Below are 48,637 nucleotides of genomic sequence, written 5' to 3' on the forward strand. Positions count from 1 at the left end.
ATGAATTGCTGAAGAAGCTCTCTCGCTGCTAGCAGAGGATAACTTCTATAGGCGATCCGATCATCCGGGACCCTACAGCTAGTCGAAACCAGAGCCCGCATCGCAGCCTGGCGAAGGAATTACAACGAGTACCACCTGCACGGCGCTATTGAAAATCTCACCCCTCAAAATTCGCTACGAGTTGGCAAGCCAGCCAACAGACGAAGCAGAAAGAATATCAATCAACCCCAAGGCCTACTAACTAGGCAGAGGTAATAAAACTGGGATAAGTCAGAAAAATTTCACAGCAAGATATGTCCGGTTTGACGACGCGCCACATCGCTCCCAGCACCCGATTCATCCCGTTTAATAATTCGGACTCCCTCACTAATCTCAAGCAGTAAATAAAACCAAACTTACAGGAGATCCAAGTGCGTGAGTGCTGACGCGGCTTAAGTCGTATAAACGAAAGTCGCGATTGAAAGTCTCTTTCTCCGACCGTAGCGTATTCCACATACCAAAACATAATTCCGTTAAACGGAATAACAGGGCCAGTATCTAGCATGAACAACCCGGTACAAAACGACGCGCTAATTGACGACTACGTTGCCCGTGATGGCACCGCGCTACGTTTCCGTCATTGGCCTTCCGCAACAGACGCCGATCACACCCCGGTTCTCTTTCTACACTCGCTTTTTTTCGATGGCTTAATGTTTGAAGCCGTAGTACCCCATCTAAATGCAGGCCGCGACTGTTACGCCCCCGATCATCGTGGCCAAGGAGCCAATCTAGCTGGCGGTTCAACGCCCACAATTGACCAATTGGCTGAGGATGTCGCGGTCTTTATCGAACAGCGAATAGGACGTCCAGTTCATCTGTTCGGCAGTTCGATGGGCGGTTATGTCGCTCTCGCCCTGGCCTTGCGGCACCCGATGCTGATTCGCTCCATGACACTGGCATGCTGTAGCGCTGAAGAGGAACCCGATAAGGCTCGCTTCCAGGCATTGGAAGCACAACTGCGCCAGACAGGCGGCATAGGGCAGCAGATGCGTCTGGCGTCACTGATGTTTGGTTCACGCTTTCTGGAACAGGGCGACAGCACCGTGCTGGCGCACTGGAAACAGCATTTTGGGGCACTGAGCCCTGACATCGCCGCGGCGGTGCGCGGAGTCTACACCCGCCCCAGGGTCGAAGCAGAGTTACCGCGGCTGAACATGCCACTGTTGCTCATCAGCGGCAGCCTCGACCGCGCCAAGTCCCCCGCCGACATGGAACTCATCGCTGAACGGGTGTCGGGTAGCCGCCATCTCGAGTTCGCCGAAGCTGGACACACACCGGCGATCGAATCTCCTCGTGCCTGCGGCAGGGCGCTACGCGATTTCATCGACGAGGTGGAAGCGATGGCTTCCCGACACCGCGTCGCCCCTTCACAATCAGGAGCTGAAGACGTGACAGAGAGCATCGATGACATCCACCAGACAGATGGCACGGGATGGTGCGACGACGCCCTGCCGTTCGACGATCTGGACCTTGAATCCCGCCAAGACTTCATGATCGACGATGGGCAAGTGCTGCTTTGCGGGAGTCGTTCGCCCTCGTCGGGCAATCTTGCTTTCCCGCAACGCACGGTGTGCCAGCAGACCGGCGCGCGGGACATGACACCGATTACTTTTGGCCCCCGGGGAACGCTTTACTCATTCGCCACAGTGCACGTCTCGTCGTCCCGCAAGGTGCCTTACACCATTGGCTATGTCGATTTCGATAATGGTCTGCGGGTTCTAGCTGAGGTGCGTGCGCCGGATCCCCAAGCGCTGGCCTGCGACATTCCGGTCGAGCTGGACGCAGACAAGGCTTGTTGGTACGTCGTTCCCACCAATATAGGAGCCGCCCGATGAGCTACGCCAACCTAGTGGGTGCTGCCATGATCCCTATGGGCAAGTATCCAAACGCTAGCTACTCCGGACTAGCCGTCCCCGCAGTGCTCAATGCGTTGCGATCGGCTGGAATCGACGCCAATGAGATCGAATCGGTAGTCTGCGGACACGCCTTCGGCGGCATGTTAACCGCCCAGCGCATCGCCAAGGAGGTGGGCATCGGGAGAGTGCCGATGATCAACGTCGACAACGCCTGCTCCGGGGGCGCTACTGCGCTACATCAGGCAGCCAAAGATATCTTGGCCGGGCGGCACGATATCGTGCTCGTGATCGGCGTCGACAAACTCACTCAGTTTGGTGGCGGTGTGCTACCGCTGGTGGCCGAGGACCCGGAGGTGCAGGCTGGAATGGTAATGCCGGCGCTTTATGCCATGCGGGCACGGCGCTATCTGCATGAACGTGGGGTCGACGCGTCCACGCTTGCCGGCGTCAGCGTCAAGTCTCGACGTCACGGCGCAAAGAACCCCTACGCCCAGTACCGCAAGGAGGTCAGCGTCGAGGAGGTGCTGACGTCGCGCCCCATTGCCGATCCGCTGACCCTATTCCAATGCTGTCCAACCGGTGACGGCGCCGCCGCTCTGGTGGTGGTTTCAGAGCGCGTCCGGCAGCGATTGAGAAGGCCCACGGTGCGTATTCGTGCGTCGGTACTCCACTCAGGCCAAGCGACATCCGGTTACCGCGACATGCTCGACCCAGAAATCACACGCCATTCGGCCAGCGACGCCTACGAAGCGGCCGGTATCGGTCCCGAGGATCTAGACCTCGTCGAACTACACGACGCTTTTTCCATCGCCGAGCTGGTCTACTACGAAGCCCTGGGACTGTGCGCTCCTGGTGAGTCGGCCGGCTATCTACGCGACGGTCGCAGTACCTACGGCGGTGACGTAGTGGTCAGCCCTAGCGGTGGACTTCTCTCCAAGGGCCATCCGGTTGGCGCCAGCGGCGTGGCACAGGCGGTAGAGCTCTACTGGCAACTGACCGGCCAGGCCGGGCAGCGACAGGTGGAGAGCGCTCGACTAGGGCTAAGCCATGTCACCGGCGGGGGGGTCGCCGGAATGGACCACGGGGCCTGCACCGTTCACATCTACGAGCGCATCGCGCCGTAACGACGTCATGCCGCTGCGTATAGGAGAGAACATGACAGAGACGTCCACCGGCACCGTCAGCCGAGCCCTCAAACTGCTTGCATTCATCGCCGATGCCGAGGGTGAAGTCACTGTTAAACACGTATCCGAGGCGATGGGACTGGCGCCCTCGACGGTGCACCGGCTGCTCAACCTGCTACGCGCCGACGATTTTGTTACCACCGGTACCAAGTCAGGAACCTATGCCATCGGCCCTCAGTTCTATCGAGTCGCTGCGCGGGTGGTCAATAGAGTATCGCCTAGCGCCCTAGCACAGCCGATGCTCGATTCGCTGGTGCAGCAGTATGACGAAACCGTGGTGTTCGGCCTCTACCTGCCTGCCGAGCGAGCCATGAGCTTCGTCGCCCGCTCTGACGGCCAACAGCGTCTGACCTACCGCATGGACATGAACCGGCCATTATCACTGGTTTGGGGTGCCTCCGGTAAGGCAATTCTCGCCTATCTGCCTGACGACATCGTCGCCGAGGTGCTCGGAGCCGAGTGCTCATCCCCCGCCAGCGGGGCGTCACCGCCGGAGCCGACGGCGCTGCATGAGCAGCTTGAGACGGTGCGTCGGCTTGGCTATGCGGTGAGCGAGGACGAGAAATTGCACGGTGCCCGCGGAATCGCGGCGCCGGTATTCGGCGCAACCGGCATCCTCGGTTCACTCTGCCTCACCTCGCCCAAGGGGCGCCTCGACGAGGCGGAAGTGCCGCGGATCGGTGAAACCATCGCGCATCACGCCTACACCCTTTCTAGCCTGTTGGGAGCCTACCCCGCATGAGCGATATATCCTCCAGACCGCTTGCCGGATACCGAATTCTGGATATGACCACCTTCCTCTCCGGTCCATTCTGCACCCAAGTATTGGCCGACATGGGCGCTGACGTAGTCAAAGTAGAGGCGCCCGGCGGCGATTCTAGTCGCGTCATCCCGCCTCATTTCGTGGGCGAAGATAGTGCCTATTATCTGGCCAACAATCGCAACAAGCGCTCGCTGGCGATCGACATGAAGTCGCCTGAAGGTCTCACCTTGGTACGGCGACTGATCGGCGAGGTCGACGTGGTGGTGGAGAACTTCCGTCCCGGTGTTCCGGCCCGTCTCGGCCTTGATGTCGAACAGATTCGGGCTGAGCAGCCCCGTCTGATTTGGGCCTCGATCAGCGGTTTCGGTCAGACCGGATCGATGCGAGACAAGCCCGCCTATGACATGATCGTGCAGGCGCTCTCTGGCGTCATGAGTCTCACCGGCGAGCCCAACCGCCCCTCAGTGCGTCTCGGTATCCCCGCCGGGGATACAGTAGCTGGGCTCTACACCGCCATTGCCATCAACGCCGCGTTGGCCGACCGCGAGCGTTGTGGCGAGGGACGGGTGGTCGATGTCTCTATGCTCGACTGTCAATTGGCGATGCTCTCCTACCAAAGTGCCTATGCCCTGATTGCTGGCGCCACCCCATCACATCAGGGGGCGCGGCATGACTCCATTCCCACCTATCGCTCCTTCATCGCCGGTGACGACCGCGAACTGGTAATCACCGCCAATACTGAACGCATGTGGCAGGGCTTGTGCCGCGGACTCGGCCACTCGGAGCTGATAGATGATCCGCGCTTCTCCGATGGCGGCCGGCGACTTGAGAACTGCAAAGCGCTGTGGGCGATCCTCGAACCCGCCTTTCGCCAACGCGCTGCCACCGAGTGGGTCGAGACGCTGAGCACCGAAGGAGTGCCGGTGGCGCTGATCAAGACGGTGCCGGAAGCGCTCGAGGATGCCCGCACCAGCGGCCGCGACATGATCCTGCCGCTTGAGGACGCCGATGGCCATCACATCGAGGTGGTCGGCAATCCGGTCAAGTTCGCCAATGCTGATGGTCACTTGGCTCGCTACCCGCCAGAGTTGGGCCGCAACGCCGCAGAAGTGCTCGGAGAATGGCTCGACATGCCGGTCGCGGAAGTCGAGGCGATGCATGCCAACGGCGTGCTGCGTGAGGGGCGTCCGGCATGATTCCAAGCTGTGTTCAAAGCGGCTCCGGTGAACTCGGAACCGTCGTGGCGCTGCACTCGCTAGGGCTCGACGCGGCGGCCTTCACTCCGCTGGGGCACTGCCTCGGCCAAGGGTGGCGTCTGATCACCTTTGATCAGCTCGGCCACGGCACCCGGGCGCTAACGCCGCCGACGAGCTTTGAGGCGTTGGTCGATGATGCTGTAGCAGTAGTCGAGACGCAGCAGGCTGGGCCTGTTCATCTGTTGGGGCATTCGATGGGGGGTGCGGTGGCGGCGCTGGCCACCGCACGTGCTGATGTTCGGATCGCCTCGCTGACATTGGTCGCGACGCCGCCGATGGGTCTGCCGGCTTTCGTTGAGCGGGGCGAGCAGGCTCTGAGAGGCGGTATGGAAAATGCGATCGAAACTACCCTTGCTCGCTGGTTCGGTGCCGGTGAAGAAGACGATGTCGCCCACCGCTACGCGACACGCAGCCTGAGGCGCATGACCCCCGCCGGCTACGCCGCCTGCTGGCGCGTTTTCGCCAGCTTCGGTGGCTATCGTGAGCTGGTAGCTAAGTTGCCTTCGACCTTACTGCTGGCGATGGCCAACGACATCTCGACGCCACCTTCTGCGCTGACGGAGATCGCCGATTCCTTTTATGCCGATAGCCGGGGTGCCGACATTGAAATGGTGACTTTGCCGAACTCTGGCCACATGGGGCCACTGACCCACCCAGCGGCGCTGGCCGAGGTCTTGACATCGTACTGGCGGCGCTGCAGTTGCCTCGCCGAAGCCGCCTCCGCATACCGTAATAAGGAGTGAGTTAATGACAAGCCAACCCTCCACAGCCGTGCGAGGCGCACGTCTGCAGGGCCGCGTTGCACTCGTCACTGGCGGCGCCTCCGGCGTCGGCCAAGCGGTAGCCGAGCTGCTAATCGAATACGGTTGCCACGTCGCCTCTCTCGATCTCACTCGCGACGGGGTGCCAGCCGGTGCCGAGGCACTGATCGCAGACCTGCGCGACCAGAGCGCTGTCAGCGACACGGTCGACGCTTTCGCCGCCTCCCACGGGCGTCTCGACGTGCTGGTTAACAACGCTGGCGTCAGTTTTGTTGGCGGGGTTGAGGAAGGAAGTGAAGCGGATTGGCTGCGCGTACTCGATATCAACGTGCTGGGACAGATGCGCGCGCTACGCGCTGCCCTCCCGTGGTTGCGCCGCTCGACGGCCGCCTCGGTGGTGACCATGTCGTCCTGCACTGCAGTCAACGGCATCCCTCAGCGAGCGCTTTACTCTGCCAGTAAGGGCGCAGTGCAGTCGATGTCGCTATCGATCGCCGCCGATTTGATCGCCGAAGGCATTCGCTGCAACTGCGTCAGCCCGGCGACGGTTGATACCCCCTTCATGACCGAACTAGCCAATCGCACGACGGACCCGGCGGCGAAACGGCGTGAATTCGAAGCGCGGCAGCCTACTGGCCACATGGTCTCGGCGCGCGAGGTGGCGGAAGCGGTGGCTTGGCTGGCCGATCCCGAGGCTCGCTCCACCACCGGCGCCACGTTCGTTCTGGATGGCGGCATGGGCACGCTGCGGCTTGCCTCACGCCTTGACTGATCTCGACACAGGAAAACAGCACAATGAATAACAGCCAGATGGACTTCACTCAGCGAGTCGTCATCATAACCGGCGGTGCCCAAGGCATTGGCCGGGCTTACGCTCTTGAGTTCGCCGCCGCCGGTGCCCGAGTGGTGGTAGCCGACCTCAATTCCGACAAGGCTGCAGCGGTCGCCGCCGAGATCACCGCTAGCGGCGGTCAAGCGCTCGGCCTGGCGGTCGACGTTTCTGACCGCGTTAGCGTCGATGCCATGGTCACCGCCTGCCTTGAGGCGTGGGGCCAGGTGGACGTGCTGATCAATAACGCGGCGGTCTTCTCGACCCTAAAGATGAAGCCGTTCGAGGAGATCGATGTCGACGAGTGGGATTTGGTGATGAACGTCAACGCCCGTGGCGTCTTCTTCTGCTGCCAGGCGGTTGCCGCCGCCATGCGCGAGCGAGGCAGCGGCAAGATCATCAATATCTCTTCCAGCGTGGTCCAGACCGGGCGCGCTCACTACGCCCACTACGTCGCCTCCAAAGGCGCGGTGGTCGCTCTGACCCGGGCGCTGGCCACTGAGTTGGGCGACTCCGGCATCAACGTCAACGCGATCAGCCCCCACGGTATCGTTACAGAAGTCCCGCGCGACACCATCAAGCCCGAGCAGTGGGACGCCATCCTTGCCGCCCAGGCGCTCAAGCGCAAGGGCGGTGTTACCGACATGATCGGAGCCACACTGTTTCTGGCCTCTGATCACAGCAACTACATCACCGGCCAGACGCTCAATGTCGACGCTGGCCTGCGTTTCAACTGACCTCGGAGGCAGTGCACATGACCCAACAATTTTCCTGCGATATCACTCGTGCCGGCGACCGCGAGCACCGCATCGCGGTGATCGACGGTCCCAACATGTCTAGTCTTGGCAACCGTTCAAAGAAGGTCTACGGGCGCATCGGATCGCTCGATGAGCTGAAAACCTACATTGCAGACTACGGTCGCCGACTCGGTGTCAGCGTTGAGAACTTCTCCTCCAACTATCAGGGGGCAATTCTCGAATTCATCCACGAATCGGCAGCCCGCGTCGACGGCTACATCATCAATCCAGCTGGGCTGACTACGGTGGGCGAAGGCGTGCGTCACGCCCTTGAAGACACTGGACGACCAGTGGTCGAGGTACATTTTTCCAATATCGCCGCCAGCGCCGGCGCAGCACGTGGGCTAGGTGGTGGGAGCATCCACTCCAGCTTCACCCATACCGCCACTGGCATGACCATGGGGCTGCGTCAATACAGCTACGTAGCGGCCCTGACCGGACTCGTCCACGCCCTCGATGACCAAGATTTTCTGGGCGCCAGCATCGACACAGACTAACTCTGCAGGGCAACTCACAATAACCGGGAGACACGCCAGATGAACAACTATCAAAAAGCTTTTTTCGCCGCTTGTGCCTCGCTGAGCTCGTTCGCCGCGATGCCGGCCGCCGCTGATATAGAGCCGGTTCAGCTCGAATTTGCTCATATCTACAATCCGGACGATCACTGGGGCATCGTCGCTGAAAACTTCAAGGAAGCGGTCGAGAAGCGCTCCGATGGCAAGATCACCATTCACATCTCTCCTAGTGGCACGACCGGCGACTGGCCTCAGTCCATCGAGGGGCTGCGCATGGGCACCAATCAAATCGTGCTGCAGAGCATCGGCACCCTCGATCGCTATGGTGAGTTGGCCGGTATCGAGTCCTACCCCTATCTGATCCGCGATCTCGACCACTTCAATAACGTCTATTACGGATCCGTCGGTCAGGACTTGTTCGCCGCTATCGAGAAGCAAACCGGATTTCATCTCATCGGAGCAGCCTACCGCGGTGCGCGCCAGCTCAGTGCCAACCGAGCTATTAAGACGCCTGAGGATCTCGCCGGACTCAAGATGCGTGTACCGCCGCTCAAAATGTATCGAGAAACCTGGAATCAACTCGGCGCCAGTCCAGTACCTATGGGCATGGCCGAGGTTTTCACCTCGCTCCAGCATGGGCTGATCGATGGTGAGGAGAATCCGCTCGAGGTGATACGTAACGCCAGCCTCTATGAGGTACAGGACTACGTGAACACGACTAACCACGTGATGGGTGCAATGACACTGATCTTCTCGGGCTCCTACTTCGAATCATTGCCCGAGGAGACCCGTACCATTCTCACCGAGGAAGGCAACCGAGTGATGCAGGCAGCCACGATGAAGATGATCGCAACAGAATCCCAACTGCGCGCTGATCTGCAGAGCAAGGGCGTGACCTTCGTGGACAGTGATCGCGCCGCCTTTGCCGAGAAACTTGCCAACAGTGACTTCGCGGACGACTTCCCGGCGCTTCAACCATGGGTGGAGCGCATCAAGGCGGTCAAGTAACCACTTTCTCCTGCTCGCTGTCGGGCCCTGGGCCCGACGTTACGCCTAATAGACGCCGGGAGTGGATTATGGAAGGAACGACGAAGCAAACATTCAGCGACAATCATGGTGCGGTGGCAACCACGGCACTATTCATCCGTTACCTGCTGGATATCGTCCTGGGATCGATGATGTTCGTTATGTGCGTGGTGATGGCCTGGCAGGTGTTCGCTCGCTACGTGCTAGGCGATGCCTCCTCATGGTCCGCCGAGGTCGCACGTTCGCTGATGGTATGGATGGCGATGGTCGGTTCCGCCGCGGTCATCCAACGCGGTGGACACGTCACGGTCACCGTATTGCTGGATCGCCTGCCCCTGACGATTAAAGGGGGGATTCTAGTCATTCGTGATTTGATCATGCTGATCATCCTTGGAGTGATGTTCTTTTACGGACTCTCATTCGCCGAAATGAATGCCATCCAGCTCTCGGCAGCCCTAGAAATCTCTATGGCCTGGATTTACGCCTCGCTTTGGGTTGGCTCGGCGCTGATGGCCGTGGTGCTGGTGCTGATTCGATTGGAAAGGCGCGCCCCCGACTGGACCCGTGACGCCGACGGCTTCGAATAGGAAAAAGCCATGTCCACTATTGCCATTCTTACCCTGGGCACCTTCGGCCTGATGCTGATCGGTTTGCCCATTGCCTTCGCTATCATCGGCGCCTCGGCACTGACGTTGATGTTCGTGGGCCATATCAGCCTGATGGTGATTCCCCAGAACCTTTTCATCGGTCTGGATAGTTTCTCCCTGCTGGCGATTCCATTCTTCGTATTGGCGGGCAGTCTGATGAGCGCTGGAGGGATCACTCAACGATTGCTTGATCTCGCCAATGCCCTGCTGGGCCGCTTTCGCGGCGGTCTGGCGATGAGCAGCGTGCTCTCCTCGGCACTGTTCGCGGGGATTTCAGGCTCGGCGGTGGCCGATACCAGCGCACTCGGCCGCATTTTAATTCCGGCCATGAAGGAGTCGGGCTATCCGGCGCGCTTTGCTTCCGGCATTGTAGCCTCGGCCAACGTGATGGCGCCTATTATCCCGCCCTCCATACCGTTCATCGTGGTCTCTACCTTGACTGGGCAATCGGTGATCACGCTATTTCTCGCCGGTATTCTGCCAGGGTTGTTCTATATGTGTGCGCTGTTCGGGCTAGCGGCTTGGATCAGTCACCGCCGCCAGTATCCGCTGCAGGGGCGCTCGAGCGGACACGAGATCTGGGTTGCCTTCTACCGCGCAGCGGCAGGGCTGGCACTACCAGTGCTGATCGTCGGCGGTATTCGCAGCGGCATCTTCAACATTACTGAAGCTGCCGTGGTCGCCGCTCTCTATGCCTTACTAGTCGGGACTCTCGTCTATCGTCGCATCACACTGCCGGTGCTAGGCCGAAGCTTGGCCTCGGCGGCGCGAACCACCGCGCTAATTATGATTATCGTGGCGGCAGCGCGCCTTCTGGGCTGGTTGATGGCCTATACGGGGATTCCCGCCATAATCTCAGATTTCGTGATCACCAACATCGACAACCCCTTAGTATTCTTGCTGTTTGTCAATGTGCTGCTGCTGGTTGTAGGTATGTTCATCGAAACCAACGCCGCACTGGTTATGCTGATCCCGGTGCTCTACCCGATAGCAATGAAACTAGGGGTCAATCCCACGCACTTCTCGGTAATCGTAGTGGTTAACCTCTGCATCGGGCTGATCACCCCGCCGGCTGGACTTTGCCTCAACATCTCTAGCGTGCTGGCCAAGATCGGTCTGGAAGAGGGCACGCGCGGCGTGCTGCCCTTCTTACTGACGGCGATCGCCACGCTTATAGCGCTGACCCTGTTTCCGCAGATCACACTACTACTGCCCGAACTGCTGGGAGGAAGTTAAACGATCAGAGCGTCCTAGCCGAAGGGCACCGCGGGGACTGGCTTGATAAGGTAGGAAACGCAGCGTGCCATACCGCGACGGCTTGGCACGCGCATTTTCCATCGTTTAAGAATCGTTCATGGGCTAGTCTCGGTGAGCAGGTATGCTGAAAGATCTTACCGTCCTATTCCAGTAGCACGAGCCGCACACGTGAAGGTCGCCTTGGTGTCATGTGTGAAGAAGGCCAAACAGCTGGTGCCGCAGTCTGCGCGCCTACGCTTGTCAGCAGGCCGATTGCTGGTATGTCCTATGAGCCGAACACGGCCTTCTGGAGCCGGATGCCGTTATCGCCCCCTCCGAGCGAACCCTGAATTGTATGCGCCCCTCCCCCCCCCACTGGCAGCCAGCGCTTGACTATCCCAGTGTGGCGGAGGCAAAGTCATCCCTCATTGAGTATGATCGGATACTACAGTAGTCTCCGGCCGCACAGGCATAACGATGGGCTGCCCCGAGTGGGGGGCTGCAAAGAAGTACTGGAATGCTCAAAGACAGTGGCCAAAAACAATTGACCACTACACCCCTCTGTCTGTTGATTCTCAAGCGACTATACGGGTGGCCTGGCGTTCAGGGCGCGACGCATGGATTCGACGTCGGGATGAACGTATTCCATCGTGGTGCGTATATCGGTGTGATTGAGTATATTTTGGGTAACGTGGATATTGCGCTCAGGGCTTTCCATCAAGCTCGTCGCGAGGAAGTGACGGAAGCGATGCGGAGACATCTTATACCCTGTGAGATCTGATAGCGCCTGAAAGAATCGCTCGACCTGCCAGGTATCCATCGTTGTGCGTTTATGGCGATGACTGAATCGATTCACATTAAACAGCTGGTCCTTTCTTTTAAAACCGGCATTATGCGCCGCCACGATTAACGTATGGATATACGGGTACAAACCGTCAGGTATGGGGAGAATGCTCTCCGAGTGTGTTTTTGAGCCCACTGCTGATGCTCGAAAAACGCGCTTTTTGAGATTGATGTCTCCCGCTTCCAAGTGAAGTAGCTGGTTCAGTCGAATCCCCGTGTAGAAGAAAGTCTCCATCAGTGACTGCCAAAACCAGGCCGGATGGATTTTCGATGCCTCCTCGTAGCAAATCTCATAACGGCGGCAAATGTCCAACACCTCACGCGCGTAGCGGATCTGCAGGGGCTGGAGCGACTTCTTGGACTGTTTGGGCTGTTTGACGGAAACCTCGTTGAAAGGATTCTGGGTGCATGCGATCAGTTGATATTTTATACCGAAGCTGTAGAGCGCCTTGAGATGGCGTGCGTAGTTATTCCAGCTGGATTCAGCTATGCCGTCCGGTTTATCCAGCGTCCGTATTATCGATATCCTCCACTCGATCACCATGTGTCGTGTGACCGTACTTGGATAGGCTTCATAACCCAAATAGCGTCTGAATAACCGTACGACCGCGGTGTAGGTGCTGACGCTCTTGGGCCGAAGGTGCTTATCTGCTGCATAGCGGCTCAACAGCTCCAGAAACGATACATCATTCATTTGACTCTTCCTTCTCTCCTTGTGTTGTTAACAGAGTCAATACCCAATTGTCAGGAGGTATCCGCTGACTCACCTCGCGTGGATCTTTGATCAGGTACCCCTTCAGCAGTCTGGTCTTGTTCGGTCCCTCGACAGAGACGTTGTGGATGTTTTGCCCTTGAGTTCTGACGTGCACGCCCAGCTTTTGGAAGCGTTTCTGAACCGCTTTCCATTGATCTTCATCGTTCAGTACCGCTGCACTGAAACGCCTGAAGATGCCTGGACTGACGAGAAAATAGGTGCCGCCCACCACATGGACGGGTGCCTTAGTGTCGTTGATGACGATAGAGTGATCCTCAAGTCCCATCTTCAACCAATGCCAGAACCGCTCACCGAGATCCGAATTATCATTCGCATTTTTGGTGTTCGACGTTAGTCGAGCCTCGCTCGTTTTATCAAATATATGTGAATCAGCGCTGTGTAAGTCTTGTAACACTGGCTCGGTGTAAACTTCAGAATCCGCAGGTCCTGGCGTCTTCCCGGAATCTATCTCAGGGAATAGAGCCATGATGTCATTGTCGAGGGTATCCTCGATCGGAGTAGACACTCTCTCTGATCGCGGCTTCGACGAGTTAGGTCTGGACTGCAAGGCGTTGCCCGTCTCCGCCTGACTGTCGGACTCGTTTTTCTCCCTCGTAGATGCCAGCGCCCCAACAGTCGATTTCTCCTCGTCCGGAGCTCCTTCCCCCTTGATCGTCAGCTTGCCACTGAATGGTTCCGGCTTACCCTCCACACCCCAGATCAGGGTTGGAGGCACCTTGATCATGTTGAATGACTGCTCCCACTCGCCATCCACGATGTCGCACTTCCAAACCGATTTCCCCTCGCTGACCTCCTCGATCAACCCATGAGCCTGTAGCTCGCCGTAGAGCCTGTTCAGATTCGCCGGGATGCTCTTGACACCTTGCGCGTACAAATGTGTCTTGAGTTCGTTGACCGCTTTCGGCGACACCAGCCACAAAGCCTCGTCCGTGAGCCATCCAGTCCCCCCCTTCTGGTTTAGCTGGAACTGTTCCCTGACCAAATACCGAAGTCCCTCGGCCAGCTTTCGCTGAATTGACTCCACGGGCGCTGAAAGTGCCTGTACCGGGTCACCGCCCAATGCCTTTGCAACGCTCGCTCGATCCGCCTGATGGATCAGCTCCGCGATGATCCCGCCACGCTCGGTGTGTCCCGTAATGGTGTACATGAACAATGAAAAGAGCTTGGGCTGGGTCATCATCCAATCGAGAACCCTTGCTCCGAGGACTTGTTTGCATAGCAATGGATTAACCGCAGTATGCAGGTGATATTCCCGTCCAGATCGATAGCGAACTCGATAGGGAGCCGGAATAGGGCCGTGCCATAGTCGCCATTCACTCCCACTCTCAAGATGGATCTCGACGTCGACCAGCGTCTTGGCGACATCGTGCATGAGAGCTCCATAGATGACGGCGGCACTCCATAACTCCCCAGAAGAGCTTTGATCTTCCGGTTTTGCGCCTGGTGGGAGTAAGTGACGTTGTCTCAGTCTTAACCCGTAACAAGCCATCTCGAGAGCGTGATCGAGCATGCCGCCCGAGTAGGCATGGTGATGAGACTCTGACGCTGGAAGGAGCTGTACCAGTTCGGCGTAATGACAAACTGGTGCGAGCAGGTACTCGTTGAAAACACCCTGGGTCAACGACGTCGTGTCCCAGAGCAGCTTGACCATCTGCTGACGACGCGGGGTCTTGAGCAGTTCCTGCCCCGATTTGGGGGTGTGAAAGCCTTCCCGGTCTCGAGTTACTGGGCTGGATCGCGCGAATAGACCTAAGCGTCGCATCATCTTTATTCCCTAGAACTGTCATCTCAAAAGACATATGTGACAGGGATCTATGCTTGGGCGAAGCTGAAATGTTAAACCGATTCGGTGAGGTTTCTTGCACTGATGCGGCACAGTGCCACAACCCCCGGAGGACCTATAGTTGAAGTCTGCGACACGAGCCGGTCGACAGGGTATCGAGCAGCGTGCAGGACACTCCCTACGACAATGACGTGACTTTTTGGTAGGTTGGTCTGCAGCAATTGGTGATCTCCCGCGAAGACTTCTTCGAGGCTTAGTCCGCCTCAGGCTCAGACTCGTAATCAACGTTCGGCAGGTAGTAGACGTGAATCAAAGGAAAAGCGCTGAAGCTAGAACAAAGACGAATTCACGAGTTGTAGGCTCGCTGCAAGCGGCTGAAGCAGAAGACAAGCATACTAAAAAACTACCGCCCTTTTTATGTTGGCTGAGATGTCGACTTACTCCAATGCCTAAACCCCCGCCCCCACGAGGAGACCTTCTCGAAGGCCTCGGGGCTGATGCCGCCACGATGTCTGTCTCCGACTAAGGTTCTGCAAGAACTATGACTTGCAGTTCACGAAGAAGGCCAAGGCAGGAGTCCACAGGCCACATACCTGCGATATGGTCTGTTACGTCACAACTTCGAGCACCGCCTGACGAAGCCCTTCCATCCCTGGAGCAACGGACAGGTCGAACGAATGAGGTGCACAATCATGAAGGCAACGACCCGGGCGTTGTCATCACTTCACGGTATCAGCCCAGTCCCACTTGAAAGATTATCTTTGGGCCTATAACAGATTGGGAGCGAGACTCACATATGCTCCTCTTGAGCAATGGCGACATTCACAAGCATCTGGAGTTTCGAGCGAGGATTGACCAGTCGCCCTTGCACTACGTCCTCTTCCTTGAACCGGGCCATGTAGATCTTCCGCTCCGTCATCCGCTGCCAATCATAAATTACAAAGATGGAGCCGTCCTCGCCTTCTGTTGCATCGGGATAGGAGACGTCGTCTCTGGCATCCAGTAGTAGCGTGTAGGGCCAGGTAGCTCCATCGTCTTCGCTGATCATTGCTGTGAGATTTGTTCTACCTTTCCAAGTCTTGACATCTCCCTGGGAAGCGACCTCTTCTTTGCTCAGTCGGCAGTCGAATCCGTTGTGGTTGATCATTAGAAGCCTCCCAGACTTCAGGCGCCTGATATGGAATCTAGAGCATGGTCCGTCAACATGGCTCTTCCGGCCATCTGACCAAGTCCGGCCTCCGTCCTGAGAGAATGCCTCTCCGATGCCGTCGTAGCAGCGGACTAGCATCCACAACGTGCCATCCTGCCTTTCGACGATCATGTGTTCATCGAACTGTCTATTGGGTACATCAGCGCTGCCCCGGTACGCAAAGGTTTCCCCCTGGTCAGATGTCGCGTAAACGTTTGAAAAGCGCTCGTTGGCAAGCCCAGGATGCTTTTCCGTGGGTTCGTGGTCGGACCAGATAGCACATGGAAACAGCCAATCGCCCGCCGTCGTCGCAATAGGCTTATTCATCATGATGCCGTTGGCGATCCTTCGTGGTGCCGACCAGGAGGGGATATCATCATCGGGATTATTGGAGGTCGAGACCCAGACACCGACCCTTCCGTCAAAAAACTCTCTGCTCTGGTTCCAGGTCAGCCACATCCTTCCCTGCGGATCGGACCAGAGGCAGGGGTCATAGCACCGGACCTCCGGGTCGTCGTGCTCAACCACGAGCTCAACGCTTTGCCAGTTTTCACCTTCATCATCGCTGATGCTGACCACGACGAAGTTTCCACCACGTTCAGTTTCCATTCCTGTATACCAGTTGGCGTAGAGACGCCCCGTCGGTGTTCTTTCGATCGAGGGGATACCTTGCCATTTACGAAAGTTATCCTGAAACCTCATTTCCTCGGGTCGAATCAGAATATTGGCGGGAGTCATGGCTCCGATATTTGTCATGTGCTTATTTTCCTTGGCTAGCTGAAGGCTTCAGATGAGGGGCGAGAACGTCGGGGTTGTTCCGGAACCACTCGATATACTCAGAAATCTGTTCGCTCAAAGGCCGAGGTATCCAATTAAGATCTTGACGCGCAGAACTAATCTGATAAGCCCCGTTCTTTCCTGAAATCGAGTCGGGGTCAAGGTCTACATCAGCTTTATCGGCAAGAGCTAAAATGGCCTCCGCGTCGAACATGGCTATGAGGTCTTTCACTGGCGTGAGGATGCCCGAGGCAAGATGATAGGTAGTAGACCTCACCTGTTCAGCGCTTGATAGCGTGACTAGGGCCTCCGCTACATCGACCGCGCTAATCCAATCCCCGCTGGCATGCATACTTCGTTCACTTAGTGTCACAGGAGAGCCCGAGACTACCGCTGACGCGAGATGGAAAGGTAAGGACATTGAGGCACGCCCAGGACTGGGACGTTCCATGGGACCAAAGACTTTCGTGAATCTGGCTGTTGGTGTCTCAAGGTTATAGAGTTCGCCATACCGGTTAACGATCATTTCAGCAGCAGTCTTGCTGATTCCGTACATCTCGTCTGGCATGGTCGGAGCCCGTTCGGGAATGGGGTTCTCTACTCCTTTCCCCCCTCCGTACACGGCCGCACTGGAAGCATGGACGATTCGGCGCACGCAAGAACTCTTACGAACGGCTTCCATTAGTCGGACTGTGCCCATAACGTTGACATCAATGTACCGTGAGGGGTCTACCTCTTCCCATTCAGGAACATGGGTCACGGTGGCACCATGGATGACGACTTCAGGTTGCGCAACTGTGAGGACAGCCTCAATAGCATCTTGATCTCGTATATCCATCTGATGGAAGTCCACTCGGTGCACATCAGGGCCCAAGTAACAGATCAGAAGATCGTCTGGCTTTGATACATCGATAGCCGTAATACTAGCCTGAGGAAACTTGTCGAGAATCCGTTTAATAAACACACTCATAACGAATCCACGAGCACCAGTAATAAAATAGCGCATTACGCTTTTCCTCTCGGATGAGAAGTACGGTCAGCGGAGAGCGAGTCTATTGCTTCTTGAACTGTAAGCACCCCGTGGTACCCAAGCCGGTTAGCTAACACTGCTGCTTGCGGAGGGCGCACATTGGTTCCTTCGAGAACCTCGGGGCGACTGAATACGTCGTGTGGAGTGCCGTCCGCTAGAACCTGACCACTTTTCATCGCGATGACTCGAGAGGCATAGCTAGCAACGAGCGCCATATCATGGGAGATAATGACCACCGTCTTCCCATTGCGGTTGAAATTGGCGAGAAAATCCAGAATTACTCTGCCCTCGTCCAAATCTTGTCCAGTCGTCGGCTCGTCAATCACAGCTATCTGAGGGGCCATTACCAGAGTGGAGGCAATGGCCAAACGTTGACGCTCACCCCGGCTAAGGTGGACTGGATTGGCCTCCTCCCGACCTGCAAGGCCTACAAGCCGCAGAGTCTCCTCGACTCGCGCTACCCAGGTGTCTCCAGGAACGTCAATATTTCTCAGGCCGAATTCCAACTCCTCTCGGCACGTGTCATGAAAAATCTGCCGGTCCGGGTTCTGGAAGACATAGCCGACTGTTGAGGCAAGTTTATGAAGGGGAACGCCCTGAGTGGAGAAGCACTCGTCGTCAACCCCACGCAGAAAGACCTGACCGTTCTTGTTAGTGGGTTTGAGAAGCCCATTGAAGTGTTTGGCTAGAGTCGTCTTTCCAGAACCATTCTTGCCAATAATGGCGACGAACTCTCCTCGAGTGATGGACAGGTTGATTCCAGTGAGTGCATGCACATTACCACTGTAATTATGCTCTATGTTCTGAATGTCAATAACACTCATTTTCCTCACCGTGCCACCTCCTGACTCTCTGGGGAATCTTGGGATGTAACCGAACCCCAAATCTCAACCGCTTCATCTAGGCTCAGGGGAAGCGTTTCAGATGGCCAAGATGAGAGAGCCTTAAGGCCGAGAGCTATTTCTAGTACCTGTGGCCGGTAAGGCGCTTGATCTCCTGTGAACACTTCGCGCGGAGTACCGATATCTGCCACTTTTCCTTTGTCCAGCACCATCAGCCGGTCAGCGTAAAGCGCCAACTCCTCCACCTTGTGTTCCACCAGAACCACAGTCACTCCTTCTGCGGCTAATAAGCGGATGGCTTCCATAACACTCTCGGTGCCTGCGGGATCCAATTCAGAAGTGGGTTCGTCCAGAAGGATCAATGCAGGATTGAGGCAGAAGATCGAAGCCACTACGACGCGCTGCTTCTGCCCGCCTGAAAGAGCATGCGTGAAACGATCGAGAAGTTCTTCGATATCGAAGAGCTTGGCCGCCCTATCGAGGCGATGTTGCATCTCTCTGACCGGGACTCCTTTATTCTCCATTCCCCATGTCAGTTCCTCGCGCACCATGGTATTAACAAGTTGAACCTCAGGGTCTTGGAGGACTAACCCCACGTTCGATGCAATATCCGAGAGCCCTCCGTATTCATCGAGACTCTTACCCAGCATCTCAATACGGCCACGATATGCAGCCTCCTGCTCGTGGTGTGGAATTACCCCGGCGAGTACTTTTAGTAATGTCGACTTTCCAGCACCGGTTGAGCCCAGAATCCCGAACACCTCACCCTTTCCGACCTCGAACGACACGGAGTCCAAAGCGCGTTGTTCAGCTCCTGAGTAGCGGAGTGTTAGTCCATCGACTACGATCACTGGTTCTCGTTTTATCATTCTCCTAAGCTCCTATGATCGGCTCGTTGAAGTACACCTGGAGTGCAATGATTGCCGCTGCGATGAGTACTACGCCCAGAATAAAAATACAGTCACTTACACGGAGCTTGAGCGCCCGATAGTAGGTTCTAGTCCCTCGAAGTTCATACCCCCTCAATGCCATCGAAAGAGAAATCTCACCGCTTCGTTTCATGGATCCTACGAGCATAGGAAATAACATACGGACAATAGCCTTCCCACGCCTGACGGGGTTCGCAGAAGCCCCATCCGAAGACCCGCGAACTGCCATTGCTGTAAGAAGTGTTCTCGCCTCGTCCTGCATCAACGGCAGGAATCTAAAAGCAAAGCTAGTCAGATATGCAAACTTATACGGTACTCCCATTTTATGCAGAGCTAGCGAAATATCGGAAGGGCTCGTCGTTACTGAGAATCCGTAGAAGCAGATGCCCATCGCCAGAAGCCGAATACCTATTCCAAGACCAAGCATGATTCCACTTTCAGAGAAGTCGACCGAACCAATCTTAAAAAGCGGGTCGCCAGGCTGAAGCAGTGATTGAAGTAAAGTCAGAAGAATAATCAGAGGCACGACAAGGGCGATCGCTCTCCAATACTTTTTCGGAGTAAGGCTAGCGAAGATACAGAGCCCTACGATAACGCTTACGGTAAGAGTGACCAAAGCATCAATGCGAGTTGTCGTCAAGGCTAAGGCCAAGACCACCACCACCATCAGAATTTTCACTCTAGGGTCGGCGCGATGAAATATCGTATTTCCTCGTTTATACAGCATTTTCCACCTTTATCCTTTTGAAATTCAGGTCAAATATCCGACGACCTGGCAGACTCCTGCCCTTTAGAAACAAGCCCAGTTTTCAAAAGGCGTTTCATGATTCCATAGGTGATAAAGCTGCCAAGCAGATAGCAGGGCTGAACGATGAGGATCTGGATGACTATGAAGTCCCAAGGGAGATGCAAAATGACTCGGTTTCCGACACCGAACATCATAGCGTCAAAGATACCGCCAACCTGGCCGATCAGGATAACCTCCCATAATTTAAGTCCTCGATGCTTCGACTTCATGAGCCACACGAGAATCGCGATAGGCACAGTATGCGAAATATTCGTCAGGAATAAAAAAGGTGCCATCGGCTGAGAAGCCGTAAGGTTAGAAATAATTGGGTTAATCCATGCGGTGATCAGCGCTCCTGTCAACCCGAAGAAAGTCGCCGATGGTACCCAAATAGCACACACAACGATAGCAGACACAATAGGGACGGCGCCGCCAGTCAACGCCAGATCTAGCCGCTCTGTTATCTGGAGGACCACAGCCATGCATAGCCCCAGGAAGACGCAAGTAATGATTGTCTTCGTGTCACGGGGAAAGAGCATGAACTTCCAATTCGGAAGAACGCTCCACTTTGTTTTTGTTGATACCTTTTCGTTGCGCATTTTTCTTCCCTCTTTAAATGACTTAACGTTATTTCTTCACATCAGAAGTAACGCTTTTTGTGTGTCGTGGAGAATGATGGGTATGCCAGTGTTTTGCAATATCAACCCTGCGAGTGAGCCATACGCCATCCTTTTCGGCGACATAGTCAAGGAACTTCAAAAGGTCAGATGCTCGTCCAGGCCGGCCACTCAAGCGGTTGTGAAGGCCTATACTCATCATCTTGGGCGATTCCCGGCCTTCCTCATAGAGAAGATCGAACGCCCCTTTTAGGTATGCGGAAAAGCTGCTCATTTGGAACCCATAACCATTCACATACCTGCCATCGTTATTGTCCAGCGTGTATGGAATGACTAGTTTAGAACTCCCATCGACATCCACCCAGTAAGGTAGATCATCCGCGAAGGAATCCGAGTCGTAGAGGAACTCCCCCGCTTCGTGAATAAGCCGTCGCGTATTGGGTGACATTCGCCCGGTATACCAACCTCGGGGACGTGCGCCAGTCACCTGTTCATGCAACTCAATTGCGCGAGTAATGTGGTCCCGCTCCTGTTGCTCCCCCATTTCAGAATAGTCGATCCACCGCAACCCGTGAGAGGCGATCTCCCAATGTGCTTCCTTCATTGCGGCTACTGCTTCGGGGTTCTTTGCCATGGCTTCTGCAATGCCGAATACAGTGACGGGAATGTTACGCTCAGTGAAGGCTCGGTGTAGACGCCAGAAGCCTACACGTGAGCCGTACTCGTATTGCGACTCCACGTTGAGGTTGCGGAGATGCGGAATTCCCTTCGTCGGTTCCTCAGTGAGGAACGCCTCGGAATGTGAATCACCATGGAGCACAGAATGTTCTCCACCTTCTTCATAGTTGATGACGAACTGGACTGCGACGCGCGCACCGCTCGGCCAGCGGGGGTCCGGAACGTTACGCTCGTACCCAATAAGATCACGAAGATACATGCCTTCTCCTCTACTAGCTCTCTCCAGGGCAAAAACCATCCTGACGATGGCTTGTCATTTATGACTACATAGGCGTCAATCTAGTCAGGCGACTGTCATCTGTCAACACCCTTTCTTCTTACACATCCAGAAGCTCCCTTCTCGAGCCACATAAATATCATGAAGCTATGCTGGCTCTGGGGCTTATGGTTCCTCTAGGAGTGGAAAGTTTGATCGTAATTGACTAACCTCTGCCATCTTGGTGAACTAAAAAAGTATCGAAAGCGAGGGAGTTTGATGGCATACGACCGTGAAGGGACGCTCCATGCCCTGATGGCTGTGTTGGCTAGCAGTTCAGCGCCAATTGGCACCAGATCAGCGCAGCAAGCTTTGGAAGAAATGGGTCTCAATATGAGCGAATCCTCCATATCGCGACGTCTACGAGAGCTTAATGAACGCGGCTGGGCGATTTCTTTGGGAACGAAGGGAAGGGTTATTTCGCCTGCAGGTCGAGAGCAACTTGCAGAGTTCGAATATTCATCCCCCTCAAAATCACCTATAAGTCGTGTCGTCGATGTACGGAGCGTCCAAGACGTGCTCGACCTGCTCTATGCCAGGAAAGCTGTCGAAAGTGCAGCCGCTGCGAGCGCAGCCACTCATGCCACTACCGAGGACATAAAGGCACTACAGGCTCTTCTAAAAAAGCATCGGGAGGCCCTTGGCACCGAACAAATGGCCACTCAGCCTGGGCTCGACTTACATAGAAAGATTGCTGCCATTGCCCCGAACCGAATGCTCAAAATCTTGACAGGTCTTGTACTTGCACCACACCTCGACCGCGTAGAAGCAGTTCTTGACATAGTTTTGTGTGGTCATTTGCATCAGTCTTGTGTGGTCGATGAGCACCAGAAAATTGTCGATGCCATCGTTGCTCGGGACGCCAAGGCGGCGGAACAAGCTGTTGACGAACACTTTGATAGCATGATCAAGGCTGGGGAAAAGTCCATCGTGGGGGACAACGCTTCCATTATAACTCGTTTGCTTTCCTGGATGGATGCGGTCAGTGGTCCTACCGGATCATCAGGGTCATTGTAAAACAAGCTATGATTAGTGAAGCCAACGTGTGTGCGGAGAAGGAGTTTCCGAGCGCCTGATGAAGAACGCTCGGTGATTGAAAAATGGACCCATCCTCGATCACTCGCGTGGCATGGCGCAGCGCCACGAAGCGGCGGTGGCGGTGGCGGTGGCGGTGGCGGCGGACACATTGCTCTTACAGCATCCAGAAATTAAAAGCTCGGCCATGCTATTCCGTTGACAATGACAGGCGATAAATTCCTAGCGCGAGCCATAACTCCTCATCGTATACCATGACTCATAATAACCAAGCCGTTGTCAGTACGCAGTGGAAACGGGACTTACCCTCGTGCCAATGAGCAATTGGGATGAACCTGCATCTGCTTAAAAGTACCATGGCAACACTAACCTTGCCGCAATGGAACAGATGACAGTCCAGCAGCCGAGCACGGCAATCCAGGACCAGCACCAGCGTAAGCCAGCCCTCACGCCCGCCCCAAATCCGGCGGAGGCCAATCAATCAGTCTATAGCAACCGATGGCAGTGACTGAATGTATGGCTGCCGCGCCAACGATGCATTACCCCACCAGCAGAGACGGGCTCATAGCAGCGGCGAGGCTAGTGCCAGCTTACGCGTTGCGATTCAGCCTTAATGAATTATGCCGAGCCAGAAACAATTTCGGGATGCTGTTTTTCAAGCCTGTAACTATACAGAATAATTATCTGAACCACCGTCAGCGCTATAGGAATAATGAATAGAAGTGTTGTTATTGCATCCTTTACCTGGGGAGTGATCATCTCGGGGTCATAACCCGCAAGACCCAGAAAGTAGCCCACAAAAGCTGCCCCGATGGCGCTTCCAAATTTGAGAGCGAAGCTGTAACCCGAGTAAAGCGTGCCCTGAGACTCTTTCTTATGTTTCCACTCATGATAATCAATCACATCTCCCAACATCGTCAAGTTGGCTGGATCGCCAAAGCCAATCATGAAACTAGCCATAAAAAAGGCAAAACCAAAAGCATAGACATGTTGCCCACCGCCGGAAAAATAAGCGAGGGCCAGAAAAACAATGGCCAGCATATACATCAGTATACTGGAGTTCCGACTGCTGTAACGCTTCAGCAAGGTCAGTGCCAGCACCCCCCCGGCCAGATTGGCCACATTCAAAATGGTGATATAGATATAAACCGATTGGGGCTCTCCCAGCACGTATTTAACGTAGTAAATCAGGACTCCATTCATGACACCCTGCCGTGCAAACCAGACGACGGAGTTTAAGGCTATGATCAACCAGTACCTGTTGGTGACCATTTTTTTGATATCGCTGACGATACTACCCTTGTGGGTGGCGGCTGCAGGTACCGAAGTGCGCTCATGACAGTTTTTGAACACCAACCAGAAAAGCACTATACCAATGATGGAGTAGACCCCCATGACAACCGGAAAACCGGTACTCAGGTCACCGTCACCAAGATAGCGAGCCAGCGGCAGGGTCAGGGCACCGACGATGATGGTACCAATCGATCTACCGATAGCGCGATAACTGTTGAGCTGTCCCTTTTCGCCCGAATCCCTAGTTGTAGGGTCCCGGATAATCAAATCGCTTACAGGAGTTATCCTCTGCTGACAGCCAGGGAGCTTCTTCAGCATCACGGATAGCGAGCTGGCCCGTCAGTATGGCGTTGCCACCGCGACCATCCGGCGCTGGCGGTACCGGGACGATGTCCATGACCGACCGCACACGCGTCACAACCTGTTGGCCACTCTGACTTCCGAACAGGAAGAGGTGCTGATCGCAGCCCGCGAATTCCTCCGCCTCGGCTTGGATGATCTGCTCGTCGTGGCGCGTGAGTTCCTGAATCCCCGGTTGTCTCGTTCCGGCCTGCATCGCATGCTCAAGCGGCGCGAGGTGCCGACACTGATGGAACTGGCGAGACAGGACGCCGGCGGGGACGAGAAGCCTCGACATAAGCCCTTCAAGATCTACGAGCCCGGCTACGTACACATCGACATCAAGCACCTGCCCCAGATGCCCGACGAGCAGCAGAAGCGCTACCTGTACGTCGCCATCGACCGTGCCACGCGCTGGGTCTATCTGGAGATCCGAAGCAGTCAGTCCGCGAAGGATGCGCGGGCCTTCATGAAGCGGATGAAGGAGAAGGCCCCCTTCACGATCCAGACGGTGCTGACCGACAACGGCAAGTCGTTCACCGATCGCTTCACACGGGCGGATGAGCGCAAGCCCAGCGGACGCCACCCCTTTGACCAGGAGTGCCAGGCCCATGGTATCGAACACCGCCTGATCAAGCCGGGGCGCCCGCAGACGAACGGAATGGTGGAGCGCTTCAATGGCCGTATCAGCGATGTGCTGGCGACTCGGCACTATGCATCAGGCGAGGATCTGGAACAGACGCTCACGCGCTACTCTTGGCTGTACAATCACCATATTCCGCAGAAGGCGCTGCACCATCTATCACCGATCGCAGCAATGAAGGAATGGCAGGCCAAACGGCCAGAGTTATTTACCAAGCGGATTATCAATCACACGGGACCCGACAGAAGGCGAGTTCACGGTCAAGAAATGGATCGAGCGGGGGCAATGGCAGCTGCTCTGCTCCGGCGGTAACCGCTACCCGCCGATTCCCCTGAACGGCGTCGAATCCCAGATCTGGGGCGTCGTGCGCTCGAATCACATCGAGTTCCCCGTATGATCGCCATCGTCGACTGCAACTCGTTCTACGTCAGCTGCGAACGCCTGTTCAAACCGCACCTGAACGGCCAGCCCGTCGGCGTCATGAGCAACAACGACGGCTGCGTCATCGCGCTGAGCAACGAGCTGAAAGCGCTCGGCGTCAAGATGGGCATCCCGGCCCACTATCTGAAGGAACAGGTCGCCCGCGGCGAGATCACCCTGTTCTCCAGCAACTACGAGCTCTACGGCGATATCAGCAGCCGCGTGCAAGCGGTGCTGGAAGAATTCAGCGCCGGCATCGACCCGTACTCCATCGACGAATGCTGGGTGAACTTCGACGGTTTCGCCCCCGGCCAGCTCGAAGACCACGCCCGGGAACTGCGCCGCCAAGTGAAGCAATACACCGGCATTCCTGTCTCGATCGGCGTCGCGCCGACGCGCACGCTGGCCAAGGTGGCCAACCGTGCCGCGAAGAAGATCCGGCGAACGGGTCGAGCAGCCCCAGGACCAGACACTCCCGCCCCCGCAGGTACCGCTCCATCCCGTGGTCATTGGACTCACGTGTCGGAAAAGCAACGATCTCAGCCATGGGGCAGCTCCTTGTATTGATCACGATCGACAGCGCCATGCAGGCGGGCATTGCGGCCGGCGGCATAGCCCCTGGCCATCGCCCGCTGATCGTCGCGGCGCTGGCCTCGATCGATGGCGTCCATCGCCTCGAGCTGGGGATAAAAGCGCTGCTGGAAGTGCTCGATCGCTGCGATGACCTCCTCGGTCTTCTGCACCGGCACGATGTGTTCGAAAGCGCCCGCAACCCATGCCAGGGCATAGGCATCGGCCCGGCGGATCTTGGTGATGCGCTTGGCACGCTTGTTCATGCCGTTCAGGAACGCCTTGCGATCGGCGATCAGCTGACGCTGCAGCACCTCGAAGGCATAGGCCGCGATGCGCACCTGGCTCGCCTCGCCCAAGAACGCGAAGTAGCCTTGCCAGCCCTCGAATGTCGGGCGCGGCTCGTAGACAGTGGCGGTACCGAAGGCGGCATTGCTTAGGGTGGCCAGATGGTCGAGCCAGCGCGGAGGCTTGCGTCCGGTCGGCGACTTGACGGCCACTCGGTCAATGGTCGACGCCGCGACATCGATCTCGCTGACGCCGTACTCGTCCATCAAATGCTGGGCCTGACGTAGCGCCGTGCCGGCCTCGTGCTCATTGGCCGAGCGTGACAGCGCCAGGCAACGCTCGATCTTGCGAAGGATGCGATCGGGAATCATGCTTCGCTCTCCTCTTGTCGCTGCACCCGGCGCAGCCGTGCCAGTGCGTTCTTCTCGGCACGCGCGTCGCTGGGTGAAAATCCGGTGAACACGGGCGGACAGCCCGGCTTGATGAAACGGACATGGCCACCACGGGTGCGCTCTACAAACCAACCGTGTTCGACGGCGTAACGCACGACGCGCTTCAGCGCGCGCGTCGAGCAGCGAATCGGCAGCGTGTCAGGCATGAGCCACCTCCTGGTGGGGAAGGTTGAGTTCCATCTGACCGGCCCACTCCGCCGCACGCGGATTAAGCCACAGGCACTCGGTGCGCTGCCCTGAACCCCGCTGAGCCGACGCCTGCACATGCCGGCGAGCCATGCGCCAATCCCTGAGCGACTCGCGATAGAGGTCGGCGTCGTAGCCAGAGAGGATCACGTAGCCCTGAACGAGCCGAAGGTGATCGAGCAGTTCGATATGACGCTGATCGCTCAGCTCATGGCGATAAACACGCCGGTGTTCCTTCTGTCGGGTCTCCTCGAGATAAGGGGGATCGACGTAGTGAAGCGTGCGCGGGGAGTCATGCTGGGCAATGACGGTCAAGGCATCGCGGTTCTCGATCAGCACACCCGACAGACGTTCGGCTACGACACCGATCACGCTGGGCAAACGCTGCCAGTGGTGTTGTGTCGTGCCATGGGCACGTCGGGTATCGGTGCGGAAGCCAGAGTTGCCCCGGGTCGCGCCGGCGGAGCCGAAGCCCATATGGGCACGGATCAGCAGACGTCGAGCGCGCTCGACCGGATCCGGGGCACGGTCCCAGGCATGCTCGAATTCGCCACGCGCATAGGGGGTAAGCGCGATCTGCTCAATGAGGCACTGGCACTGCTCGAAACTGCGGAGCACCTTGAACAGATTGACGACATCGCCATCCAGGTCGTTGTAGACCTCGGCGTAGCTGCGCGGCTTCTGCAGGAGGACACCCGCAGCCCCGCCAAAGGACTCGACATAGACATCGAAGGCGGAGGTCGGAGGAAAGTGCGCCATGATCCAGGGCGCCAGACGGAACTTGCCCCCGTGATAACGCATCAGGGGGGCGTGAAGGTTCATTGCCCTACCTCCCGCTGATTCTGCTCGGCCTCGATCTTCCAGAACGCCTGGAAAATTCGATCCCCGTCCGGTATTGCGGCATGTATCTCTTCGGGAGCCGTCACTGAGGCGGCAATGAGATTGAGAGCGTCCTGGACGAGATCGAGATCCAGGGCACGCAGTCGGTTCAGCTCGAACGGCCAGTCGTAGGCGTTGAAAATGCCGAGAAGCAGCCGGCGAACATGATGCGATTGCCCGCTACTGCCAGACGCCACTTCGATGAGGCGCTCTAAGGAGTGCTGGATACGATCGGAGGAAAAGCTCATGACCGTCCCTCCTGCACCTGCTTCCACGCCAGAGACTCGAAGCGGGTGCTCGTACCCACGAACGTGAGATGCACTGTGCCGGTGGGACCGTTGCACTGTTTGCCGATGATCAACTCCGCAAGGCCCTTGTTATCTGGGTTATCGGTGTTGTAGACCTCATCGCGGTAGACGAAGCCGATGACGTCGGCATCCTGCTCGATTGCGCCGGAGTCGCACAGGTCGGCCATGCAGGGACGTTTGTTGGGACGATTTTCCAGCGTGCGGTTGAGCTGCGAGAGCGCCACCACTGGGCAGTTGAGACCCTTGGCCGTGGCTTTGAGGATCAGGATCAGGGCAGGCTTTCCGTGTCGGCGCATCAGCCGGCGGGCGCGCGACTTGAGCGAGGTCGCGGAGAGGACGCTGGAGTCATCGACGAACAGACGTTCCTCGAACCCGAGTATGCGATTGGTGGCCGAGGTCAGCTTTTCCCAGCCACCGTCGTCGAGCTGTCCCGAGCGCAGTTTGCTCATGTCCAGCCGTCCCATGCTCGCCATGAGACGCAGCATCAGCTGCTCCTCGGGCATCTCGAGCGAGAAGACAAAGATCGGGGCGGTGGCCAGCTCGGTGCGACCGGCCGTAGCGACCAGCGCATTCTCGACGAGGTTCATCCCCAGTGTTGTCTTACCCATCGAGGGGCGACCAGCGATGACGATCAGGTCGGAGTCCTGCCAGCCGCAGGTAAGATCGTCGAGATCCTTGTAGCCGGTCGGCGTGCCGGTGATGCCGTCCTTGGCGTTGAAGGCCCGATCGATGGTATCGATCGCTGCCGTCAACGCGGAACGTATGCCCGTTTCCTTGCCTTGCCGGTTTTCAGCCAGCTCGAACAGCTGGCGTTCAGTGGCCTCGATCAACGCCTGGCTGAGCTGCTGCCCATCCAGCGCCCGCTGGCTGAGGTCGCGGCCCATGTTGGCCAGCTGCCGCCGACGCTGGTGCTCACGAACAATCCCAGCGTAAGCGACCACATTGGTCGCCGACGGCGTATTGCGAGCCAGCTCGGCCAGATAGGACAGGCCCCCACAGGTCCCGATATGACCATCGCGCTCGAGCAGCTCAGAGAGTGTCACGACATCGAGTGGCTTCTCGTCGTGCGATAGCTCCTCCATCGCCTTGAAGATCAGCCGATGCGGATAGTGATAGAAAGCTGAGACGTCGACGATCTCGCAGATGTCCTCCCACTTCGTGTTGTCGAGCATCAAAGCGCCCAGCGTGGACTGCTCAGCGTCGATGCTATGCGGCGGAAGAAGCCCCATGGCCTCCGCCTCGACCGGCGTCGGAGGTTGGGTCTCAATGGACATGGCCCACCCCCGATTTCCCGGTGCCCGGTTTACCGTTGGGAGTGACAGCGCCTACCGCGTGGATGGCGTCGGCCCACTCGGGATAAAGATCGGCCGCCACGGCCTTGAGCTGGTCGGCGCAGGCCGGCGCCTTGCGACTGTAGGGTTTTCGAGGCTCGACCCGATGGACGGGCAGCCCCTGGAGCGCGGCCGAACGGTAGGCAGAGAGATTGACCAGCGGCGTCTCGAGCACGCTGATGCCGTGGTCTTCGACCTCGGCATACATGGTGCGAATGCTATCGGCGATGTCGCGGGCGTCGCGGAGCTGGTCGGTCATCTTGTTGAGCAGGATGGAGACCGGCGGCACTTCGAAGCGGGTATAGCGTGCCAGCTCCCGCAGCTCGTTGAGCATGCCCTGAGTGCCACGCACGAATTCGCGGGCGGTGAGCAGTTCGGGAACGATGGGAGAGATCAGCCGATCGGCGGCCATCACGGCCATCTCGAGGATGACGGAGCGCGCGCCCTGGGTGTCTATCAGGATGGCATCATAGCGATCGGCGAAACGATCGAGGAGATCGATCAGCCGGAAGCGACCGTTCGGGGCGTTGAGCAACAACTGCTGCAACTGATTCCGATAGTCGTTGGAGACGATGATGTCTAGATTGGCGATAGCGGTGTGAGAGATGATCTGATCGAGATCGACCAGCTCTGTCGCGAGCAGCTCGTACACCCCGCCTGGGGCCGGCTGGGACAGCTCATAGTAGGAAGAGAGGGTTGGCTGGGAATCCAGGTCTATGAGGAGAACCCGGAGACCGGCATCGGCCAAGAGACCGCCAAGGTTGACCGTCGTGGTGGTTTTTCCGACGCCGCCCTTGGAACACACTGTCGCGGAAACACGCATAACTACACCTCGTCCAATCATGAATGGAACGAGTGCAGAGAGAAAATGACGCTACAATTTGTGTTGACTGCCAAACAGGATGGGGGCTGAGAAGTGGTGGAGCGTTCACATCATGCGAGGTGATACGCTCTAACCAATGCTTCGATCTCTAAGCTCTGGTGCCGACACCAGGAGTCGAACCCGGGACCTACTGATTACAAGTCAGTTGCTCTACCAACTGAGCTATGTCGGCGAGCATAGAGACGTTAGCGATGGCTGGGGTAGCAGGATTCGAACCTGCGCATGCCGATACCAAAAACCGGTGCCTTACCACTTGGCGATACCCCAGCATTGATGGTGGCCAGAGACGGAATCGAACCGCCGACACGGGGATTTTCAATCCCCTGCTCTACCAACTGAGCTATCTGGCCCTCGCCAACGGGGACGCATTTAACCAGCAAGCCGTTTTGGGGTCAACCCTTTTATTTCAAAAAGATGAGTTCTTTTTTCACCGCCCGGAATTCACTGGCTGGGCGGCACGTATCCTTCGGCGTGATCGGTTTCCTGATTGTCGAAAAACCGGTTCATCTGCGTCATCAGATACTCCCGAGCTTGCGGCTCCAGCATGTTGAGATGCTTCTCGTTGATCAGCCGAGTCTGCAGCGCCTGCCATTCCTCCCAGGCGCGTTTGGAGACGGTCTGCTGGATCTCCTGGCCCTTGGCGCCGGGCAGCGGCGGGAAAGCCAGAGCTTCGAGTTCCTGCTGGTACTTGCGGCAGAATACGGTCTGCGCCATGAAAACCTCCTGTCATGCGTTGAGTGCGTGCGTCTGGGCCAGTATCGCCAGCAGCGCCTTGACCGGTGCCGCCAGGCCGACGTTGGCGGGCTCGGCGGGATCGACCCACTGTCGATTCGATTCGGCCACCGCCGTGGCGGCGTTCCGGTCCGGAAGCCTCGCCGGTCGCGGCGTGATCTCCAGTCGGAAGTGGGTAAAAGTGTGGGTGAACGGCTGCCAGGCGCTTTCGAGATGAACGCCTCGACAGTACCGCTCCAGCCACTCGTGCAGTTCGCTGTCGCCATCGAACTGAGGGAAGCCCCACAGGCCGCCCCACAGGCCGCTGGGCGGACGCTGCTCCAGCAGCACCCGACCAGCCTCGTCCTGCAACAGTAACATCTGTGTCTGCCGCGTCGGCAATTCGCGCCTGGGCTTGGAGCCGGGATAGAGGCGCTCCTCGCCCCGGGCATGCGCCACGCAGACATCCTCGAACGGGCACAGCAGGCAGCTCGGCTTGCCACGCGTGCAGATCATGGCCCCCAGATCCATCATCGCCTGAGTGTAGTCCGGCAGCCGCTCCGAGGGCGTGTAGCGCTCCGCCAGTTCCCATAGCCGGGCGAGAACGTCGTTCTTGCCGGGCCAGCCTTCCACCGCATGCAGCCGGGCCAGCACGCGCTTGACGTTGCCGTCCAGAATCGCGGCACGCCGGCCGGTGCTGATGCTGACGATCGCGCCAGCGGTCGAGCGGCCAATCCCCGGCAAGGCGGTCATCGCCTCGAGATCGTGGGTCGGGAATTCGCCGTCGTACTCGTCGACGACGACCTTGGCGGCCTTGTGCAGATTGCGGGCGCGGGCGTAGTAGCCCAGCCCGGTCCACAGGTGCAGCACCTCATCCTGGGGCGCTCGCGCCAGTGCGTGGACATCCGGGAAGCGCGCCATGAAGCGCTCGAAGTAGGGAATGACGGTGGCGACCTGGGTCTGCTGGAGCATGATCTCCGAGACCCAGACCCGGTAGGGCGTCTTGTCGTACTGCCACGGCAACGACTTGCGGCCGTGCGCGTCGAACCAGTCGAACACGCGCTCGCGGAAGGCTTCGGCCGACAGGGCTATTTCTGCCAAACGGCACCTCTTCGGAATGATGGAAACGATCCGGCCCGCCATGCGACGGGACCGGGTCGAGGTGATGAACAGGATGGGAAGACGGAAGCGAAGCGACAATCCGCCAGCAGAATGACAAGGCGCCGACATGACGTCGGCGCCCAGGCTGAGTGCTGACCAGGCTTACTGGAAGATATCCCGAATCTTGTTGCCCAGCTTCTCGGCCGCGCCGTCTCCGAGCTTTTCGCCGATCTTCTGGCGAGTCTCGTCGTCGAGCTGCTTGTCCAGTTCTTCGTCGATCCGTTCGCCGGCCTTTCGCTTGGCCTCGTCCCTGGCCAGTTCGGCAAGGGAGCTCTGGAACGCCTCGCGATCGAATCCGCACCACTGCCCCGGCGCCTCGTCGAGGCTGCCCTGGCAGCGGATCGGGAAGTCGATCCGGGCCAGTCTCGGATTGACGCCACAGGCAGCCTCGTCGGCAGTATCGGTAAAGCGCGCCGCGGCGCGATAGTCGAGACGGTTGGTCACCAGATTGACGTCACCCTTGCCGGTCACCTCGATGCCCGGGATGGCGATGACGAGATCGTCGTTGTGCGCCACGCCGTTGTCGACCGTCACGCTGGCCTGCAGGCGATCGAAGGCGGTGTCCTCGCTCCATTCGCGGGTCGATTCACGCCCTTCCAGCGTCGCGACCGCCGTGCACAGCTGACGCGAGACATTGACGTCGAGCATGGCGCCGTCGTCGACACGCAGCGCAGCCTGGCCGTCGAGATTCTGCTTGAGCCCTTCGACCGTGTTGGTCCGCGAATCGAAATCGCCCTGCAGGTTGAGCTTGCCGCGTAGCGGTGACGTCTTGCCGCTGAAACCCTGATACAGCGGCGCGATATCGACGCCGTTCATACGCTCGGTGAAGGAGAGCCGGATCGGCGACTGACTCAGGTCCAGCGCGCTGGAGGCCTGCAACGCGCCGTCGTAGAGGTTGGCGCTGAGGGAATCGAGGCGCTGACGCCCGCCGCTGCCACTGGTGGCCAGTTCGACGTCGCTCAGATCGATACCCTTGACCTTGAGGGAATCCAGCGTCAGATGCCCTTCCTGCTCGAGCCCGGCGAGCCAGTCGACGGGAAGCAGCTCGGCGCCTTCGGCCGCGGCCAGCGCCGGCGCGACACCGAGCGCCGAGAGCCAGGCGGTGTCCTTGGCGTCGTCGCCCGTCGCGTCGCCGCCTGCGTCCTGCGATCGCGGTGCCAGATAGCGGTCCAGATCGAGCCGATCGCCGGCAAGATCGAAATTCAGCGCCTGACCGTCGAACGCGGCACCCAGCGAGCCACGCAGTTGGGTGTCATCCAGCGTCATCTGCAGATCGTCGAAATCGATCTGTTGCGTATCGCCTGAGAACGGTCCACTCAGCGACAGCGCCGTGAGCGCCTCGTCGTCGGCGCTGTTCACCTCGATACCGAAGCGCGTCAGCCAGTCCCGCACCGACAGCGGCGCCAGTTCCATCCGGCCCTGATAGCGTGGCGCGTCGCTCAGTTGCGTGACGTTCACGCTGCCTTTCAGGTCCAGGCCATCGTCGCCGGTCAAAACGAGGTCACCGAGCGTGGCGGTCTGGGCCTCGAGATCGGCCGCCGCATCGCCCTGAAGGTCCAGCGACAGCGGTGTTTCCTGCATGGCGGAATGGTAGAGCGAGGCCGCGAGCTGAATGTCGTCGGCCCGGTACTGTTTCGCCCGGGTATCGGCGACCAGCGTGGCAACCTTCAGATTGAGCGTCTGGGCCTGCTCGGCCAGTGTCGGCAGTTGCGCCTTGCCGTTGAGCGTCACGCCCTCGAAGGTGTAGCGCCCGGCACCGAGATCCATCCGCATCTGGCTCTTCAACTGCAGATTGCCGTTCACATCCGGCTGGCGACCTTCGACATCGAAGGAGAGCTGGATCGGGAACGAGGATTGCGGGCTGACGTTGCTGCTTTGCAGACTGAGGTTGGCCAGCGTGATGTCCAGCGGTTTCTGCCGATCGACGTAATTCACCTGGCTGTTAGAGACCTTGATGCTGGCGATGTCGAACGCCACCGCCTGATCGGCGCCCGGCTTCAGGCCGGGGCCCTTTTTCTCCGATTTCTCCGGCTGAGCCGGCTTCGACGGCTCGGCCCCCTTCTGGCCATCGTTCTCGGCTAGGCGATCCAGCAGCACCTGCCAGTTGCCTTGCCCTTGCGCATCGCGGGCGAGATTGAGGCGCATGCCATCGAGGATCAGGCCGTCGACCGAGACATCGCCGGTCAGCAGCGGCGTAAAGGCCACGCTGACCTCGGCGTTGTCGAAGCCGACGAAGGGCGCATCGTCCCGGGACTGCTCGGGGAGCCAGGCTTCGGCGTCCTTGACGCTGACGCCGATGCGCGGATAGAAGGACCACGACAGCGGGCCATCGAGACGCAGCTCCAGGCCGCTCTGGTCGCGAACCGCCTCGATCAGGCGCGGTTTGAGATCGTTCGGATCGAAGAACGTGGTGATATAGACAACCGCCACCACGACCAGAATCCCCAGGACACCGACTGCCGCCAGCAGCGTTCTGAACAGCCCCTTCATTCCCATCCTCCCTGTGCGTGATCGACAGACGCCAGCGGTCGATGAACGGTACATCGCCGCCACGCCGTGCGACCGGGAATCGCCCTACCGGGAACGACTGAATGATGCGACTCGACGTGCTGTGTGGCTTCCGGCATGCCCCCTGTATCTCCTTGTCGGCAGAACGGCCTGACTGATCGGTGGGCGGCGCGAAGATCGCCGCCTGATAAACACCGCCATTGTAGCGGATGCAGGGCTCGATTCACTATAATGGCCGATTCTCGCCAACCGTACCGGGAGATTCCCCACGCATGTCCGAGCGCATCGCCACGGTGTCGCGCGACACCAACGAGACGCAGATCACGGTCACGGTCAACCTGGACGGCAGCGGCCGCCTGGATTGCCGGACCGGGGTTCCTTTCCTCGACCACATGCTGGATCAGGTGGCTCGCCACGGCATGATCGACCTGACGATCGATGCCAAGGGCGATCTCGAGATCGACGAGCACCACACCGTCGAGGATCTCGGCATCACCCTGGGTCAGGCCTTCGCCCAGGCGATTGGCGACAAGCGGGGCATTCGTCGCTACGGCCATGCCTACGTGCCGCTCGACGAGGCGCTGTCCCGCGTGGTGATCGATTTTTCCGGCCGTTCGGGCCTGTTCATGGATGTCGAATTCACCCGCGCGACCATCGGCCGGCTGGACACGCAGCTGTTCTGGGAGTTCTTCCAGGGCTTCGTCAATCACGCCCAGGTCACGCTGCACATCGACAATCTCAAGGGCTTCAACGCCCACCATCAGGCGGAAACCATCTTCAAGGCGTTCGGCCGGGCGCTGCGTGCCGCGGTCGAGGAAGACCCCCGCATGGCCGGCCAGATGCCATCGACCAAAGGCAGCCTGTGATACCGTCCATCGCCACCACCGAATCAGCGAGGAAACCGCAATGACGATCGCCGTGATCGATTACGGAATGGGTAACCTGCACTCCGTGGCCAAGGCGCTCGAGCACGTCACCCATGAAAACGTCATGGTGACCCGCGATCCGCGCTCGATTCGCGGTGCCTCGCGCCTGGTGCTGCCCGGCCAGGGCGCGATCCGCGACTGCATGGGCGAGTTGCAGCGCACCGAGCTCGAAGGTCTGGTCAAGGATCTGCTCGAGGAGCAGGCCAAGCCGCTGCTGGGTATCTGCGTCGGCCAGCAGATGCTGTTCGATCGCAGTGAGGAGAACGGCGGCGTCGACTGCCTGGGCTTCCTCCCCGGTCGCGTGCGTCACTTCGGCCACAAGCTGACCACGCCCGAAGGCGAGCGCCTGAAAGTGCCGCACATGGGCTGGAACCGCGTGGCGCAGCATCACCCGCATCCGCTGTGGAACGGCATCGAGGACGGCGCGAGGTTCTACTTCGTGCACAGCTATTACGTCGAGGCCGCCAGCGATGCCGATATCTTCGGCACCACCGATTACGCCGGCGTCGATGCCCACGTGGTCACCGGTCGCGGTACCGTCTTCGCGGTCCAGTTCCATCCGGAGAAGAGCGCCGGGGACGGTCTGCGGTTGCTGGAAAATTTCGTCAACTGGGCGCCCTAGCCACCATCCGAAAGTGGCTGCGCTCATCCATATGGCGTTAAAAAATCGGCTCAAGATACTCATTTACCCTCCGTAAACTCCGTTCTTTCGCCGATTTTTGCCTTATCTGGTCATCGCTCGCCGACTTTCGGACAGCACCTAACCGACTCACAGTCAAAGGATTCGAAGCCATGCTGGTGATTCCCGCCATCGATCTCAAGGACGGCCAGTGCGTGCGCCTCAAACAGGGCCGCATGGATGATGCGACCTCCTACGGGGACGATCCGGTCGCGATGGCCGCACGCTGGGTCGAGGCCGGCGCGCGGCGGCTGCACCTGGTTGATCTCAACGGCGCCTTCGAGGGCAAGCCGGTCAACGGTGACGCCGTCACGGCCATTGCCCGCGCCTATCCGGATCTGCCGATCCAGATCGGCGGCGGCATCCGTAGTGCCGAGACCATCGAGCACTATCTCGCTGCCGGGGTCAGCTACGTGATCATCGGCACCAAGGCGGTCAAGGAACCCGACTTCGTCGGCGAGATGTGTCGCCGGTTCCCGGGCCACGTGATCGTCGGCCTGGACGCCCGCGACGGCTTCGTCGCCACCGACGGCTGGGCCGAGGTGTCCACGGTCAAGGCGGTGGATCTGGCCAGGCGATTCGCCGATGACGGCGTCTCCTCGATCGTCTACACCGACATCGCCCGCGACGGCATGATGCAGGGCGTCAACGTCGAGGCCACCGCGCAGCTGGCTCGCGACGGCGGCCTGCCGGTGATCGCCTCCGGTGGCGTGACCGATCTGGAAGACATTCGTGCGCTGGCCAAGGTCGCTGACAGCGGCATCATCGGCGCCATTACCGGCCGCGCCATCTACGAGGGCTCGCTCGACGTCGCCGAGGCACAGGCGCTGAGCGATTCGATTCAAGGCGATTCGATGCCTGGTGACGGGATCGACGCCGCCAAGGGAGACATCTCATGACGCTGGCCAAACGCATCATTCCCTGTCTCGACGTCGACGCCGGCCGCGTGGTCAAGGGCGTCAATTTCGTGGGGATTCGCGACGCTGGCGATCCGGTCGAGATCGCCAAGCGCTACAACCAGCAGGGCGCCGACGAGATCACCTTTCTCGACATCACCGCCAGTCATGAAGATCGCGGCACCACCGTCGAGATGGTCGAGCGTATCGCCGGCGAGGTGTTCATTCCGCTAACCGTGGGCGGCGGCATTCGTCGCTGCGAGGATATTCGCACCATGCTCAATGCCGGTGCGGACAAAGTCTCGATCAACACCGCCGCTGTCACCAACCCGGATTTCGTGCGCGAGGCCGCCGAACGCTTCGGCAGCCAGTGCATCGTGGTGGCGATCGATGCCAAGAAGGTCAGTGCCGAGGGCGAGCCGCCACGCTGGGAAATATTCACTCACGGCGGGCGCCGCCCCACCGGGCTGGACGCCGTGGACTGGGCATGCAAGATGGTCGAGTACGGCGCCGGCGAGCTGCTGCTGACCAGCATGGACCGTGACGGTACCAAGGTGGGCTTCGATCTCGGCGTGACCCGCGCGATCAGCGACGCCGTCGAGGTGCCGGTGATCGCTTCCGGCGGCGTCGGCAATCTCGAGCACCTGGTAGCCGGCGTCAAGGAAGGCGGCGCCGATGCGGTGCTCGCCGCCAGCATCTTCCACTTCGGCGAATACACGATTCCGGACGCCAAGCGCTACATGGCCGAACATGGCATCGAGATGCGCCTCTGAGGCCATTGCCGAGCGAACCTGGCGACCCCAAAGCGCCGCGCCTGAGTTCCAGGCGCGGCGCTTGCGTTTTCTGCCGTTTACCTCACTTGCCTTCGCGGCCAGCGACAGGCCCCGACGACCGTCGTCATCACGGCAGATAGCGCGCCTCGAGAACGCCGTCGAGCTCGGCGTAGGGAATCATCAACTGCGGCTGCCCCGCCGCGTACGGCGCCAGGTCGTAGACCTGATACTTCACCGCCAGACCGTCTGCCAACGGTGCCACGTTGTCGGATAGCGCGAACGGCCACTGCATCTCCGACAATCCGCTGGCCTGATCGGACTTCAACCAGCGCTGATGCGCGCGCTTCAACGCCGCCTCGTAAGCCGGCCGCTGCCCCGGCAGCAGCATGTCGTCGAGGTCCACCACCTGCTGCGTGTCACGCTCGATTACCATGTAGGAGGTCAGCGGCAAGCCGTGGGCACCGCCGCTATACAGATAACCGTCGAGCTCGATCACCAGCAGGTCGTCGCGATCCGCCACGATGTCCGCCCTGAGATCGGCCTCGAAGCCGGGCAGTTCCGGCACGTCCTGGCGGGCGCTGCGGGCAGCCGCGAACACTTGATCGGCGAAGGCATCGAAAGAACGGGCCTGCCCCATGGCGTTGCCGTCGGGGCTATCGCCCAGCCCGCTCGCCAGGCCGAACAGCCGCCGTTCGAGTTCGTCGGAGAGTTGCGGCGATTCGGGGAAGCGCAGATAGGCGGCGTTGACGTTGGCGCAGCCGTCACCCTCGCAGTCGGGCTCGTGTACGCTTTTCACTACCGGCTCGGTGCGCAGCGCATCACCGCTCCATCCCAGACTCTGGCAACCCGCCAGCATCACTGTCGCCAATGCCAGACCACCGACCAACCAGCGTTTCTGCATGATGTTCCTCCTTGAACGTTATTCTCGCGCGTCGACCGCTATTGCTGTTATCGGCCTCCAATCGCCTTGCTCCTGTCTTTCCGTCGACAAGCCGTTATCAACAGTCTCTGGCATGACCAGCTTATCCACAACCGGTCGACGCCGATCAATCGAGGCTCAGCCCCAGATTGCTGATCCCCTGGTTCCGCCCCAGGATACGCAGCGCCCGTAGATCTTCGAGCCGGGGATCGGCCTCGAGCGCTTCGAGCACCGCGTCCTGAAAATCGCGCTCGTCCTGCATCAGCTCGTGCTCGCGGAACAGTGCGTCGAGCCGCTCGGCGTCCTCGCTGCCCTCGGTCATTTCGATATAGGCGCGTACGCCGTTGCGGGAAACCCGGCTCACCTCCAGTGCGGCCTCCGGGGCTTCGCCGCGCAGGGCATCCAGCAACGTGGTCAATGCCATGACGCTCTCCGTTGCCCGTCGCGCACCGAAGCTGTCGTCGTCTTCCGGCGGCTCGATCTCGGCCAGTTTCTCGGCCTGCTTGTCGAAGTCGATCCGGGCCGAGGCGACCTTGAGCCGTTCCCACACCAGATCCAGCACATTGTTCATCACGCTCGGATTGCCGTGGCCGCTCATGCCGGCATAGAGCGCATAGTTGGGCACCAGGCGTTCGCTCAGCGCCGCCATGAAAGCGATCTGCTGGCGCGCGTCGAGCCGGCGAAGCCTGGCGTTGAAGCTACCCGTGGGCTTTGTCATGAATTCCTCATCATTCTGGCCACATCAAATGCATCGGCACGCGACCACCGGCATCGAAAACGACCCCTTCGGCGCGCAATTTCTCGTGCTGGCGCTGGGCGCCGCCATGCTCCGCGATTCGTCGGCTGGCACCAATGACCCGGTGCCAGGGCAGGTCGTGCCCCGCGGGCAGTTGCCGCATGGCCGTCCCGACCAGGCGCGCCGTGGCGCCTTCGGTCATCCGGGCGATCCGGCCGTAGGTGGTGACTCGCCCTGCGGGTATCTGCGCCACGATGGTGTAGATCTGTTCCAGGAGCTGGGCACGAATGGCCATCGCTAAAACCCTATTCCTCGCTTGTGGAGTGGTCCGGTCGTCCCCATCATTGGACCTATCATGCATATCTACTTTCTTCAGCATAGCCCGCTGTTCGGCCCCGCCCGCATGGCGGATTGGCTCACCGGCATGGGCCACAGCTACAACCACTGCCGACTGGACGAGGGCGAACTGCCACCGCCACTGGCCAACTGCGACGCACTGGTGCTGCTCGATGCGCTGCAACCGCCCGATGCCATGCTGCTCAAACGCGAGCGCAAGCTGGTGGATCGCGCCCTGAAGAGCAACAAGCCCGTGCTGGGCATCGGCTTCGGCGCCGGCCTGATCGCCGAGGCGCTCGGCGCCATCGTGTCGCCCGCCGTGCAGCCGGAAATCGGCTGGCAGCCGCTGGCCCTGGCGGACGAAAGCCCCTTCGACCTGCCGGAAACCTTCGACGCCCTGCTCTGGCACCGCGACATCTTCGGCCTGCCGGATGGCTGCCTGCCGCTGGGTAGTACGCCGGCCGGTCCGGTCCAGGGGTTCGCCTGGGATCTGGGTCGCGTCGTCGCGCTTCAGTGTCACCTGGAGCTGACGGCCCAGGGTACGGCGGCGCTGTGCGATCACGATCTGCCGGCCACCAACGCCGCGCCCTACGTGCAGACTCGCGACGATATCCTTGACGACCCGCGACGCTTCGATCGGCAGGCGGCGCTACTGGACCGGATCATGACCCAGTGGCTGAGCGAGCGCTGAGCTAGATATTCTCTCTATCTAACCGGCCTGCTCGCGCTCCCACTGCCGGGCGACCGCCAGGCAGCTGTCCCAATCCCCGACGTGCAGTGTCGGCCGGGGCTGATGCTCGATCTGGTGGCGATACATCGGGTCGTAGTACTCCCGCAGCAGCGGTGCCAGCCAGGCATCGTGGGCCTGCACGTTGCCGTGGCGCTGGGCCACGAAGGCCCGCTGCTGCGCCTCGGTCAATCGCGCCAGACGCTCGCCCCCCAGGCGCTTGCCGAGGCGTTTCAGAGCGCCGGAGAGCTGCTTGCGAAACAGCACTTCGCCCAGATGCGGGCCGTAGTCGCGATGATAGATCGCGCTCAGGTCCTCGATGTAATCCTTGCGGATCTGCTCCAGGCGCCACTCCAGCGGCATCTCTACCCGGATACAGGGCGCGGCTTTCATTATCTGCCAGAAGGTAGCCGGAATCGCCAGCCGCCCGATACGCTGGGACTCGTCCTCGACCACCCGCGCATGGGGCAGACGCATCAGGTCCAGCGTCAGGCCATGTTCGAAGTCGATCTGCGACGGCCCGGCCAACGGATGCTGGCCGAAGGCCGACCCCTTGTGACGCGCGTGGCCTTCCAGGTCGACGCCAGAATCGAGCGAATTGACCAGCGCCGTCTTGGCGCAGCCGGTCAGACCGGCGACCAGCAGCAAGGGTGCCTGACTGTGGGCTTCCAGCGTTTCGATGAACCGGGTGCGCATCGCCTTCCAGCCACCGCGAATCCGTGGCAACGGATAGCCGCGCTCGGCAAGCCACTGCTGCGAGATCTTCGAGCGCATGCCCCCGCGGAAGCAGTAGATGACGCTATCCGGCGCTGCCTTTATGGCTTGTTCCCAGGCGGCCAAACGCGCTTCGCGACTCTCGCCGGAGACCAGGCGGTTACCCAGCTCGACCGCGGAGTCCTGGCCGGCGTGCTTGTAGCGAATGCCGACCTCGCGGCGCTCGTCGTCGTCCATCAACGGCAGGTTGATCGCCCCCGGCAAGGCGCCAGCGGCAAATTCGATCGGCGCCCGGACATCGATCAACGGTCGTTGGAGCAGCGCCAGATCGGCATCGATCAACTCATGACTCGTTGCACGGCTCTTGTCGTCGTCCTTCAACCGCGCACCTCGATCAGGCTGGCACCGCCGCGCTTGCTGAGGCATTCGCCGAACGCTTCCAGTTTGAGTTGATGCTGACGCCCGATTCGCTCGACATCGTCGGCCCAGGCCGGATCCACGGCCAGCAGCAGGCCGCCGGAGGTCTGCGGATCGCACAGCCACTGCCAGTGAGCGGCGTCCATGTCCGGCAGCGCCTTGCCGATCGCCTCGCGATTGCGCGCGGTGCCGCCCGGCACCGCACCCTTGCGACGGTAGGCCTCGGCTTCGGCGAGACGCGGCAGCTTGGCGAAATCGATCCGCGCCTCGACGCCACTCGCCGCACAGACTTCGCTCAGGTGCCCGGCCAGCCCGAAGCCGGTGACATCGGTCATGGCATGCACGCCTTCGACCTTGGCCAGTTCCTTGCCGATATCGTTGGCGATCAGCATCGTCTCGCGAGCCAGGCCGTGGTGACCGGCTTCCAGCAAGCCCTGCTTTTCCGCCGTGGTCAGCAGGCCGACGCCCAGCGGCTTGGTCAGATAGAGCAGGTCGCCCGGCTTGGCGCCGCTATTGAGCTTGAGGTTGTCAAGATCGACCAGGCCGTTGACCGAGAGCCCGAAGATCGGCTCCGGCGCGTCGATGGAGTGGCCGCCTGCCAGGGCGACGCCCAGTTCGCGACAGACGGCCTGGGCCCCGGCCATGACGTCCCCGGCGATCTCCGCCGGCAGCTTGTCCAGCGGCCAGCCGAGAATGCCCAGCGCCATGATCGGCTCGCCGCCCATGGCGTAGACATCGCTGATGGCGTTGGTCGCGGCGATGCGGCCGAAGTCGAACGGATCGTCGACGATCGGCATGAAGAAATCGGTAGTCGAGATCAGGCCGCGACCGTCGCCCAGGTCATAGACGGCGGCATCTTCACGCCCCTGGTTGCCGACGATCAAATGCTTGCTGTTGGCACCCGGCCCGGCCTTGGCAATGATGCGGTCGAGCACGTCGGGGGCGATCTTGCAGCCGCAGCCGGCCCCGTGGCTGTACTGCGTCAGGCGAATGGCACTCATGGTCTGCTCCTCGTCTCTTTCCTGGAGATATCGATCCTGGCTGGCAGTTTACCCGACGCGGCGACGAGACTCAGCGCCGAACGACGTGATCCTCGCCGGCGACGGGAAAGGCGGCCCCGTGGACCACCACGTTCACAGCGCTTCCAGCGCCTCGGCCAGCTTGTCGACCGCCACCACCTGCATGCCGGCAGGCGCCTTCTTGGGCGCATTGCCGCGCGGCACGATGGCTCGCGTGAAACCATGCTTGGCGGCTTCGATGATGCGTTCCTGGCCGCTGGGTACCGGACGGATCTCGCCGGACAGCCCCACTTCGCCGAATACCACCAGCTCCCGTGGCAAGGGCCGATTCTGAAGACTGGAGACCACGGCCAGCAGGACCGCCAGGTCGGCGCTGGTCTCGAGCACCTTGACCCCGCCGACGACGTTGAGGAAGACATCCTGATCGCCGGTAAACAGCCCGCCGTGCTTGTGCAGCACGGCCAGCAGCATCGCCAGGCGGTTGTGATCGAGCCCTACCGCGACGCGACGCGGGTTGCCCAGCGCAGACTCGTCGAGCAGTGCCTGCACTTCGACCAGAATCGGCCGCGTGCCTTCCCACACCACCATCACCAGACTGCCGGAGGCCAGCTCCTCGCTTCGCGACAGGAAGATCGCGCTGGGATTCTTGACCTCCTTGAGGCCGAGCTCGACCATCGCGAACACGCCGAGTTCGTTGATCGCGCCGAAGCGATTCTTCTGCCCGCGCAGGGTGCGGAAGCGGGAGTCGCTGCCGCCTTCGAGCAGCAGCGAGGCGTCGATCATGTGTTCGAGCACCTTGGGGCCGGCCAGCGTGCCGTCCTTGGTGACATGACCGACCAGCATCAGCACGGTGTTGCTCTGCTTGGCGAAGCGCGTGAGTGCCGCCGCCGATTCCCGCACCTGGGCGACGCCACCGGGCGCGGAGCCGATATCCTCCAGATGCATGGTCTGGATGGAGTCGATGATCAGCACCTCGGGGCGCTCCCGCTCGGCCACGGCCAGCAGCATCTCGATGCTGGTCTCGGCGAGCATCTTGAGTCCCTGGGTCGGCAGTTGCAGGCGGTGGGCGCGCATCGCCACCTGGGACAACGACTCCTCGCCGGTGACATAGAGTACGCGTTTGCTCTGGGCCAGGCGGCAGGCGGTCTGCAACAGCAGCGTCGACTTGCCGGCGCCGGGATGGCCGCCCAGTAGCACGGCCGAACCGGGCACCAGGCCGCCGCCGAGAACGCGATCGAACTCTTCGAACGTCGAACTGAAGCGCGGCACCTCGGTGAGATCGACGCCGGAAAGATCGACGACCTCTCGCGACAGCGCGCCGGCATAACCGCCCCGAGCACCACTACCGCTCGCGGGTGCGCCGGGCCGGGCGCCGCCGACCCTGACCTCGCTCAGCGTGTTCCATTCGCGGCAGTTGCTGCACTGGCCCTGCCATTTGCTGTAGTCCGCACCGCATTCGGTGCAGACGAAGGCGCTTTTCGCTTTTGCCACGCGCGGCGGTCTCCATCAAGCAGGTGGGGATGACAGACGTGCATGGCGCCATAGATGGCGTTTCCACACCGACTGCCCGTTGACGGCTGTCCTTCAACGACAAGAGGCGGCCAATGGCCGCCTCGATGTGCTCGTCAGCGTAACGATTACTGACGGGTCAGACGCAGCATCTCGCCGTTTTCGAAACGACGGCGCTGGGGATCGATCAACTCCAGCGTGCTATCGTCGATCTTCTGGAAGTAGTAGATCTGGCCTTCGCCGTTCGGCGTCAGCTCATAGACCGTTGCCTGCGGATCGACCGCCGTTCCGGTCATCGTTTCCCACTGGCCTTCGTACTGCTCCGGATCCGGGTTCTGCGGATGATTCCGGTAGTCGGCCTCGAGGGTGAAGGTACGCTCGGCAGCGGGCGATGACTCGGTGCCGTTGAGGTCGACGGTCAGGTCGATACCATCACAGCTGCGACAAGGCAGCGTGCCTTCGTAGGTGGTCGTGGTCGACGACATTCCGGCAGATGAATCGGCGGTGCCGGTCTGCGTTTGGGTGCCACCGCTGGCACAACCGGCCAATACGGCAACCGTGGCGGCGCTGGCCAGCAACGTCCTGATCTGCATATCGGTTCTCCTTCACTTCTGGGCCATATAGGCCGCCTCGGCGGCCACATGATGACAGGATAGCGGTAAGTTTCCCGCGTGACACCCCATTCAGCCACCACGGCTCAGGCTGTCACGCGCAAACGGCTCAATCCAGCGCCGGATAGTCGGTGTATCCCTCGGCCCCGCCACCATAGAAGGTTTCCGGATTCGGCTCGTTGAGCGCGGCATCCCGACGGAAGCGCTCGACCAGATCCGGGTTGGCGATGTAGGGACGCCCGAAGGCAGCGGCATCTCCCAACCCGTTTTCGATCAGCGCTTGTGCACGTTGGGCGGTGTAGTGCCCGCAGTAGATCAGCGTACCGGAGAAACGCTCGCGCAGATCGCGGCGGAAATCGTCGCTCAATTGCGGGCCTTCGCCAGTCCAGTCGGGCTCGTTGATGTGCAGATAGGCGATCTGGCGACGGCTCAATTCGCTGGCCAGATAACGCATCATCGCTTCGGGCTCGTCATCCGAGAGACCGAAGATTTCGATGAAGGGCGACAGCCGCACACCAACGCGCCCGGCCCCCATGACCTCGTTCACGGCGTCGACGACTTCCAGCAGCAGACGGGCTCGGTTGACCACGTTGCCGCCGTAGCGGTCGTTGCGCCGGTTGCTGCCGGTAGCGAGGAATTGCTGCAGCAGATAGGCATTGGCGGCGTGCACCTCGACCAGATCGAACCCTGCACGCTTGGCGCGCTTGGCAGCCTGACGGTAGTCGTCGATCAGGCCGGGGATCTCGTCCAGCGCCAGCGCCCGTGGTGTGCTGGTCGGGTGCTGGCCGGAGCTGCCGTCCTCGAACTCGACGAAACAGTTGGCGCCCTCGGCGCGCAAGGCGCTGGGCGCGACGGGGGCCTGACCACCCGGTTGTACCATCTCATGGGAGATACGGCCCACGTGCCACAACTGCAGGGCGATCCGCCCGCCGGCACCGTGCACGGCGTCGACGACCTGGCGCCAACCCGCTTCCTGAGCGTCGGTCCAGATGCCCGGCGTGTAGACATAGCCCTGTGCCGTGGGCGAAATGTTGGTCGCTTCGCTGATGATCAGGCCCGCGCCGGCCCGTTGGGCGTAATATTCGGCCTGCAGTGCGCCGGGAATGCTATCCGGCGTGCGGGCACGAGTCAGTGGCGCCATCATGACGCGATTGTCGAGTTCGACGTCACCGACGGTAATGGGCGAAAGCAACTTGTCGTAAGCCATGGAATCCCTTCGAAGATAAAGAGTGTAAATCGTGAGTCGGATATTCCTTAGATGAGGCCGTTAGAGCACTAATCAAGCCTACCGTTCATATTCCCGGGGTTGGCTTGCACCGATTCGAGCCTGACGTCACTATGAGTGCTGCCCTGCCGCACTTGTCTGCATCGTATCCATCACGTGCCCGCGAGAGATCATGAGTCGATTCTGGAGCCCCGCCGTTCGCGCCCTGACCCCCTACGTACCGGGTGAGCAGCCACGCGAGAAACTGATCAAGCTCAATACCAACGAAAATCCCTATCCGCCTTCCCCGGCCGTCGAGGCGGTATTGCAACGATTCGCGGTGGATCATCTGCGTCTCTACCCGGATCCGGAATCTTCGGCACTGCGTCAGACGCTGGCGAAGACCTATGGCGTCGAGCCGGAACAGGTCTTCGTCGGCAACGGCTCCGACGAGGTATTGGCGCTGGCGTTCCAGACCTTCTTCTGCCAGCCGAAGCCGCTGCTGATGCCGGCGATCAGCTACAGTTTCTACCCGGTCTACTGCAAGCTGTACGACATTGCCTATCGAACCGTGGCGCTGAACGACCACTGGCAGATCGCCCTGGAAGCTTTCGATACCGATAATGGCGGGGTCGTGTTCGCCAACCCCAACGCACCGACCGGCCACGGTCATCCGCGCCAGGCTATCGCCCGCCTGCTCGAGCATATCACCGAGAGCGTCGTGCTGGTCGACGAGGCCTATGTGGATTTTGGCGGCGAAAGCGCCATCCCGCTGATCGACGATCACCCCAATCTGCTGGTCACCGGGACGTTGTCCAAATCGCGCAGCCTGGCGGGGCTGCGCGTGGGTTATGCCATCGGCTCGCGTGAGCTCATCGACGGGCTGGAGCGGGTCAAGAACTCGTTCAATTCCTATCCGATCGATATGCTGGCCAGCGAAGTCGCCATCGCTTCACTGGAGGATGACGAACACTTCCAGGCTTGCTGCGAGCGGGTCGTCGCGACACGCGAGTGGACGCGTCAGCAGCTCGAAGCCCTGGGTTTCGAAGTCCTGCCGTCACAGACCAATTTTCTGTTCGTGCGTCATTCGGAACGCAATGGCGCGACAATTTTCAGCGAACTGCGTGAACGCGGCATTCTGGTGCGTCATTTCGACAAGGATGGACTACGCGACTTCCTGCGTATCTCGATCGGCACCGATGACGAGATGCGCAGCCTGATCGAAGCACTCCAAGCCACGCGCCAGGCTTAGTGGCAGCGCGATATCCGTCAGAACGGTATCGGCTTTCCCACGCATTCCCAGAAACTGCCGCTCTCTTCGGGCGGCGGTCATCCATCACGGCCAGCAGGCGCTCCGACACGAAATCCGGCGTGGACAGTTTTCCTTCCGGAACACGGCGCTGAAACGGCCGGGAAAGAGAGGTGTCGGTCGTGTCACCAGTGACTCGGCGTTCAGGTCTTCGAATCGCTTTCCCGGCGACCCCCTGTCGCAGCTAAAAAAGCGCTTGAATGATCAGTTATCTAGTATCCCTTGTGCGAAATAGCCGGTAGCAAAAGCTAATCCGGCTGCTGCGGTACCCATTAACAATGTACGCAGTCCCGATCGCCACATTGGCACGCCATATACCGCGCTCTTAAGCATGCCGATACCTAAAAATACCAGTCCTGCGAGACCAAGACTGGCCAGGAATCGAGTTGTAATACCGAGTCCGGGCAGAGCATAGGGCAACAGGGGCAAAGTGCCGACCAAAAGAAATGCAGCGAAGGTAGTCAGAGCCGATCGCAAAGGGCTGATTCCAGCAGCAGAAAGCCCATATTCTTCCCGTAACATGGTTGAGACCCATACCTCTGGATCGTGACATAGCGCTTCGACTACCTGTTCAAGCAGCTCCCCCTCAAACCCCTTCGCTTGGAACAGCTGACGAATCTCTTCTCGCTCGCCTTCTGGCACCAAGGCGATATGTTGGTGTTCGACCTGTTCAGCGTTAGCAATCTGAGCCAATTGTGCTTGGCCAGCCTCATAGTTGCTCACCGCCATACTGAAACCATCAGCAGCCAAGTTGGCGAATCCCAGTACTAATGCTACTTGTGGCGAGAAGCCCGCACCGAAAGCACCAGATACCACAGCAAAGGTAGTGACACAGCCATCAATACCTCCGAGTACAGCATCAGGTAGCGTTGATGCTCTCATTGGCCTTGCCAGCCGGTCGCGCACCGCATCGGGCTGGTGCTCGCCCAGAAGCTCCTCGCGGCTGGGAGTCGGCATGATGAAACCTCCTGTGGTCCGGATGGCTAATCAGGAGTATATGCACAACAAGGATATCGAGCTGATCAAAAGCGGGATGCTATCTTCGCTGGCGCGACCGGCAATGACACGTCCAGGCCGCTCGCTCTTCAGACAGTTCAGCACGAATAGGCAGTTCAGTACGGCCTGACCAATGCCGTCACGACAGGCCGTTTGGCCCGTGACGTTTCATGCGGGCATAAAAAAACCCCAGCCTTGTTGGGCTGGGGTTTGGGATAGATGCCTGACGATGAGTCGGCCGGCGTTCCGGGACTCTCCATGGGAGACCCCTAAATAAGTGAACCCCGACCAATGGCCGGGGTTCGGTATAGATGCCTGACGATGACCTACTCTCACATGGGGAGACCCCACACTACCATCGGCGCTGAGCGGTTTCACTACTGA

The 48,637-nt window shown here is 59.5% G+C and carries 47 protein-coding genes, 3 tRNA genes and 2 pseudogenes; 21 read left to right on the forward strand and 31 right to left on the reverse strand.

What is annotated here, in order from left to right:
* Positions 1–542: 542 nt before the first annotated feature.
* The 11 genes from BC443_RS18195 to BC443_RS09065 all read left to right on the forward strand — a co-directional run bounded on the left by BC443_RS18195 (position 543) and on the right by BC443_RS09065 (position 10,909).
* Positions 543–1,874 (forward strand): alpha/beta fold hydrolase, encoded by a 1,332-nt coding sequence (locus tag BC443_RS18195; protein ID WP_083387303.1) that lies wholly within the window; start codon positions 543–545, stop codon positions 1,872–1,874.
* Entirely contained in the window at positions 1,871–3,019 is a 1,149-nt protein-coding gene (locus BC443_RS09020; protein ID WP_071231510.1) for a thiolase family protein, read from the forward strand. Before BC443_RS18195 ends, BC443_RS09020 begins: the two co-directional genes overlap by 4 nt.
* Positions 3,020–3,050: 31 nt before the next feature.
* The gene (locus tag BC443_RS09025) at positions 3,051–3,821 is read left to right on the forward strand and encodes an IclR family transcriptional regulator (RefSeq protein WP_071231511.1); all 771 of its coding nucleotides are present in this window, start codon (positions 3,051–3,053) and stop codon (positions 3,819–3,821) included.
* Positions 3,818–5,038: a CoA transferase gene (locus BC443_RS09030; RefSeq protein WP_071231512.1), complete on the forward strand. Its 1,221-nt coding sequence runs from the start codon at positions 3,818–3,820 to the stop codon at positions 5,036–5,038. Before BC443_RS09025 ends, BC443_RS09030 begins: the two co-directional genes overlap by 4 nt.
* Complete coding sequence (locus tag BC443_RS09035; RefSeq protein WP_071231513.1) at positions 5,035–5,841, forward strand: alpha/beta fold hydrolase; 807 nt, start codon at positions 5,035–5,037, stop codon at positions 5,839–5,841. The genes BC443_RS09030 and BC443_RS09035 overlap by 4 nt, the downstream gene beginning before the upstream one ends.
* Positions 5,842–5,845: 4 nt before the next feature.
* Positions 5,846–6,631, forward strand: a complete 786-nt coding sequence (locus BC443_RS09040) for an SDR family oxidoreductase (protein WP_071231514.1) — start codon at positions 5,846–5,848, stop codon at positions 6,629–6,631.
* Between the two features lie 23 nt (positions 6,632–6,654).
* On the forward strand, positions 6,655–7,425 hold the full coding sequence (locus BC443_RS09045; RefSeq protein WP_210766271.1) for a glucose 1-dehydrogenase: 771 nt from the start codon (positions 6,655–6,657) through the stop codon (positions 7,423–7,425).
* Positions 7,426–7,442: 17 nt separating this feature from the next.
* Positions 7,443–7,982, forward strand: a complete 540-nt coding sequence (locus BC443_RS09050) for a type II 3-dehydroquinate dehydratase (protein WP_071231515.1) — start codon at positions 7,443–7,445, stop codon at positions 7,980–7,982.
* A gap of 39 nt (positions 7,983–8,021) precedes the next feature.
* On the forward strand, positions 8,022–9,008 hold the full coding sequence (locus BC443_RS09055; protein WP_071231516.1) for a TRAP transporter substrate-binding protein: 987 nt from the start codon (positions 8,022–8,024) through the stop codon (positions 9,006–9,008).
* Positions 9,009–9,076: 68 nt separating this feature from the next.
* Positions 9,077–9,613 carry a TRAP transporter small permease gene (locus tag BC443_RS09060; protein WP_071231517.1) on the forward strand — a complete coding sequence of 179 codons (537 nt, stop codon included), beginning with the start codon at positions 9,077–9,079 and terminating at the stop codon, positions 9,611–9,613.
* 9 nt (positions 9,614–9,622) lie between these two features.
* On the forward strand, positions 9,623–10,909 hold the full coding sequence (locus BC443_RS09065; protein ID WP_071231518.1) for a TRAP transporter large permease: 1,287 nt from the start codon (positions 9,623–9,625) through the stop codon (positions 10,907–10,909).
* Positions 10,910–11,492: 583 nt separating this feature from the next.
* Here BC443_RS09065 and BC443_RS09070 read toward each other — a convergent pair.
* The gene (locus BC443_RS09070; protein WP_071231519.1) at positions 11,493–12,446 is read right to left on the reverse strand and encodes a tyrosine-type recombinase/integrase; all 954 of its coding nucleotides are present in this window, start codon (positions 12,444–12,446) and stop codon (positions 11,493–11,495) included.
* Positions 12,439–14,292: a MobH family relaxase gene (gene mobH / locus BC443_RS09075; protein ID WP_071231520.1), complete on the reverse strand. Its 1,854-nt coding sequence runs from the start codon at positions 14,290–14,292 to the stop codon at positions 12,439–12,441. The genes BC443_RS09070 and mobH overlap by 8 nt, the downstream gene beginning before the upstream one ends.
* 641 nt (positions 14,293–14,933) lie before the next feature.
* Between mobH and BC443_RS19075 the strand changes: the two are divergent.
* Positions 14,934–15,036: pseudogene (locus tag BC443_RS19075) on the forward strand (IS481 family transposase); the annotation flags it as partial.
* Positions 15,037–15,100: 64 nt separating this feature from the next.
* On the opposite strand, the gene BC443_RS09080 reads toward BC443_RS19075, so the two are convergent.
* Genes BC443_RS09080 through puuE form a run of 7 tightly spaced genes read right to left on the reverse strand, consistent with a single transcriptional unit; the run spans position 15,101 to position 21,418 of the window.
* Positions 15,101–16,255 (reverse strand): sialidase family protein, encoded by a 1,155-nt coding sequence (locus BC443_RS09080; protein ID WP_071231521.1) that lies wholly within the window; start codon positions 16,253–16,255, stop codon positions 15,101–15,103.
* 4 nt (positions 16,256–16,259) lie between these two features.
* Positions 16,260–17,282, reverse strand: a complete 1,023-nt coding sequence (locus tag BC443_RS09085; RefSeq protein WP_071231522.1) for an NAD(P)-dependent oxidoreductase — start codon at positions 17,280–17,282, stop codon at positions 16,260–16,262.
* Positions 17,282–18,130 (reverse strand): energy-coupling factor ABC transporter ATP-binding protein, encoded by an 849-nt coding sequence (locus BC443_RS09090; RefSeq protein ID WP_071231554.1) that lies wholly within the window; start codon positions 18,128–18,130, stop codon positions 17,282–17,284. Before BC443_RS09090 ends, BC443_RS09085 begins: the two co-directional genes overlap by 1 nt.
* A 5-nt stretch (positions 18,131–18,135) precedes the next feature.
* Complete coding sequence (locus tag BC443_RS09095; protein WP_071231523.1) at positions 18,136–19,017, reverse strand: ABC transporter ATP-binding protein; 882 nt, start codon at positions 19,015–19,017, stop codon at positions 18,136–18,138.
* A 4-nt stretch (positions 19,018–19,021) separates the two neighbouring features.
* Entirely contained in the window at positions 19,022–19,804 is a 783-nt protein-coding gene (locus tag BC443_RS09100; protein WP_071231524.1) for an energy-coupling factor transporter transmembrane component T, read from the reverse strand.
* 29 nt (positions 19,805–19,833) lie between these two features.
* The gene (locus tag BC443_RS09105) at positions 19,834–20,463 is read right to left on the reverse strand and encodes a hypothetical protein (RefSeq protein WP_071231525.1); all 630 of its coding nucleotides are present in this window, start codon (positions 20,461–20,463) and stop codon (positions 19,834–19,836) included.
* Between the two features lie 28 nt (positions 20,464–20,491).
* Positions 20,492–21,418, reverse strand: a complete 927-nt coding sequence (puuE, locus tag BC443_RS09110) for an allantoinase PuuE (protein ID WP_071231526.1) — start codon at positions 21,416–21,418, stop codon at positions 20,492–20,494.
* A 276-nt stretch (positions 21,419–21,694) separates the two neighbouring features.
* Between puuE and BC443_RS09115 the strand changes: the two genes are divergently transcribed.
* Positions 21,695–22,492, forward strand: coding sequence for an FCD domain-containing protein (locus tag BC443_RS09115; RefSeq protein WP_071231527.1), 798 nt, complete (start codon positions 21,695–21,697; stop codon positions 22,490–22,492).
* 636 nt (positions 22,493–23,128) lie between these two features.
* Here BC443_RS09115 and BC443_RS09120 read toward each other — a convergent pair.
* Positions 23,129–24,121 carry an MFS transporter gene (locus tag BC443_RS09120; protein ID WP_071231528.1) on the reverse strand — a complete coding sequence of 331 codons (993 nt, stop codon included), beginning with the start codon at positions 24,119–24,121 and terminating at the stop codon, positions 23,129–23,131.
* Positions 24,122–24,134: 13 nt separating this feature from the next.
* Between BC443_RS09120 and BC443_RS09125 the strand changes: the two are divergent.
* Both BC443_RS09125 and BC443_RS09130 read left to right on the forward strand, forming a co-directional pair.
* A pseudogene (locus BC443_RS09125) lies at positions 24,135–25,097 on the forward strand (IS481 family transposase); the annotation flags it as partial.
* A gap of 81 nt (positions 25,098–25,178) precedes the next feature.
* Positions 25,179–25,772, forward strand: a complete 594-nt coding sequence (locus tag BC443_RS09130) for a hypothetical protein (protein WP_083387306.1) — start codon at positions 25,179–25,181, stop codon at positions 25,770–25,772.
* On the opposite strand, the gene BC443_RS09135 is transcribed toward BC443_RS09130, so the two are convergent.
* From BC443_RS09135 to BC443_RS09190, 12 genes are all read right to left on the reverse strand, one after another.
* A complete protein-coding gene (locus BC443_RS09135; RefSeq protein ID WP_071231529.1) occupies positions 25,745–26,434 on the reverse strand; it encodes a DUF2786 domain-containing protein in 690 nt (229 codons plus the stop codon). The two genes, BC443_RS09130 and BC443_RS09135, sit on opposite strands and share 28 nt — an antisense overlap.
* On the reverse strand, positions 26,431–26,661 hold the full coding sequence (locus tag BC443_RS09140; protein WP_071231530.1) for a type II toxin-antitoxin system HicA family toxin: 231 nt from the start codon (positions 26,659–26,661) through the stop codon (positions 26,431–26,433). Before BC443_RS09140 ends, BC443_RS09135 begins: the two co-directional genes overlap by 4 nt.
* Positions 26,654–27,523 carry a DNA adenine methylase gene (locus BC443_RS09145; protein WP_071231531.1) on the reverse strand — a complete coding sequence of 290 codons (870 nt, stop codon included), beginning with the start codon at positions 27,521–27,523 and terminating at the stop codon, positions 26,654–26,656. The genes BC443_RS09140 and BC443_RS09145 overlap by 8 nt, the downstream gene beginning before the upstream one ends.
* The gene (locus BC443_RS09150) at positions 27,520–27,828 is read right to left on the reverse strand and encodes a hypothetical protein (protein WP_071231532.1); all 309 of its coding nucleotides are present in this window, start codon (positions 27,826–27,828) and stop codon (positions 27,520–27,522) included. The genes BC443_RS09145 and BC443_RS09150 overlap by 4 nt, the downstream gene beginning before the upstream one ends.
* Positions 27,825–29,162: a replicative DNA helicase gene (locus BC443_RS09155; RefSeq protein ID WP_071231533.1), complete on the reverse strand. Its 1,338-nt coding sequence runs from the start codon at positions 29,160–29,162 to the stop codon at positions 27,825–27,827. The genes BC443_RS09150 and BC443_RS09155 overlap by 4 nt, the downstream gene beginning before the upstream one ends.
* Positions 29,152–30,042, reverse strand: a complete 891-nt coding sequence (locus BC443_RS09160) for a ParA family protein (RefSeq protein WP_071231534.1) — start codon at positions 30,040–30,042, stop codon at positions 29,152–29,154. The genes BC443_RS09155 and BC443_RS09160 overlap by 11 nt, the downstream gene beginning before the upstream one ends.
* A 156-nt stretch (positions 30,043–30,198) precedes the next feature.
* Positions 30,199–30,274, reverse strand: a tRNA-Thr gene (locus BC443_RS09165).
* Between the two features lie 20 nt (positions 30,275–30,294).
* Positions 30,295–30,369: transfer RNA gene (locus BC443_RS09170), tRNA-Gln, on the reverse strand.
* Positions 30,370–30,376: 7 nt separating this feature from the next.
* Positions 30,377–30,452 (reverse strand) — tRNA-Phe (locus tag BC443_RS09175).
* A gap of 91 nt (positions 30,453–30,543) precedes the next feature.
* Positions 30,544–30,816: an oxidative damage protection protein gene (locus BC443_RS09180; protein WP_071231535.1), complete on the reverse strand. Its 273-nt coding sequence runs from the start codon at positions 30,814–30,816 to the stop codon at positions 30,544–30,546.
* Between the two features lie 12 nt (positions 30,817–30,828).
* Positions 30,829–31,914 carry an A/G-specific adenine glycosylase gene (mutY, locus tag BC443_RS09185; protein WP_071231536.1) on the reverse strand — a complete coding sequence of 362 codons (1,086 nt, stop codon included), beginning with the start codon at positions 31,912–31,914 and terminating at the stop codon, positions 30,829–30,831.
* A gap of 162 nt (positions 31,915–32,076) precedes the next feature.
* Positions 32,077–34,464: an AsmA family protein gene (locus BC443_RS09190; protein WP_071231537.1), complete on the reverse strand. Its 2,388-nt coding sequence runs from the start codon at positions 34,462–34,464 to the stop codon at positions 32,077–32,079.
* A gap of 290 nt (positions 34,465–34,754) precedes the next feature.
* Between BC443_RS09190 and hisB the strand changes: the two genes are divergently transcribed.
* The 4 genes from hisB to hisF all read left to right on the forward strand — a co-directional run bounded on the left by hisB (position 34,755) and on the right by hisF (position 37,756).
* Positions 34,755–35,348 carry an imidazoleglycerol-phosphate dehydratase HisB gene (gene hisB / locus BC443_RS09195; RefSeq protein ID WP_071231538.1) on the forward strand — a complete coding sequence of 198 codons (594 nt, stop codon included), beginning with the start codon at positions 34,755–34,757 and terminating at the stop codon, positions 35,346–35,348.
* Between the two features lie 40 nt (positions 35,349–35,388).
* Positions 35,389–36,030: an imidazole glycerol phosphate synthase subunit HisH gene (gene hisH / locus BC443_RS09200; protein ID WP_071231539.1), complete on the forward strand. Its 642-nt coding sequence runs from the start codon at positions 35,389–35,391 to the stop codon at positions 36,028–36,030.
* 170 nt (positions 36,031–36,200) lie between these two features.
* Complete coding sequence (hisA, locus tag BC443_RS09205; RefSeq protein WP_071231540.1) at positions 36,201–36,986, forward strand: 1-(5-phosphoribosyl)-5-[(5-phosphoribosylamino)methylideneamino]imidazole-4-carboxamide isomerase; 786 nt, start codon at positions 36,201–36,203, stop codon at positions 36,984–36,986.
* Positions 36,983–37,756, forward strand: coding sequence for an imidazole glycerol phosphate synthase subunit HisF (gene hisF / locus BC443_RS09210; protein WP_071231541.1), 774 nt, complete (start codon positions 36,983–36,985; stop codon positions 37,754–37,756). Before hisA ends, hisF begins: the two co-directional genes overlap by 4 nt.
* 127 nt (positions 37,757–37,883) lie before the next feature.
* Here the strand turns inward: hisF and BC443_RS09215 are convergent, their stop codons facing one another.
* From BC443_RS09215 to BC443_RS09225, 3 genes are all read right to left on the reverse strand, one after another.
* Positions 37,884–38,657, reverse strand: a complete 774-nt coding sequence (locus BC443_RS09215; RefSeq protein WP_071231542.1) for a DUF3298 and DUF4163 domain-containing protein — start codon at positions 38,655–38,657, stop codon at positions 37,884–37,886.
* Between the two features lie 145 nt (positions 38,658–38,802).
* Complete coding sequence (locus BC443_RS09220) at positions 38,803–39,393, reverse strand: YjaG family protein (RefSeq protein ID WP_071231543.1); 591 nt, start codon at positions 39,391–39,393, stop codon at positions 38,803–38,805.
* Positions 39,394–39,403: 10 nt separating this feature from the next.
* The gene (locus tag BC443_RS09225) at positions 39,404–39,706 is read right to left on the reverse strand and encodes an MGMT family protein (protein ID WP_071231544.1); all 303 of its coding nucleotides are present in this window, start codon (positions 39,704–39,706) and stop codon (positions 39,404–39,406) included.
* A gap of 60 nt (positions 39,707–39,766) precedes the next feature.
* Between BC443_RS09225 and BC443_RS09230 the strand changes: the two genes are divergently transcribed.
* Positions 39,767–40,438: a type 1 glutamine amidotransferase gene (locus BC443_RS09230; protein WP_071231545.1), complete on the forward strand. Its 672-nt coding sequence runs from the start codon at positions 39,767–39,769 to the stop codon at positions 40,436–40,438.
* A gap of 18 nt (positions 40,439–40,456) precedes the next feature.
* On the opposite strand, the gene mnmH is transcribed toward BC443_RS09230, so the two are convergent.
* The 5 genes from mnmH to BC443_RS09255 form a co-directional block, all read right to left on the reverse strand.
* A complete protein-coding gene (gene mnmH, locus BC443_RS09235) occupies positions 40,457–41,530 on the reverse strand; it encodes a tRNA 2-selenouridine(34) synthase MnmH (protein WP_071231555.1) in 1,074 nt (357 codons plus the stop codon).
* 35 nt (positions 41,531–41,565) lie between these two features.
* On the reverse strand, positions 41,566–42,606 hold the full coding sequence (gene selD / locus BC443_RS09240; RefSeq protein WP_071231546.1) for a selenide, water dikinase SelD: 1,041 nt from the start codon (positions 42,604–42,606) through the stop codon (positions 41,566–41,568).
* A gap of 132 nt (positions 42,607–42,738) precedes the next feature.
* Positions 42,739–44,115: a DNA repair protein RadA gene (radA, locus tag BC443_RS09245; RefSeq protein WP_071231547.1), complete on the reverse strand. Its 1,377-nt coding sequence runs from the start codon at positions 44,113–44,115 to the stop codon at positions 42,739–42,741.
* A gap of 146 nt (positions 44,116–44,261) precedes the next feature.
* A complete protein-coding gene (locus BC443_RS09250; protein ID WP_071231548.1) occupies positions 44,262–44,726 on the reverse strand; it encodes a copper resistance protein NlpE N-terminal domain-containing protein in 465 nt (154 codons plus the stop codon).
* A 127-nt stretch (positions 44,727–44,853) separates the two neighbouring features.
* Positions 44,854–45,951: an alkene reductase gene (locus BC443_RS09255; protein ID WP_071231549.1), complete on the reverse strand. Its 1,098-nt coding sequence runs from the start codon at positions 45,949–45,951 to the stop codon at positions 44,854–44,856.
* Between the two features lie 190 nt (positions 45,952–46,141).
* Here BC443_RS09255 and hisC point away from each other — a divergent pair, with 190 nt between their 5' ends.
* Positions 46,142–47,200, forward strand: coding sequence for a histidinol-phosphate transaminase (gene hisC / locus BC443_RS09260; RefSeq protein WP_071231550.1), 1,059 nt, complete (start codon positions 46,142–46,144; stop codon positions 47,198–47,200).
* Between the two features lie 261 nt (positions 47,201–47,461).
* Here hisC and BC443_RS09265 read toward each other — a convergent pair whose 3' ends face one another.
* A complete protein-coding gene (locus tag BC443_RS09265) occupies positions 47,462–48,214 on the reverse strand; it encodes a VIT1/CCC1 transporter family protein (protein WP_071231551.1) in 753 nt (250 codons plus the stop codon).
* Between the last annotated feature and the right edge of the window lie 423 nt (positions 48,215–48,637).

It is taken from the genome of Salinicola sp. MIT1003 (assembly GCF_001858555.1).
In the GTDB taxonomy this organism is placed as follows: domain Bacteria; phylum Pseudomonadota; class Gammaproteobacteria; order Pseudomonadales; family Halomonadaceae; genus Salinicola; species Salinicola salarius.

What these genes read in the sequence shown, in the direction of transcription:
- BC443_RS09150 (WP_071231532.1), bottom strand. Translation starts at nt 27,828, where the DNA reads ATGAGCTTTTCCTCCGATCGTATCCAGCACTCCTTAGAGCGCCTCATC.
- BC443_RS09135 (WP_071231529.1), bottom strand. Translation starts at nt 26,434, where the DNA reads ATGATTCCCGATCGCATCCTTCGCAAGATCGAGCGTTGCCTGGCGCTG.
- BC443_RS09080 (WP_071231521.1), bottom strand. Translation starts at nt 16,255, where the DNA reads ATGACAAATATCGGAGCCATGACTCCCGCCAATATTCTGATTCGACCC.
- BC443_RS09050 (WP_071231515.1), top strand. Translation starts at nt 7,443, where the DNA reads ATGACCCAACAATTTTCCTGCGATATCACTCGTGCCGGCGACCGCGAG.
- BC443_RS09250 (WP_071231548.1), bottom strand. Translation starts at nt 44,726, where the DNA reads ATGCAGATCAGGACGTTGCTGGCCAGCGCCGCCACGGTTGCCGTATTG.
- hisF (WP_071231541.1), top strand. Translation starts at nt 36,983, where the DNA reads ATGACGCTGGCCAAACGCATCATTCCCTGTCTCGACGTCGACGCCGGC.
- BC443_RS09115 (WP_071231527.1), top strand. Translation starts at nt 21,695, where the DNA reads ATGGCATACGACCGTGAAGGGACGCTCCATGCCCTGATGGCTGTGTTG.
- BC443_RS09025 (WP_071231511.1), top strand. Translation starts at nt 3,051, where the DNA reads ATGACAGAGACGTCCACCGGCACCGTCAGCCGAGCCCTCAAACTGCTT.
- BC443_RS09040 (WP_071231514.1), top strand. Translation starts at nt 5,846, where the DNA reads ATGACAAGCCAACCCTCCACAGCCGTGCGAGGCGCACGTCTGCAGGGC.
- BC443_RS09030 (WP_071231512.1), top strand. Translation starts at nt 3,818, where the DNA reads ATGAGCGATATATCCTCCAGACCGCTTGCCGGATACCGAATTCTGGAT.
- BC443_RS09140 (WP_071231530.1), bottom strand. Translation starts at nt 26,661, where the DNA reads ATGCCTGACACGCTGCCGATTCGCTGCTCGACGCGCGCGCTGAAGCGC.
- BC443_RS09085 (WP_071231522.1), bottom strand. Translation starts at nt 17,282, where the DNA reads ATGCGCTATTTTATTACTGGTGCTCGTGGATTCGTTATGAGTGTGTTT.
- BC443_RS09055 (WP_071231516.1), top strand. Translation starts at nt 8,022, where the DNA reads ATGAACAACTATCAAAAAGCTTTTTTCGCCGCTTGTGCCTCGCTGAGC.
- BC443_RS09045 (WP_210766271.1), top strand. Translation starts at nt 6,655, where the DNA reads ATGAATAACAGCCAGATGGACTTCACTCAGCGAGTCGTCATCATAACC.
- BC443_RS09095 (WP_071231523.1), bottom strand. Translation starts at nt 19,017, where the DNA reads ATGATAAAACGAGAACCAGTGATCGTAGTCGATGGACTAACACTCCGC.
- puuE (WP_071231526.1), bottom strand. Translation starts at nt 21,418, where the DNA reads ATGTATCTTCGTGATCTTATTGGGTACGAGCGTAACGTTCCGGACCCC.
- BC443_RS09060 (WP_071231517.1), top strand. Translation starts at nt 9,077, where the DNA reads ATGGAAGGAACGACGAAGCAAACATTCAGCGACAATCATGGTGCGGTG.
- BC443_RS09155 (WP_071231533.1), bottom strand. Translation starts at nt 29,162, where the DNA reads ATGTCCATTGAGACCCAACCTCCGACGCCGGTCGAGGCGGAGGCCATG.
- BC443_RS09255 (WP_071231549.1), bottom strand. Translation starts at nt 45,951, where the DNA reads ATGGCTTACGACAAGTTGCTTTCGCCCATTACCGTCGGTGACGTCGAA.
- BC443_RS09215 (WP_071231542.1), bottom strand. Translation starts at nt 38,657, where the DNA reads ATGCAGAAACGCTGGTTGGTCGGTGGTCTGGCATTGGCGACAGTGATG.
- BC443_RS09180 (WP_071231535.1), bottom strand. Translation starts at nt 30,816, where the DNA reads ATGGCGCAGACCGTATTCTGCCGCAAGTACCAGCAGGAACTCGAAGCT.
- BC443_RS09105 (WP_071231525.1), bottom strand. Translation starts at nt 20,463, where the DNA reads ATGCGCAACGAAAAGGTATCAACAAAAACAAAGTGGAGCGTTCTTCCG.
- BC443_RS09160 (WP_071231534.1), bottom strand. Translation starts at nt 30,042, where the DNA reads ATGCGTGTTTCCGCGACAGTGTGTTCCAAGGGCGGCGTCGGAAAAACC.
- BC443_RS09100 (WP_071231524.1), bottom strand. Translation starts at nt 19,804, where the DNA reads ATGCTGTATAAACGAGGAAATACGATATTTCATCGCGCCGACCCTAGA.
- BC443_RS09020 (WP_071231510.1), top strand. Translation starts at nt 1,871, where the DNA reads ATGAGCTACGCCAACCTAGTGGGTGCTGCCATGATCCCTATGGGCAAG.
- BC443_RS09220 (WP_071231543.1), bottom strand. Translation starts at nt 39,393, where the DNA reads ATGACAAAGCCCACGGGTAGCTTCAACGCCAGGCTTCGCCGGCTCGAC.
- hisH (WP_071231539.1), top strand. Translation starts at nt 35,389, where the DNA reads ATGACGATCGCCGTGATCGATTACGGAATGGGTAACCTGCACTCCGTG.
- mobH (WP_071231520.1), bottom strand. Translation starts at nt 14,292, where the DNA reads ATGATGCGACGCTTAGGTCTATTCGCGCGATCCAGCCCAGTAACTCGA.
- BC443_RS09120 (WP_071231528.1), bottom strand. Translation starts at nt 24,121, where the DNA reads ATGCTGAAGAAGCTCCCTGGCTGTCAGCAGAGGATAACTCCTGTAAGC.
- BC443_RS09190 (WP_071231537.1), bottom strand. Translation starts at nt 34,464, where the DNA reads ATGAAGGGGCTGTTCAGAACGCTGCTGGCGGCAGTCGGTGTCCTGGGG.
- BC443_RS09225 (WP_071231544.1), bottom strand. Translation starts at nt 39,706, where the DNA reads ATGGCCATTCGTGCCCAGCTCCTGGAACAGATCTACACCATCGTGGCG.
- BC443_RS09265 (WP_071231551.1), bottom strand. Translation starts at nt 48,214, where the DNA reads ATGCCGACTCCCAGCCGCGAGGAGCTTCTGGGCGAGCACCAGCCCGAT.
- selD (WP_071231546.1), bottom strand. Translation starts at nt 42,606, where the DNA reads ATGAGTGCCATTCGCCTGACGCAGTACAGCCACGGGGCCGGCTGCGGC.
- BC443_RS09230 (WP_071231545.1), top strand. Translation starts at nt 39,767, where the DNA reads ATGCATATCTACTTTCTTCAGCATAGCCCGCTGTTCGGCCCCGCCCGC.
- BC443_RS09035 (WP_071231513.1), top strand. Translation starts at nt 5,035, where the DNA reads ATGATTCCAAGCTGTGTTCAAAGCGGCTCCGGTGAACTCGGAACCGTC.
- BC443_RS18195 (WP_083387303.1), top strand. Translation starts at nt 543, where the DNA reads ATGAACAACCCGGTACAAAACGACGCGCTAATTGACGACTACGTTGCC.
- BC443_RS09090 (WP_071231554.1), bottom strand. Translation starts at nt 18,130, where the DNA reads ATGAGTGTTATTGACATTCAGAACATAGAGCATAATTACAGTGGTAAT.
- BC443_RS09145 (WP_071231531.1), bottom strand. Translation starts at nt 27,523, where the DNA reads ATGAACCTTCACGCCCCCCTGATGCGTTATCACGGGGGCAAGTTCCGT.
- hisC (WP_071231550.1), top strand. Translation starts at nt 46,142, where the DNA reads ATGAGTCGATTCTGGAGCCCCGCCGTTCGCGCCCTGACCCCCTACGTA.
- hisB (WP_071231538.1), top strand. Translation starts at nt 34,755, where the DNA reads ATGTCCGAGCGCATCGCCACGGTGTCGCGCGACACCAACGAGACGCAG.
- hisA (WP_071231540.1), top strand. Translation starts at nt 36,201, where the DNA reads ATGCTGGTGATTCCCGCCATCGATCTCAAGGACGGCCAGTGCGTGCGC.
- BC443_RS09065 (WP_071231518.1), top strand. Translation starts at nt 9,623, where the DNA reads ATGTCCACTATTGCCATTCTTACCCTGGGCACCTTCGGCCTGATGCTG.
- BC443_RS09070 (WP_071231519.1), bottom strand. Translation starts at nt 12,446, where the DNA reads ATGAATGATGTATCGTTTCTGGAGCTGTTGAGCCGCTATGCAGCAGAT.
- BC443_RS09130 (WP_083387306.1), top strand. Translation starts at nt 25,179, where the DNA reads ATGATCGCCATCGTCGACTGCAACTCGTTCTACGTCAGCTGCGAACGC.